The following is a 54,584-nucleotide window of genomic DNA, read 5'->3' on the forward strand; positions in this document are numbered from 1 at the left end:
AAGGTCCGCCATGTTCCGCTCGTCACCCCAAGTGCCTTTGGAGGCCCTCCACGCGACCTGCCGGCGACGCCCGACGAGGTCAGGACTCTCCGCTACGGCTATTCGATCAACGAGCTCGATATCCTCGGCATGCCCTTCATTCCCCGCCGGCAATATGGCGTGCTGCTCTATTATGAAACGCCGGGTGAGTTCGTCGGCGTTCCCGCCGTCGATTATAATCTGCGGATGGCCGGCATCCCGGTCGCCGCGCCGCTCGGCGCCTGGGATTTTCCTCTCTGGCGTTATATCTGGGGCTGGCTTTTCCTCATCGCCCTGCTCGGCATCGGCTTTTTCGAGCTCGGCGCACTGCGCCGCCGGCGGGAAGCGCTCGGCATCATCTGATCGAAAAGCCAGGCTTATCGATCGCCCCGCACATTCGATTTGACCTGGCGTGCCGCGTGGCCATGAGGCTCGGATGAGCAGGGGAGCCGCCATGTCAGATCTGATCCTTCACGAATATGCCGCCTCGGGAAATTGCTACAAGATCCGCCTGACCGCGGCGCTTCTCGGTATCCCGATCGAACGCCGCGAATATGATATCATGAAGGGCGAGACCCGCTCTGCAGCGTTTCTGGACGGCGTCAACGCGAACGGCCGCATCCCGGTGCTCCAGATCGGCGACGATTATCTGCCCGAGAGCAATGCCGCCTGCTTCTATCTCGCTGACGGCTCGGCCCTGATCCCCGCCGATCGCTTCGACCGGGCCGACATGCTCCGCTGGATGTTCTGGGAGCAATATAATCACGAGCCCAATGTCGCGACTCTCCGCTTCTGGCGTCACTTCATCGGGGAGAGTGCGCTCAGCGAGGCCCAGCGCAGCCAGATCCCGGCGAAAGAGGCAGCCGGCAACGCGGCGCTCGCCCTGATGGACACCCATCTCGGCCGCACACCCTTCTTCATCGGCTCCCGGCCGACGCTCGCCGATATCGCGCTCTACGCCTATACCCATGTCGCCGAAGGCGGCGGTTTCGACCTGGGTGCCTACCCCCGGCTTGGCGCCTGGCTCGATCGGATTAGCGCGTTGCCCGGCTATAAAGCGATCGACGCCTAGCCCGCTGCGGCGTCGAGCGCCACGGGCCGGATGCTGCCTTCGTCAATCGATTTCGGAGTCTTTTCGAGTTGCCAGACGCGCACAGCACGATAGACGCGTCTGCCTGACCGATCAAAATCGGCTGTCCATCGCGGGAGAAGAGTGAACAGGCGACCGGCGCAACGGCTCGCGTTGCGCTGACCGATATGCTGGCTGATATGTCGTCTCGTTGATGGGGAAGTGCGCGCGTTGAATGTAGAGAAGTTGATGCACCGCAGCGTTCCCTTGTGGTTTCTGCTGTTCCTCGTCCTGAGCGGGCTGCTCGTCCTGATGGCCTTCGGCGCGCTGGTCGCCTATGCGTCGAGCGGGGGAAACCGGCTTTCGGCCCTGACCTCGCCCGCGCTCGCGATCGCCAATATCCCGCTCAACGCGGCACGGGCGGTGACGGCGCCCACCGAGCCGATCACCCATGAAAATCGGGAGGATCTGCCGGCGGGTTTCTGGCGCAATCCTCAATCCACCCTCGTGGACGACGGCTATGCGCTGATCTCGGGCTATGATGCGAAACGGAAGCGCTATCTCGTCGACCTCACCCGGCTGAGCGACGGCAAGGTCATGCACGAATATGCGCCGGATATTGCCGCGATCAACCGCCGCTCGCATATCGGCCCGTCGATCAATCTGGACGCCAATCATCCGCCCGCGCGCTACCGGATAACGCATCCGCTGCTGATGCCGGATGGCGGGATCGTCTTTCACAACAGTACGCCGCAGGTGCGCATCGATGCCTGCGGGCGCGTGCTGTGGACGTACGATGGAATCTTCGATCACTCCAATGAGCTCGATGCTGACGGCAATATCTGGACTCCCGACCAGCCCTTGACGTCGCGGCTTGCCCATGTCGGTCCCGCGTTCAGGGAAGATCTGATCACCAAATTTTCGCCCGACGGGCGTCTCCTCAAGGCTGAATCGATCGCGGCGATCCTCGAGCGAAATCACCTGGCCCGCCTGTGGCGATCGATCCCCTATACGAATGACCCGACTCATCTGAACGATATCCAGCCGGTCCTGCAGTCGGGCCCTTATTGGCAGAAGGGCGATCTGTTCATCAGCCTTCGCCATTTGTCGTTGCTCATGCTCTATCGCCCATCGACGGGCCGGATCCTGTGGTGGCAGCAGGGCCCCTGGAGCATGCAGCATGATGTCGACATCCTCGACGATCATCGCATCTCGGTGTTCGACAATGGCGTCCAATCCGGGCCCGATGGCCCGAACCCGCGGGCGACGAACGGTGACCATGTGGTGAACCACAATCGCCTCTATGTGTACGATTTCGCGACCGGAAAGGCCGAGTCGCCGTACGAGGCCGCTTTTGCCGCGCAGGATATCCGCACCGTTACCCAGGGCCTCGCCACGATGATGGGCAATGGCGATCTGTTCGTTGAGGAGACCAATTACGGTCGGTTGCTCCGCATGGCGCCCGACGGCACCGTCCGGTGGCGCTACATCACCGGCGGCCCCGGCGGCAAAAGATTCGAGCTTGGATGGAGCCGGTATCTCGATCCCAAGGCGGACGCGGCCGGGATCGCAGCCGCCGTGAATGCGCGATGCGGCTGACCGGGCAGGCAATTGTCCGGCTGACGCTGTAACCCCCCCGCCACGCGATCGGAATCAAACTGTCATAATGATCGGGCATAGCGCCGTCTCAACACGGGGCTTGCGGGATCACGGCATATGGACGCTGTCACCAGGATCGCGATGGACAACATCGCCGATTTCGCGAATTCGAAACCTGTCAGGCCGGAACGCCGGCTTGCCGAGCGGCGCCAGTACCGCACGATCTGGATTTCCGACATCCATCTCGGCACCCGCGGCTGCAATGCCGATATGCTCATCGACTTTCTCGATCATGTCGACAGCGAGCGCCTGTATCTGGTCGGCGACATCATCGATGGCTGGCGGCTGAAGAAGAAATTTTACTGGCCCGCCTCGCACAATGACGTAGTCTGGCGCCTGTTGAAGCGCGCCAAGCGCGGCACTGATGTAATCTATATTCCGGGCAATCATGACGAGATGATGCGCCAGTTCACCGGTCTCGATTTCGGCGGCGTCGCGATCCGCCGCAAGGCGATCCACGAGACTGTCGATGGCCGCCGCCTGCTCATCCTGCATGGCGACGAGTTCGATATCATCACGCTCACCCATCGCTGGCTGGCCCATGTCGGCGATGCCGCCTACGAATTCATGATGGCGCTGAATCGCTGGGTGAACGCCTATCGCCGCTTCTTCAACCTGCCCTATTGGTCCTTGTCGAAGCATGCCAAGGCCAAGGTGAAGAACGCAGTCGAGTTCATCTCCAACTATGAGGAAGTGATCGCCGAGGCGGCCGGCGCCCGGGGCGTCGACGGCGTTGTCTGCGGCCATATCCACACCGCCGAGTTCCGGGTCATCGACGGCGTCGAATATTATAATGACGGCGACTGGGTGGAGGGATGCACCGCGCTGGTCGAGCATTTCGACGGCCGGATGGAGTTGCTCCACTGGGCCGACGAGATCGCAGCGCGCGATCTGTCCGAGGCAAGCGCCACTGAGCCGGACGAGGCGGATATCGAGATGCTGGCGGCCTGAGCGGCATGCGGATCGCGATCGCCACCGATGCATGGTCGCCTCAGGTGAACGGCGTGGTGCGGACGTTGCAGGCAGTACGCACTGAACTCGAGCGGCAGGGGCACGAGATACTGATTGTCTCGCCCGACCTTTTCTATTCGCTGCCCTGCCCGACCTATCCCGAGATCCGCCTCGCCTTCGCGACGGTCGCCGATGTCGGCAAGCGGCTCGCCGATTTCAATCCGCACGCCATCCATCTCGCCACTGAAGGCCCGGTCTGCCTGGCCGCGCGGCGCTGGTGCCTGACGCGTCACTTTCCCTTCACCACCGCCTATCACACGCAATTTCCCGATTATGTATCGGCGCGGACCGGCGTGAATCCGGAATGGATATGGCGCTATATCCGCTGGTTCCATGCCCCGGCGGAAGCGATCCTCGCCTCGACGCCCTCGGTCGCCGCCACGCTCGAGAAGCATGGCCTCGCCGGCGTCCGCCACTGGGGCAGGGGGGTCGATCTTGCGACCTTCTCCGATTGCACGGTCGCGGACCCGGCGCTCGCCCGGCTGCCCGGGCCAATCCAGCTCTATGTCGGCCGCGTCGCGGTCGAGAAGAATATCGAGGCGTTCCTTGCCTCGACCCATCCGGGCACGAAGGTGATCGTCGGCGACGGGCCGGCCAGGGCGTCGCTCGAAGCGCGCTTCCCTGAGGCGAAATTTCTCGGTCCGTTGTTCGGCGATCAGCTCGCCGCCGCCTATGCCGCTGCCGACGTCTTCGTTTTCCCCAGCCGTACCGATACGTTCGGCCTGGTCATGATCGAAGCGCTCGCCTGCGGTGTTCCGGTCGCCGCCTATCCCGTCACCGGCCCGATCGACGTGCTGACCGATCAGGTTGGTGCGATGCATGCTGATCTGGACGTGGCGATCGCCACCGCCCTCACCAGGGATCGCCAAATCTGCGCCGCTTATGGCGAGACGTTCACCTGGGAGGCCAGTGCCCGTCAGTTCCTCAGTGCGCTCGTGCCGCTCGATCAGGACAAGGCGATTGCGGCATAGCCGAAAGAAAACGGCCCCGCTTGCCTCGCCGGGCAAGGAAGACTAAGTCGGTTCCATGTCACGGCCGCTCCCAAAGGGGCGGCCCTTTTACGTTTTAGAGGAGTTTTCCAGTGGCTCAGCCGCTCATGCCCCATGCGACCGCGTCCTGGCTGGTCGATAACACCTCGCTCAGCTTCGAGCAGATCGCTGAATTCTGCGGCCTGCATATCCTCGAAATCCAGGCGATCGCAGACGATACCGCGGCAACCAAGCTGACCGGCCGCGATCCGGTCCGTGCCCATGAGCTGACGCAGGAAGAGATCGACAAGGGCCAGGCCGATCCCGATTATCGCCTGGTGATGCTGAAGGGCCCGGAGCAGGTTCGCCGCACCAAGGGGCCGCGCTACACCCCGGTGTCGAAGCGGTCGGACAAGCCGGACGGCATTGCGTGGATCATCCGCAACCATCCCGAGATCAGCGACGGCGCGATCGGCAATCTGATCGGCACCACCCGCACCACGATCGCGGCGATCCGCGATCGCAGCCACTGGAACATCGCCAACATCACGCCAAAGGACCCGGTGACCTTGGGCCTGACCACCCAGCGCGAGCTCGATGCTGCCGTGGCCAAGGCGGCCAAGGCGGCGGGTATCGAGGCGCCGGTCGACACCCGTCTCGAGGGTGATCGCGAGGCACTGATCGTTGAACTCCGCGCCCAGCGCGACCAGCTTGCCCGTGACGCCGAAGCAGCTGAAGCTGGTGAAAGCCCCGTCTCCGCAGAGCCGACCGCCGAGAATTTGTTCAAGCGTTGATGCGTTAAACGTCATGCCGGACGTGTTCCGGCATGACGAATCCTGTAAGCAGCCTGCCGCGCCGGCGATCCGTGCACAGCCCCGGACATTTGCCGCGTGACTTGCCCGGCGATCCGTTGCTACCCGCAACTGATGGCCACTGCTTCCCGCTCCGATGCCGCGTTCGTCGCTGACGAAAGCTTCGTCCCGACCAGCCATAAAGGCATGATCTATCCGTTCGGCGGCGCCGAACCAGGCCCTGGCGACGTGATGACGATCGCTCCCGGTATTCGCTGGGTTCGCCTTGTCGTGCCGGGCGCGCTCAAGCACGTGAATTGCTGGCTGATCGACGATGGGGACGGGGTCGCGCTGGTCGATACCGGCATGAACCTCCCCGACGCACGGGCCGGATGGAAAGCTGTCTTCCGCGGCCCGCTCATGGACACGCGGGTAACTCGGGTGATCGGCACCCATTTCCACCCCGATCATGTCGGCCTGGCAGGCTGGATGTGCACCCATCACGGCGCCTCGCTGTTCATGACGCGTGGCGAATGGCTCACCTTGCGTTCGGTGTTGCTCGATGCGCGTGATGCTCTTCCCGATGAGATGGCCGCATTCTGGCGCGCCGCCGGTTGGACCGACGAGCAGATTGGCCACGCCGCCGAACGCGGCTGGTCGGGATTCCGGCGGATCGTCACGCCGCTGCCGCTCGATTATCGGCGCTTGGTCGATGGCGGGACGCTGGTGCTCGGCGGCAATCCGTGGCGGGTCGTGGTCGGCTCGGGCCACAGCCCCGAACATGCCTGCCTGCTCGACGAGGCTGCGGGTATCCTCATCGCGGGCGATCAGGTGCTTCCCCGGATCAGCCCCAACGTATCGCTCGGCGTCACCGAGCCCGAGGCTGATCCGCTCGGCGAATGGTTCGCCTCGATCGCGAAGCTCAGGCAATTGCCGCACGGCCTGCTCGTCCTGCCGGGCCATGGCGACCCTTTCACCGGGCTGCACAATCGTCTCGACGCGATGGACCGTGAACATCGCGAGCGGCTCGATGAGCTCGAAATCTTCCTCGCCGAGCCGCGCCGCGCGGTTGATTGCTTCGGTCGCCTGTTCCGCCGCGCTATTGGCCCCGACATACTCGGCATGGCGACCGGCGAGGCGCTCGCCCATCTGCGTCGGCTCGAAGTCGAGGGTAGGGTGATGAAGGAAGTGCGGGACGGCGTATGGTGGTACCGCGCGATCTGATCCGTAATCCGCTCGATCGACCGAATATGGCCTGACTTGTTCCGGGCCCATCGTGCTGCGCACGCAACGCTTGCGGCGCTGCGCGCCGGGGTGACGGAGCGGCAGCGAGCGGTTAGCCTCCTGGTTGCAACGCCGCGCGAGGCGGCGAGTCGAAAGAGCAAGCCATGTCCGATCTCCGCGACCGCGCCATCCAGATCTACGACGCTTTCACGCATGAGCACCGCGATCGCCGCACCCTGCTTCGCCAGATGGCGGTGCTGGCCGGCTCGGTCGCTGCCGCTGAAACGCTGATCGCCGGCATTGCCGCCTCGCCCGCGGCCGCTGCGATCACCCAGCCCGACGACAAGCGTCTGAAGACACGAAAGGGTGCCCACATCCTTCCCGACGGCAAGAATATAAATGGCTATTTCGCCGTCCGTGCCGATCTCGCCCACAAGGCCGGCGCGGTCATGGTCATTCACGAGAATCGCGGCCTCAATGCCCATATCGAGGATATCACCCGCCGGATCGCGCTTGAGGGATTCCTCGCCTTCGCGCCCGATTTCCTGTCCGATCAGGGCGGTACCCCCGCCGACGAGAATGCAGCGCGCGATCTCATCGCCAAGGTCGATTACGATTCGATCGTCGCCGAGGCGCTTGGCGTCATCGGCATGCTCAAGCGAATCGGCGGCGCCAATGGCAAGGTCGGTACGGTCGGGTTCTGCTGGGGCGGCGGGCTGGTCGACCGGGTCGCGGTGGCGGCCGGCGGCGCGCTTGCCGCCGCGGTACCCTATTATGGCCCGGCGCCCGAGCCGGCTGAGGCGGTCAAGGTCAAGGCAGCGATGCTGCTGCATTATGCCGGCAAGGACACGCGCGTGAACAGCACCGGCGCGCCCTGGGCCGCGGCGCTCGAGGCGGCCGGAAAGGACGTCCAGGCCTACACCTATGAAGGCGTCGATCATGCCTTCAACAACGACACTTCGGTGGAACGCTATAACGCGCCGGCGGCGACGCTCGCCTGGCAGCGCACCATCGCTTTCTTCCACGCCCATCTCGATACATAATTGCCAAAAAGGTCTGCGCCGTTCTGGTTGTATCCCGCAAAGCGACAGGTTAGGTTTCGCCCGACCGCAGGGGGCGGTGCAAGGGAGGCAATCATGACAGATGTAACAGATCAGCCCGTCGCGACGGGCATCGCCAGCCTCGCCCGGGCGCCGCTCGGTCGCCGCACGGTAATGAGTCGCATGGCCGCCCTGCCGGTCGCGTCAGTCGTCGCCGGTTCGGGGATGGTCGGCTTCGCCACGCCAGCCGCCGCGGCGGGTATCGATCCGAGGCTCAATGCGCAGAATCTGCGCTTCGCGATCAGCGGCGGTCGCATCCTTGACGGCTATTTCGCCACGCCGCGCGGCAAGACCAACCTCGATGTCGTTGTCGTGCTGCACGGCAAGAACGGGCTCGATGCCGCTGCCGAGGAAACCGCGCGCCGCTACGCGCAGGCCGGCTATTTTGCCGTCGCGCCCGATCTCGGCAAGAATTTCGCCGGCCTCGATCATGAGAGCCAGGTTGCCGAAATGGTCAAGGTCGCGCCGAAGCTGAAGCGCCTGCCACACAGCAACGGCAATGTCCGGGTCGTCAGCGCCGCCTGAGCGCGCGCTTCCCGACATCAGGATTCAAGCACGGCGTCAGGGGGATCTTGACGCCGTTGCTGTGTCGTGTTCCATTTATGTTCTTGAGCGCCCGAGTCGGGAGAGAGCATGATGGCGTCGAACCTTGTCTTCTATACCAACCCGATGTCGCGCGGCCGAATCATCCGCTGGATGCTCGAGGAAACCGGTGCGGACTATGAAACGGTCGTGCTGGATTACGCGTCGACCATGAAACAGGAGCCGTACCTCTCGATCAACCCGATGGGAAAGGTGCCCGCGATCGTCCACAACGGCCATGTCGTCACCGAGTGCGCGGCGATCTGCGCCTATCTGGCGGATGCGTTTCCCGAGGCCGGGCTTGCACCGCCGACCACGGAGCGCGCCGATTATTATCGCTGGCTCTTCTTTGCAGCGGGCCCGGTCGAGCAGGCAGTGACCAACAAATCGATGGGTGTCGCGCCAACCGAACAGCAGCAGCGCATGGCTGGCTATGGCAATTATGATCTTACGGTCGATACGCTCGAAAGGGCGGTGTCGGCGCATCCCTATATTGCCGGCGACGGCTTCACCGCGGCTGACGTCTATGTCGGGTCGCAAATCGGCTGGGGCACCCAGTTCGGCACCCTGCCCAAGCGCGACGTGTTCACTGACTATCTCGGCCGCATCATGTCACGTGACGCCTGCAAGCGGGCCAACGACAAGGACAATGCGCTGATGCCGGCGCCTGAGCCTGCGTAATCTGGTCGGGGAAACTTTCGTCCATTCACCCTGAGATCGCCGAGCCTGCCCCGGCGTCGGGGGCGCCGATTCAACCGGGGCGATGATTGTAAGAGGTGGTGTCGGACGAAGCGCTGCGTCGCTCAGTCCCGCTCTTTGACATGACCGCATATGTTATATGACGACGTGGCGCTGTTATTTCCAACAGCCCCCCGCTGTTCCGCTGTTCCGCCGCTGTTCGTCCATTGCATCGCCGCTGTTCCTCCGCTGTTCCTCCGCTGTTATCGGGTAACAGCGAAATCGACCGTAAATAATTGATAACAGGCAAGTAAATTGTTGCGAAAATCCAACATAACAGCGGCGAAAAAATAATTTTCCGATAACAGCGGGGAACAGCGGGAAATCCCCAGTCCCGTTCTCCGCCAATCGCATGCTTGAATGTCGTTCGGGCTTGCCCGGTTTCAGGTGCGCCGCTTCAGCCGAGGCGCTCCATTCGGTCAGGCAGCGCCGCCGTCACGGCCCGCCGCCATGCCGCGCTGCCGCTGCTCCACCCGGCAATCTCATCGATCGTCCGCCCGCAGCCCAGGCACCAGCCGCTTGCGTCGTCCATCACACAGATATTGACGCACGGGCTCTCGATGAGCTGCACCGGCACCGTTTCGACGATCCCGTCCACGGGCCCTATTCGATGGTCAGCTTCGCCATCAGGAAGTCGGGCAATGGTCCGTTCCAGCCATCGTCGGGCCCGTCATCCTGTTGCGGACGCGGCGCCCGCGCCGGGCGCTCATCCCGCGGCGGTCGACTGTCGCGCTCGGGGCGAGGGGCCCGCTCCTCGCGTGGCGCACGGTCCTCGCGCGCCGGGCGGTCCTCGCGCGGGGCTCGAGCCTCGCGCGGGGTGCGCGGGGCGCGGGCAGGGCGCTCCGCCTTGGGCGCCTCGGCAACCGCTCCGGGCTCGTCGCGCGCTTCTGTCGCCGCCGGTTTCGCCTTGGCGGCGGGCTTGGCCCGCCCGCCGCGCCCGGCCCGTGCCGCTGGCTCAGCTCGGGGGGCATCCTCCGCATTTTCCCAGCGATCGATCCGGATGCCGGTCAGCTTCTCGATATTCTGCACATTCTCGGCGTCGTCGGGCGTCACCAGGGTGAAGGCGACGCCGGTCGCGCCTGCCCGGCCGGTGCGGCCGATGCGGTGGATATAATCGTCCGGATGCCAGGGGGCGTCGAAATTGAAGACGTGGCTGACGCCCTTGATGTCGAGCCCGCGCGCCGCGACGTCGGATGCCACCAGGATGTTCACATCGCCCGCCTTGAACCGGTCGAGCTCGGCAATCCGCTGCGATTGCTCCATGTCGCCATGGATCTCGCTCGAGCGGAAGCCCTGGCGTTGCAGCGCCTTGTTGAGATCACGGACCGTGGTCTTGCGGTTGGAGAAGATGATCGCCGTCTTCACATCCTCGGCGCGGAGCAGTTCGGTCAGCTTCTCGCGCTTCTTCGAGGCCGAAACCGGCACCAGCCACTGCTTGATGTTGATGTTCGCGGTCGCCGGTCGCGCAACCTCGATCGTCTTGGGGTTGCTGAGGAACTTGTCGGCCAGCTTCTTGATCGGCGGCGGCATCGTCGCCGAGAAGAGCAGGGTCTGGCGCTGCTTGGGCAGCTTGGTGCAGATTTCCTCGATGTCGGGGATGAACCCCATGTCGAGCATCCGGTCGGCCTCGTCGATCACCAGCAGATTGCAGCCGGTGAGCAGGATCTTGCCGCGTCCGAACAGGTCCATCAGCCGGCCGGGCGTCGCGATCAGCACGTCGACGCCCTTTTCGAGCGCCTTTTGCTGGTCGCCCATCGAAACGCCGCCGATCAGCAATGCCATCGAGAGCTTGTGGTACTTGCCGTATTTCTCGAAATTTTCAGCGACCTGGGCCGCAAGCTCGCGCGTCGGCTCGAGGATCAGTGATCGCGGCATCCGCGCGCGGCTGCGGCCCTCGCCGAGAATGTCGATCATCGGCAGCACGAAGGCGGCGGTCTTGCCGGTGCCGGTCTGGGCGACGGCGACAATGTCGCGCATCATTAGCACGCTCGGGATCGCGCTCGCCTGAATTGGAGTCGGCTCGGTATAGCCGGACTCGCTCACGGCTTTCAGAAGTTCGTCGGATAGGCCGAGGTCGGCGAATGTCATGCGGTGTCCGGAAAAGGGGCCTCGTCAAAACGCTCGGCCAGCCTCCGAAGCGCTTGCCGATCAGGGGGCGAATGTCAAGGTAAAGGGCGATCGGGACGGTCGGCGCGACGCAAATTGGCCGGTCAATGCTTCGCGACGAGCCGTTTGAACTCGTCGATCCCGCACGAGCCGCCGGATCGGGTCCGCACTGCGTCGCGGTCGGCGCAGATCATCCCGTCGGGCGTGGCTTTCAGATACAGGCCGGAATAATAGTCGAGAGACGGACAGTCATCGTCGAGCTTGGCGCGAATCCGCTTGTCGTCTTCGACGATCAGATCAACGCTGTTCGCCGCGGTGATCGTCGCGCCGGCTATCTCCCCCAGCGCCACGCATTTCGGCCCCTTCTTCTCGACCCAGCGGACCGGCTGCGAGGCCTCGACCGGCGGGTGGGTGAAGGGCAGGCGCGGAATCCGGATGATGATCCGCTGATGGAAGATCACTTGCGCGACCTCGACCCGGTCGACGCGCGATTCCTCGGCCGACGCCCCCGGCACAAGGGCGAGCAGGATCAGGGCAGGAATCATCGCCTGGGACATATCTTCCAGCCGTTAACTTCAATGCTTGAACAGTCGATGAACTGGCCCCCCGGGTAGTGGTTCAAGAAATTGGCTCCTTGTCCCCCGCATGATAGAGGCGCAGTCATGACGCCCGCAATATCCGAGCTGATCGATTCCGTCCGCGCCGCGCTGGGACCGAAGGCGGTGATCACTGATCCTACCGAGATCGCCCCCTGGCTGGATGACTGGCGTGGCCGCTATCACGGCACCGCCTCCGCCATCCTGGCGCCGGACAGCCGGGAAGGCGTCGCGACCATCCTCGCGCTGGCGCACGCGGCGCGCGTCCCGCTGGTGCCGCAGGGCGGCAATACCGGCATGGTCGGCGGCGCGACCCCTCCGGCCGACGGCTCGGCGCTGATCCTGTCGCTGCGGCGCATGAACCGGATCCGTTCGATCCGGCCCGAGGATGGCCTTGCCATCGCCGAGGCCGGGGTGATCCTGGCCGATCTCCATGCGGCGGCCGAGGCGCAGGGCATGCGCTTCCCGCTGACGCTCGGCGCGCGCGGAAGTGCCACCATTGGCGGGCTCGCCTCGACCAATGCCGGCGGCACGCAGGTGCTGCGCTTCGGCACGATGCGCAGCCTGATCGCCGGGATCGAGGCGGTGTTGCCTGATGGCAGCGTCCATGATGGCCTCGCGGCGCTGAAGAAGGACAATCGCGGCTATGATCTCAATCAGCTGCTGATCGGCGCCGAGGGCACGCTCGGCGTCGTCACTGCCGCGACGCTCCGACTCGTGCCGGCGATCACCGGGCGGGCGGTCGCCTGGGTGGGCCTGGCTGACCCCGAGACGGCGCTCGCGCTGCTGCGCCGGCTCGAGGGCGGCACTGACCGGATCGAGAGTTTCGAGATCATTCCCGACGCAACGCTCGCGCTCGTGCTCAAGCACATCCCCGGCACCCGCGCCCCGCTCGAGTCGGCCCATGAATGGCACGTGCTGATCGAGGCGGTCACTGACGATCCGGCCGACGCCGAATCGCCCGTCGAGCTCCTGGAACGCCTGCTCGCCCCAGCGCTTGCCGACGGTCAGGTGGCGGATGCGGTGATCGCCGCGAGCGAAGCGCAGGCCGAGTCCTTCTGGCGGATCCGCCATTCGATCTCCGAAGCCGAGCGCGCTGACGGGCCGGCGATGCAGCATGATGTCTCGGTCCCGGTCGCCGGCATGCCGCGCTTCATGGTCGAGGCGGCGGCGGCGTGCGAGGAGCGCTTTCCCGGCACCCGCGCCTCCGGCTTCGGGCATCTCGGCGACGGCAACGTCCATTTCCATGTCCGCGCGCCGCGCGGCATCGATCCTCAGCGCTGGTATGCTGAGGAAGGCCCGGTCATCACCCGCTTCGTCAATGACCTCGTCGTCGCGGCTGGCGGATCGATTTCTGCGGAGCACGGCATCGGCCAGATGAAGCTCGCGGAACTCGAGCGCCTCTCCTCGCCGGCGCGGATGGCGGCGCTCCGCGCGATCAAGGCGGCGTTCGATCCTCATGCACTGATGAACCCCGGCAAGCTCGTTGCGCTTGCGCCAGCGCCGCTGGCGCCATAGAGCCGGGCGCCGTCCGGCACGCATAAGCCGTCACTTTGTTGCAATGGAGAGTTTTCGATGGCCAGCGCGCCGCAGCAGCAGCTTCCCTTGTTCTACCAGGCGCTCGAGCCGCTTTCGAGCGAGGCGCATGCCGCCTTCAAGATGCGCCAGCTCACCCACGCCAAATTCCTGGTCGGGCAGCACGCCATTCCGATCACGGTCGATGAGTTCGCGCTGGTCCAGCGTCGCCTGCCGATCGTCTTTACGGAAGGGGACGATCCGGTTCCGCTTGCGCTGATGGGTCTGAACGAGGGCGTCAACGTCTTCGTCGCCGCTGACGGCACGCTGACCGAGAACGAGATGTACATCCCGGCCTATATCCGCCGCTATCCCTTCATGCTGGCACGGCTCGCCCCCGGCGCGCAGGAGCTCTCGCTCTGTTTCGATCCGACTGCTGAGGGCATCGGCGCCAGCGAGGAAGGCCAGCCGCTTTTCGAGGAGGGCCAGCCGAGCGCGGTCACGAAGAGCATCCTCGAATTCAACGAATCGTTCGAGCAGGCCGGCGCCCGCACCAGCCAGTTCATGCGCGACCTGAAGGAACTCGATCTGCTGATGCCGGGCGAGACGACGATCACGACCGAGGGCGTCGAACAGCCATTCGTCTATCGCGGCTTCCAGATCGTCAACGAAGAGAAGCTGAGCGAACTTCGCGGCGATCAGCTGCGCAAGATCCACAAGAACGGCATGCTGCCGATGCTCTACGCACATCTCTTCTCGATCTCGCTGATGCGCGAGATCTTCAGCCGGCAGATGCAGCTCGGCCTGGTGCCGCTGCCCCAGCCGGTCAACTGATATCGGGCTTTGACCTGACAGGCGCACCGCGATCGTCCACATAAAGGGCGATTGCGGTGCTGATTCCCATCGCTTCGGCGCTGCGGCGCTGCGGCATCGCTTGGTGCTGCGCAATTCGATTTGCGCCCGCTTTGGTGGCCCTTCGCCAAGGCATATTCAAAGCGGCTCAATTTGGCCCTTGAAGGCCTGAAACCAGCCACCTATATCGGTGTTGCGCGGCTTCGTGTCCCCCCTTTCGCGGGGCCGTGCGATGCACCTTCGGGTGCATCTCCTCCCTGAACCTTGGCCACCGCGTGCTGCATTGCACGCGGTGGTTTTTTTATTGGAGCAGGCTATTCGGCTGCTATGGCGGCCGGCGCGGCCAGCGCCTCGTCGACGACCGCATCGATCATCCGCCGCAACAGGCTTGCCGTTGCCGCCAGCCCGTCACCAGGCCGGTCGAGTGCGGCATCGAGATAGAGAGCGCGGTCGATCTCGATCTGGATCGCGTGAATACCCGCCGCCGGGTTCGCCTGCGCATCGAGGATATGGCCACCGGCATAAGGCGCGTTGAGCGCGCAGGCGATACCCGCCGCCATGCACTCGGTCTCGAGCCGGTGAACGAATCGGGCAGCGGCCGATCGCCCGAACCGGTCGCCCAGCACGATCCCGGCCGCGCCTTCCCCGGGGGCGATCGATGGCATCGAATGAAGATCGAGTAGCACCGCCACGCCGAAGCGCGCTCGCGCTCGCGCCAGCGCGTCGGCGAGCGCGGCGTGATAGGGTCGATGATCCTGGACGATCCGCGCCGTGACCTCCTCGCCCTCGAAGCGCCGCTGCCAGATCTCGCCCACGCCCGAAACGCGGCGCGGCACCAGGCCGAGCCCGCCGCGCAACTTGGCTGACATGATCGGCATCGCCTGCCGGTTCGCGCCGTCATCGATGCCGGGATCGCGCTCCCGCTCGCCGCGATTGAGGTCGATCCAGGCACGGGCCACGCGCTGCACGAACATGGTCTCGCGGCCATGCGCCGCCAGCGCCAACGTATCGACGTGCCGGTCCTCGAGCGGCAGCAGCGCTGCAACCGGCACGCGGAGCGCAGCGCGGAGCACCAGCGGGTAATCGCGCCCCGCATGCGGCACTGACAGCACGACCGGGCTCGCCGGCTCGACGTCGCCATATCGATCGAAGGAAAGGGCGATATCGGCCATTGCCCGATAACCTAGGCGGTGGTGTGGTTCATCGCAATCGGGGCAAAGCATTGCTGGAAAATCTTAAGCCCTTTGCGCATAAACAGCCGGGGCAATGTGAGCAGGACGCGATGATCAGGATATTGCTGGCCGAAGACGATCGAGTGATGCGCGAATATCTGACTCGTGCTCTCGAACGCTCGGGCTATGCCGTCAGCGCAGTCGATCGCGGCACCGCGGCGATTCCGCTGCTCGAGAGCGAGCCGTTCGATCTGCTTCTCACCGATATCGTCATGCCCGAGATGGATGGGATCGAACTCGCCCAGAAGGCCGGCGAGATGTGTCCCGATCTGCGTGTCATGTTCATCACCGGCTTCGCCGCGGTCACGCTCAAGGCGGGCAAGACGGTTCCCCAGGCGCGCGTTCTCTCCAAGCCTTTCCATCTGCGCGACCTCGTGATGGAGGTCGATCGCATGTTCGAAATGGAGAATATGACGCGCGGCGCCTGATTTCGGCTGCTGGCGCTTGCGTGGTCGGACATCCCTCGCTAGAGCGCCCAACTCGCGTGGGCGTGTAGCTCAGTGGTAGAGCACTGTGTTGACATCGCAGGGGTCGCAAGTTCAATCCTTGCCACGCCCACCATTTAAAAAGCCCGTGAAGTCAGCAGACTTCGCGGGCTTTTTTCCGGCTCCGGCGCGATCCTAATGCGGCCGCCGCTTCTTGCCCTGCTCGACCGCACGGATCATGCGCGCGCGAAACTTCACACGCTGCCAGAAGGTGGCGTCCTGCAGCCGCCATTCGCCGATCGCTTCGCTCGTCAGCGAATCGAGTTCCTCTTCGCTGGGGACAAGCGGTTCCCTTGCATAGGCAGCGGCGATTTCTTCCAGCCGCTCCCGCTGCTCGAGCATCGTATGCGAGCTCGGTTTGATCGTGGGTTTGTGAGTCGGGATAAGTGACCTGATCATTTCAGCCCCCATCAGAAACTCAAACGCGCACCGCCTCTTTCAGTTCCGAGCGTCCGTCTCGCCGTCTTGCGCCCGGCTAATGGCATCGGTAAGGCCGCGGGCGTGACGGGTCCCGGAGACGGGATCAATAGGGAAATCGGTGCGCGGGCCCTTCCGCAAAACCGGTGCTGCTCCCGCAACTGTGACCGGATAGCCGGCGCTTCATATTGCCACTGGGTTCGCGCCCGGGAAGGCGGAGCGCTCGACGAAGACCCGGAAGCCAGGAGACCTGCCCGCCACGGTCGATCCATCGCGCGGGCGGGATGCACCGGGCGGACGAGGGCGTTACCTCGAGTGAACGACATGAACCGGGCCGTCGGGGCCGGGTGTCGTGAAGGCGCGCTCAATCCCTCGGCCCCATGTGAAGGGGCAATGCCATGATCGAATACCGTACCTGTCTTCTCGCCACGGCGGCACTGCTCGCCGCGACCAGCGCCCATGCGCAGACGGCGCCATCAGTCGCTGCCGATGACAATTCCATTGTCGTCGCCGACTGGCGCGCGATCCCCGATATCATCGTCGCCGCCGGCGTCGCGCAGCAGCCCGACCAGATCGGCCAGGCCGTGACCGTCATCACCCGCGACGAGATCGAGCGCCGCCAGACAGTTTCTATCTCCGACCTGCTCACCACCACACCGGGCGTTACCGTTTCGCGCAACGGCGGCATCGGTACCGTCACGGCGCTGCGCATCCGCGGCGCGGAGGGCGAGCAGACGCTGACGATCATCGACGGCGTCCGCGTCAATGATCCTTCCTCGCCGGGCGGCGCGTTCGACTTCGGCAATCTCCTTGCCGGCTCGGTCGAGCGGATCGAAGTGCTGCGCGGGCCGAACTCGGTGCCGTGGGGCAGCCAGGCGATCGGCGGTGTCGTCAACATCACCACCGTGACGCCGACCCAGGGCCTGCAGGGCCGCGCCAGCGCCGAATATGGGTCGCACAACAGCCTGTTCGCTACCGCCGGCGTGTCGGGCGGTGCCGGCGCCGTCACCGCCGCGCTGACCGGCGGCTATCTGCGCACCGACGGCATCTCAGCGGCCGCCAGTGGGGCCGAGCCCGACGGCTACAGGCAGTATGGCGCAACCGGCAGCGTGGGCATTGCCTTCACTGATGATATCGGCCTCGATCTGCGTGCCTATTATGCCCACAGCAAGGTCGATCTCGATGGCTTCCCGCCACCCGACTACAGCCTTGCCGACGACGCCGAATATTCGACCGCGCAAGAGATCTACGGCTATGCCGGTCTCCATGCGAACCTGATCGACGGCCGCTTCCGCAACCGCGTCGCCTTCACCATCGCCGACATCAACCGCGACAATTATGATCCGGCTTATGGGTCAGCGCCCAGTTTCTTCGGCCGCGGCCGGAGCGAGCGCTACGAATATCAGGGCGATTTCAAGCTATCGGATCAGCTCCGCCTCGTCGCCGGCGCCGAGCATGAGGACAGCAGCTATTATGACGGCTCGCTGACTCACCGGAGCGGGATCACCAGCTTCTATGGCGAAGCGATCGTCACGCCGATCGAGGAACTCACTGTCACCGGTGGTGTCCGCCATGACGATAATCGCGATTTCGGCGGCCATACCAGCGTCGGTGCCAACGCAGCGCTCGCGCTCCACGAAGGCACGACGCTTCGCGCCAGCTATGCCGAGGGATTCAAGGCGCCGACCCTGTACCAGCGCTTCAGCGACTATGGCACCGGTCATCTGCACCCCGAAACGGCGCGGAGCTATGATCTCGGTGTGGAGCAGAAGTTTCTCGACGGACGCGCCACTGTGGGCGTGACCTGGTTCCACCGCGACACGACCAATCAGATCGACTTCAGGCCCTGCGACCCCGCCGATGTGACCAACCCCGATACGATCTGCTTCCACCGCCCTTATGGCACTTATGACAATATCGAGCGTACCCGCGCCCAAGGTGTCGAGTTCGAACTGGCGCTACACCCGATCGAGGCTGTCACGGTCACCGGCAACTTCAGCTATATCGACAGCGTCAACCGCTCCCCCGGCGCCAATTTCGGCAAGGATCTCGCCCGTCGCCCCAAGGAGACGGTCAGCGTGTCAGCTGACTATCGTCTGCCCTTCGGCCTGTCGGTGGGCGGCACGATCAGTCATGTCGGCGACAGCTTCGACGATGCCGGCAATAGCAGGCGCCTCGACGGTTATGCGCTGGCGGGCCTGCGCGCCGAAATGCCGATTGGCGATCACCTCGTTCTCTATGGCCGGGTGGAGAATGTGTTCGACGAAAAATACCAGACCGTTGCCGATTACGGCACCTATGGCCGGACCGCCTATGGCGGCATCCGTGTGAAGCTGAACTGATGCGCGCCGCCCTGCCGCTGGTGCTGCTGCTCGCCGGGTGCGCTGCCCCGGCAAAGCCGCGCGCCGGCGGCGGGGCGCTGCCTGTCAGGATCGTCTCGACCAACCCTTGCGCTGACGCGATGCTTGTCGAGCTCGTGTCGCCCGAACGGATCGCCGCGATCAGCCATTATTCGCAGGACCCAGCCGCGACGTCGATCCCGTTGGGAGTGGCAAACCGCTTCGCCACCACTGCGGGCACCGCCGAGGAAGTGATAGCGCTCGACCCCGATCTGGTTGTAACGAGCAGCTTCACGCCCGCAAGCACCCGCAACGCCTATGAACGGGCCGGGTTGAAGACCCTTCTCCTCGATTCCCCGACGACGATCGAGGCGAGCAAGGCGCAGATCATGCAGGTTGCGAAGGCGGTAGGGGAGGACGCGCGGGGCAGGGTGCTCAATGCCCGGATCGACCGCGCGCTCTCCCTGGCCATTCCCCGGCGAAGACCAGCGAAGGAAAAAGGGAACCCCTCAGCCCTACTGTTCATCGGCGGCAGCCTCGCCAACGGGTCGGGCACGCTCCTCGACGAACTCCTCGTGCGCGCCGGTTTCCGTAACGCTGCAGCCGATTACGGCCTTGCCTTTACCGGCACGCTGCCGATCGAGACCATCGCTGCGCACCCGCCCCGCATCATCCTCACGCCTGACGCCTCGCGCACCGCGGCACTCCGTACCCGTGTCCTCGCAGCGACCGGTGCCGGGACGGTCGAAGCCGAATTCCCCCGCACGCTGGTCAATTGCGGCGGTCCGACGATCATTCCCGCCGTCACTCGCCTCGCGGCAATCCGGCGGCAGGTCGCATCATGAAGCGCAACCTCGCTTTGCTGATCCTGCTTGTGATCCTCGCTTTCGCTTTCTCGCTGATCGCCGGCAAGGCCTGGGTTCCCCCGCTCGCCTGGTTCTCCCCTGACCCGCGTTTCGCGATCATCATCGAATTGCGCCTTCCCCGCGCGATCCTCGGCCTGAGCATCGGCGCCGTGCTCGGCCTCTCGGGCGCGGTGCTGCAGGGCTATCTCCGCAATCCGCTCGCCGATCCCGCCGTGGTCGGCGTCTCGTCAAGCGCGGCCCTCGGCGCGGTCGCTGCGATCGTGCTCGGCATCGCTGGCAACCCGCTGGCCCTGTTCGCCTGCGCGATGGCAGCGGCGGCCGGCTCGATGACGCTGCTCGCGGCCCTGACCTGGCGAAGCCCGAGCCCGGTTCAGTTCATCCTCGCGGGCACCGTCCTGGCCAGCCTTGCCGGCGCGCTGACCGCTTTCCTCATCTCGATCGCGCCCAACCCCTATGCGGTGGCTGAAGTGATCGACTGGCTGATGGGCGCGCTCACTGATCGCAGCCTCGACGATGTCCGCACTGCGCTCCCGTTCATGGCGGTGGGTGCCGGGCTCCTGTTCCTGACCGGCCCGTCGCTTGACGCGCTGACCCTGGGCGAGGAAGCGGCCCGCTCGCTCGGCATCCGTCTCGGGCGGCTTCAGGCACTGGTGGTGCTCGGCACCGGCCTCACCATCGGCGCCAGTGTCGCGGTGACCGGCGTGGTCGGCTTTGTCGGCCTCGTCGTCCCGCATCTGCTCCGCCCGTTCTTCGGCCACCGCCCCTCCTCGCTGCTGCTGCCGAGCGCGCTCGGCGGCGCGGCGTTGGTTCTGACCGCTGACAGCCTGTGCCGCCTTGCTCCGGGCGCGGGCGAGGTGAGGCTCGGTGTCGCGATGGCGCTGCTCGGCGCGCCCTTCTTCCTAATGCTTTTGCTGAAGGGACGCGCGGCATGGAGCTGACACTTGATGACCTTGGTGTGACCCTGTCCCGTCGCCGCGTGCTCGACGGCATCAGCGTCATCCTTCGCCCCGGCCGTGTCACTGCGATCCTCGGCCCCAATGGCGCTGGCAAGTCCACTCTGCTCAGGACAGCCGCCGCGCTGATCGCGCCTGCAACCGGCACGGTCCGCCTGGGCGATCGGAATGTCGCTACGCTTGATCCCCGGGAGCGCGCCCGGCGGATCGGCTATCTCCCGCAAAATGCGGGCGTTCATTGGAATATCGCTACATCCGAGGTCGTAGCCCTCGGCCGCCTGCCGCACCGGGCGCCCTTTGCCGCTCCCGGGCAGCATGATCTCGACGCTGTGACGCGGGCAATGGCCGCTACCGAGACCGCCCATCTCGCTGACCGGCCGGTCAACGAGCTATCGGGCGGCGAACGCGCGCGTGTGCTGCTCGCCCGAGTCCTGGCCGGAGAACCCGACTGGCTTCTCGCCGACGAGCCGCTCGCCGGGCTCGATCCCCGGCACCAGTTCGACATCCTCGACCGGCTTCAGGAAGTGGCGCGGCAGGGCCGCGGCGTGGCGATCGTGCTGCACGACCTGCTTCATGCCGGGCGCGTGGCTGACGATGTGTTGCTGCTCAAGGAGGGCAGGGTGCTGACGAGCGGGGAAGCCGCGGCGGTGATGACGCCTGACAATTTGCGCGCGGCATTCGGAGTCGAAGTTAGCGTGCAGCGAAACACGGGTGGCGGATTGGTTTGCACGCCCATCGGTCGGGCGCTCGCGACGGCCTGATCGTTATGCGCCGCCTCTCAATGCCGCCACCGATCGCTTGAGATTCTCGCGCGCGGCCGCCTCGAATCGGGCGCGACCCCAATCGGAGAAATAGAGAGTGTCGCGAGCCAGGAATCCCTCCAGAATAGTGGCGCGCCCAAGGCGAAAGGCTGCGTCTGGAACCTCGCGATATTCGTGCCGCACGCCCGCTTCGTACGCATCGAAATCAACCGGGGGAGCGCCGAGGATCGACAGGTCCATATCGAGAAACAGGGCCATATCGGCTGCCTCGTCGGCCGAAAGGCCGGCTGGTATGGCATGGCGTGCGGTCGCCTCGATCAAGCGTATCGTACGATCGAGAATATTGTCGGGCACTATGCCTTTCAGCATCCGTTCCGCTAGCGCAGCGCTGCGGCTTTCATTGTCCGCCCGGCGCGGCTCATAGATCGCGTCATGAAGGAGGATGGCGTATCGCACTGCATCCGGGTCGTGCAGGAAGCGCTCCACCTCCGCATGGAGCGCCAGGAGAGCGACCGGGTGACTCCAGCTGTGATAGCCACGATCAGGCCCGGAATGAAGGCGCCGTATTTCGTCGAGCAATGTTTCGTCGAGCATGTCACCTTTCTCACTGCCGTGCCGCCGGTTATGGAGCAAGGCCGGCAGGGGAGCGATCCTCTTTTCGGATCATCTTGCCGCCCCCATCAATCCCGCTAAACCTCGCCCAAAGGGGAGAAGCAGCATGGCGACGATCGCGGCCAACGATATCGCACCCGGCCCGGGCACGCGCCCCGAGCCGAGCCGCAAGGAAATCCAGCTCGTCATCACTGCGTCGGCGCTGGGCACGATCTTCGAATGGTATGATTTCTTCATCTACGGCACGCTGGCCGCCTCGGGGATCATCGGCCGCGCCTTCTTCCCCGCCGGCAACGAGGTGGTGCAGACGCTGGCTGCCTGGGCGGTTTTCGCCGTTGGCTTCGGCTTCCGGCCCTTGGGCGCGGTGCTGTTCGGCTTCCTCGGCGACAAGCTGGGTCGCAAATATACGTTCCTCGTCACCATCACGCTGATGGGCATCGCCACAGCCGGGGTCGGGCTCGTGCCTTCGGCAGCGACGATCGGGCTTGCCGCGCCCTTCATCGTCATCGGGCTGCGCATCCTTCAGGGCCTGGCGCTGGGCGGCGAATATGGCGGGGCGGCGATCTACGTCGCCGAGCATTCGCCGCCGGGCAAGAGCGGCTATTATACCAGCTTCATCCAGGCCAGCGTCGGCGGCGGTTTCATCCTCAGCCTGCTCGTCGTGCTGCTCACCAAGTTCCTGATGCCGAAGGAGGTCTGGAACGACTGGGGCTGGCGCTTCCCCTTCGTCTTCTCCCTGCTGCTGCTGGGGGTGTCGCTGTGGATGCGTCTCAAACTCTCCGAAAGCCCGGTCTTCAAGGAAATGAAGGAAGCCGGCGAAACGGCGAGAAACCCCTTCACCGAGAGTTTCACCTATCCCGGCAATCTGCGCCGCCTGTTCGTCGCGCTGTTCGGCATCGCCGCGGGGCTGACGGTGATCTGGTACACGGCGATGTTCAGCGTCCTCTCCTTCCTTCAGACGACGATGCGCGTCGAGGAGACCACCGCGCAGCTCATTACCGGCGTGGGCGCAACCGCAGGGATTTTCTGGTTCATCTATTTCGGGCGGCTCTCGGACAAGGTCGGCCGCAAGACGCCGATCATCCTCGGCTATGCGATGACTCTCGTACTGCTCTTCCCGATCTTCTGGATGATGGGCAGCGCGGCCAACCCCGCTCTGTCGGCCGCCGCCCGGCACGCCCCGGTGGTCGTCTCCGGGCCCTTATGCGAATACAACCCTATTTTGACGAAGCAGGCCGATGAGTGCGGCCGACTGCTCGACTATTTCTCGAAAAAGGGCGTCGCCTATACCAAGCGGCAGACGCCAGTTACGGTCGTCTCGATCGGCGGTGTTCCGGTCCAGGATGCAAGTCCCGCGGGCCTGGATGCAGCGCTCGCCAAGGCTGGCTACAATCTCGACAAGGTCGTGCCGGCACCGCTCGACATCCTCAAGATCGTTACTGCCATATTGGCTCTCGCGGCCCTGTCGGGCATTACTTACGGACCCGTAGCGGCATTGCTCGCCGAGATGTTCCCGCCGCGCATCCGCTACAGCTCCATGTCGATCCCCTATCATCTCGGCACTGGTTATTTCGGCGGCTTCCTGCCGGTGATCGGCCAGTATATCGTCGCCAAGACTGGCAATCCCTATTCGGGCCTCTGGTATACATGGGTCGTCGTCGCGATGGCGCTGGTGGTGACCGCGGTCGGCCTGCGCGAGACCAGGCCCGGTACGGCAAGCGCTGATTGATTCGGGTCAGCTTCGCTGGTGCCGTCTTTCCGGATCAGACCCTAGCGGAGTCGGGAGCGGATCGCTAACCGCCGTCGGATGACCGCACCTCTCCGTCTTCGCCTTGATGGCGCAGCGCTCGCTCATAACTGGCGCATCCTTGCTGCGATGAGCGGCGATGCAGCGTGCGGCGCGGCGGTCAAGGCAAATGGCTATGGCCTTGGCGCGGCAGCGGTGGTCGAGCGCCTCGCGGCGGCCGGCTGTCGTGATTTCTTCGTCGCTACCTGGGCCGAAGCCGAAGCGCTCGCACCGCTCGGCGTGCAGATCTCCGTCCTGCACGGCGTTCGCGAGGAGGATATGGCGGCGGCATTGCGCGGCGTCGCGCGGCCGGTCCTCAACACCCCCGCCCAGGTCGCGCGCTGGAAGGCGGCCGGCGGCGGCATCTGTGATGTGATGGTCGATACCGGCATGAACCGGCTGGGCCTTTCCACGGCGGATGTGGCGAGCGGCCTGCTCGACGGCCTCACGATCGAGACGCTGATGAGCCATCTCGCCTGTGCCGACGAGGAGGTCGCGATGAATGATCGCCAACTCGCCGCTTTTACCGCGCTGTTCGGCATGACGGGCGCGAAACGGATGAGTCTCGCCAATTCGGCCGGCATCGGCCTTGGCAGGAAATATGCCTTTGATCTCACCCGGCCCGGCCTCGCGCTCTATGGCGGCATTCCATCGCCCGAGCTCGGCGCGATCCATCAGGTCGTCACACCGGAAGCGCAGATCCTGCAGCGCCGCACCGTTCGTGCCGGCCAGACGATCGGCTATAACGCGACCTTCACCGCGCCCGCCGATACCGAGGTTGCGATCCTCAATATCGGCTATGCCGACGGATATTTCCGTGGTTTTTCGAATAGCGGCACGGCCCTGGCCGAGGGGCGCGAATTACCGGTGCTCGGCCGCATCTCGATGGATCTGGTCGCGGTCGATGTGGATGGCGCCCCTCAGCTCGCAGAAGGCGACTGGCTTGCGCTCGATTATGCGCTGCCCAAAGCGGCGCTGCAGTCCGACATGTCGCAATATGAGCTGCTGACCAGCCTCGGCGCGCGGTTCGACCGGATCTGGACTGACTGAACCCTCGATTCAAATCCAGCTGAGCGCTGCTATTGTTCGCCACTGACCGAGTCGCTTGATGCGCCTCGGGTCGCTTCGCTCGCATCGTCTTTGGTCGAAGGATTCCCTGTTACGCCGCAAGAATTCCCTGTTATCGAAATAACAGGGAATTCCATATCAAGTAACTGATATTACACAGCAAATATGGAACTAAAGTCCAACATAACAGGGAAAATCAGCCCGAAATAAAAAATACGGAATAAGAACTGGGGAGACGGTCCTACCGCTCGACGCACATCGCGATTCCCATGCCGCCGCCGATGCAGAGCGTGGCCAGGCCCTTCTTCGCGTCGCGCCGGGCCATCTCGTAGAGCAACGTGGTGAGCACCCGTGCGCCGCTCGCGCCGATCGGGTGGCCGATGGCGATCGCGCCGCCATTGACGTTGACCTTGTTCGCATCCCAGCCGAGCTCCTTGCCGACCGAGAGCGCCTGTGCCGCGAAGGCTTCGTTCGCTTCGATGAGGTCGAGATCGGCCAGCGTCCAGCCCGCCTTTTCCAGCGCGCGCCGAGTCGCCGGGACTGGGCCGATACCCATGATCGACGGGTCGACCCCGGCCGAGGCCCAGCTCGCGATCCGCGCCAGGATCGGGCTGCCCCGCTTCTCGGCTTCCTCGCGGCTCATGATCACCAGCGCGGCGGCGCCGTCGTTCAGACCGGAGGCGTTGGCGGCGGTCACTGTGCCGTCCTTCTTGAAGGCGGGCCGCACGCCCGAGATGCTCTCCAGCGTCACGCCGCTGCGGATATATTCGTCGTCGGCGACGATCGTGTCGCCCTTGCGGCCCTTGATCGTCACCGGCGCGATCTCGTCCTTGAACCTGCCCGCCGACCGTGCCGCCTCGGCAAGGTTTTGCGAGCGCACCGAGAATTCGTCCTGCTGGCCACGGGTGATCTGATATTGCTCGGCCAGATTCTCGGCGGTGATGCCCATGTGATAATTGTTGAAGGCATCGGTCAGCCCGTCGCTGATCATCGTATCGACCAGCGAGAGATTGCCCATCTTGGTGCCGCCGCGCAGATTCTGCGCATGCGTCGAGAGCGACATGGATTCCTGCCCGCCCGCGATGACGATTCGCGAATCGCCGGTCGCGATCGCCTGTGCCGCGAGCGCAACCGCGCGCAGGCCCGATCCGCAGACCTGGTTGACGCCCCAGGCCGGGATCTCCTTCGGAATGCCGGCCGCCATCGCTGCCTGGCGCGCCGGGTTCTGGCCCTGCGCCGCCGTCAGCACCTGGCCGAGGATCACCTCGGAGACTTCGCCGCCCTCGACGCCGGCCTGGGCCAGCGCCGCCTCGATCGCGATCCGGCCGAGCTCATGCGCTGGCGTCGCGGCGAAGGCGCCGAGAAAGCTGCCAACGGGGGTGCGCTTGGCGGCGGTGATGACGATGTCGGCCATGATTTCGACTCCAATTGGAATTTCGCGGCCTATCTAGGCGTGGGGAGCGCGCTTAGCCAGTCCGCCAGCGGCTCCCATGTTTGCGTCCGTGCGCCGCGCCCGACGATCATCCCGACATGCCCCGCACCGAGGTCGCGGCGATCAGGCAGATTGGCGGCGCTGGCGGCGGGGACGATCCGGTCGCTCAGCGACACGAAATCAATCGCCGGGCAGGAAAGACGCGCCGGATCGGCGATCGCCCCGCCGACCCTCCACGCGCCGCGCCCGGTCATGTCGCCACCGATAAAGTCCTCGAACAATTGCCTTCCCGCGCCATAGGTCAGCGGGGCGCCGGCATTGGCCCAGTCCTCGAGCGCGACGAAAGAGGCAGCGGCGGCGCTGCCCGGCGCCATGCCGGCGAACGTCACATATTTGGCGATGGTGCGGGCCGGGTCGAGCCGCCAGAAGCCGGTCTGCAGCACTTCCATCGGCACCAGCCCCATTTGCTCGCAGATCGGTTGTGCAGTGCGCCAAAGCTCGGCGATATCAGCACGTGCTGCAGCGCCGAAGCCGCCGAAATGCCATGGCGCGGCGATCATCGCCAGGCCTGCCACGGGCACCGCGCATGCCGCTGCCAGCGCCATCGTCCCGCCGAGGCAATATCCGGCGAGCACGGGCGGCTCTGGGAGCCTCGCAATCAACGGCAGCAACACGCGCTCGACATGTGCCGTCACGTCCATGTCGCGCATCCCGGGCTCGGGCGTGCCCCAGTCGAGCAGCATCGGGCGGAAGCCACGACCCGCCAGCCACCTCAGCAACGAGGTGTCGGGTTCGAGATCGAGAATGAAGGGGGGGTTGATCAGTGAGGGGATGAAGATCACCGGCCGGCCGCTCCCCCCCTTCGCGCCATAGTCGCGCAACCGCGCGCTGCCGCGGCGGTACCGCACTGGCCCGAGCCGGCGCCGGCGTCCGCGCGGTGCCTCCTGATAGGCGCGTAATCCCGCGAGAGCGGCAGCCCGTTGCTCGGGCGATGCTGCGGTCTCGCGGCGCAACATCTCGAGGAACAGCGGAAGCGGACGCGGTCCGTGTTGCGGTGCGGCAATAAAGGGTGTTACAGGTGGATGAACCACTGGGGCTGGGAGCCTTCCCATGAAGAAGCACAATGCGGGCGATGGTCCCGTCATCATCAAGAAATACGCGAACCGTCGCCTCTATAACACTGAGACCTCATCTTACATCACTCTCGAGCACCTTGCCGCGATGACGCGCGAGGGACGGGACTTCAAGGTGGTCGATGCGAAGACCGAAGATGATATCACGCACAACATCCTGACCCAGATCATCATGGAGGAGGAGGCGCGCGGGCAGACGATGCTGCCGGTGAACTTCCTCCGCCAGCTCATCGCGATGTACGGCGATTCGATGCAGGCGATGGTGCCCGGCTATCTCGAAGCGTCGATGGACAGCTTCCGCCGCAACCATGAGCAGTTCAAATCTGCGGTCGAAGGCGCCTTCGCCAACTCGCCCTTCGCCGAAATCGCCAAGCGCAACATCCAGATGTTCGAAGCAGCGACCGCGGCGTTCAAGCCCGGCGGCGCCAAGCCCGGCGAGGCGCCCGCCGCCGCCACCACCAAGGATGCCGAGATCGCCGCGCTCAAGGCCGAGCTCAGCCGGCTCCACGAGAAGATCGAGAAACTCGGCGACTGAGTATTCCATGTCGGTTGAGTTATGGAGCGGCGCGGGACTGGCCCTCGCGCTGGCGGTTTTCGCCGGCCTGCGTGATCGTCAGCGCAAACGCCGCAAGAATCTCGACAAGGTCGGGATTGTGGACTGGCCGGCTGTGCAGGTGATCGCCCTGATTGGCACGGCTATCCTGGCGAGTATTGCTTACAATAGCTGATTCAATACGGACGTGAGCGAGTGTAGGCGCGTCATCTACATATCGTCACCCCGGACTTGTTCCGGGGTCCACTGCGCGGCATATCAAAATGCCGATGATGCCGGGACGGTGGATGCCGGAACGAGTCCGGCATGACCGTTCTTAGAGGCACGCCTCGAGATAGGCCTGATCGAACCCGAACTGCCGCGCCTTTTCAAGCGTGTAGGGCCTGAGTCCGAGCGAGCGATATTCGCCGATGATCTTGCCGTCGGCGCTCTCGTCGAGATATTCGAACTTGAACAGCTCCTGGGTCACGATCACCGGGCCTTCCATCCCGATCACTTCAGTCACGTTGGTCACGCGGCGCGAGCCGTCGCGCAGGCGCTTCACCTGGATTATCATCTCGACCGAATCGGCGATCTGGCGGCTGATCGCTTCCTTCGGCACCTTGATGTCTGACATCATCACCATGTTCTCCATACGGGCGAGCGCCTCGCGCGGGGAGTTGGCGTGGAGGGTACACATCGAGCCGTCATGGCCGGTGTTCATGGCCGCGAGCATGTCGAAACACTCCGAGCCACGAATTTCGCCGAGGATGATCCGGTCAGGACGCATACGCAGGGCGTTCTTGACGAGGTCGCGGATGCTGATCTCGCCCTGACCTTCCAGGTTGGCCGGGCGGGTTTCGAGCGGCAGCCAGTGGGGCTGCTGCAGGCGAAGCTCGGCGGCGTCCTCGATCGTCAGCACGCGCTCGCCCGGGTCGATCATCTTCGACAGGGCGTTGAGCATCGTCGTCTTGCCCGAACCGGTACCGCCCGAGATGACGACGTTGAAGCGGCACGCGCCCGCGATCTTCAGTGCAGTCGCCATCTTGGGGCTCATCGAGCCGAAGCCGGCCATCATGTCGAGCGTGATCGGCTTGGCCGAGAATTTACGAATCGAGATCGCGGTGCCGCGCAAGGAGAGCGGCGGCACGATCACGTTGACGCGAGAGCCGTCCTTGAGGCGGGCGTCGGCGAGCGGGCTGGTCTGGTCGACGCGGCGGCCGACCGAGTTGCAGATTCGCTGCGCGATCTGGAACAGATGCTCCTCGTCGCGGAACTGGATATTGGCGAGCTCGAGCTTGCCCTTGCGCTCGACATAGGTCTGCTCGGGGCCGTTGACCATGATGTCGGTGATGTTCGGATCGGCAAGCAATTCTTCGAGCGGCCCGAGGCCGAGCAGTTCGTCGACCAGCACCTTTTCGAGCGCGAACTGCTCGCGGCGGTTGAGCGTGAGCTTGAGCTCGGCGAGCACCTCGCCGATGATCGGGCGGAATTCTTCGGCCAACTCGTCCTTGTTGAGCGTCGCCGCCGCTTCAGGATCGACTCGTTCGAGCAGGCGGGGAAGGACCTGCTCCTTGATCTTGTGGATCGAGCTTTCGAAGCCCTCGACCTTGCTGCTGCCCGCGTCGCCCGAGGCATTCTGGCGCTCGGCGAGTCGGGTCAGCGCATCCTGCTGCGAGCCGGGCATGTTGCCGGTCTGCGGGCCATCGGGCCCGCCTGGCAGCGGCAGCTTGTCCAGCGGGGGAAATTGCTCGCCGCCTTCAGGTTCGGCGTGGCGCGGGCCGGCGCCACCTTGCATCGGGCGCGCAACGCCAAACGCGGGACGGGCTGCAGGAGCCCCGTTGCCGACACCGGGGCGACGCCCAAATGCGCTCATGTGGTTGTATCCCTCATACTCGCCAGCAGAGGTAGCGGCCAAGGTTTGACAATTAACTAACCAGAATCGCTCGGCTGCGATGAAATGACACCGCGGATCCAAAGGTGGTGGATTGACGGCTCATTTACCGCATGTCGCCGGCCGGTTGGGGCAGGAGCGGAGGGGCGCCGCGGCAGGGCTAGTGGCGCGCGAGATCGTGTTCGCCAACCCGGCGCATGATTACCCTCAGTGCATCCGCTACCGGATTGAGGGTGATGGGCTCAACGCCGAGATATCAATGATCGGCGGCGACGGGTCGAGACGCTGGACGTACCGGTGTACCCGACAGGGCCGAGTCGTCGCCCGCCTGCTCGGCGAGCACGGTCAGGCCGCTTGCGCTGACCTCGGCGAAACCGCCCTGGATCGCAATCGTCTCGGGCTCGCCCTTCTCGGTGCGATAGATCGAGAGCGCGCCGTCGCGGATCGTCGACATGACCGGAGCATGTCCTTCGAGCACGCCGAAATCGCCCTCGCTGCCGGGGACGACGACCATATAGACCTCCTCCGAGCGGAGCAGCTTTTCGGGGGTGACGAGTTCGAAGTGCAGCATTTCGTTTCTCACTCCCCTCCCGCTTGCGGGAGGGGCTGGGGGGTGGGCACCCGGTTTATCGCGAGCGGTGAGTCCAGCTTAGGCCGGGCGCCCACCCCTCGATCCCCTCCCGCAAGCGGGAGGGGAGGAAGAAGTTACGCTTCCTGCGCCATCTTCTCGGCCTTGGCGACCGCTTCGTCGATGCCGCCGACCATGTAGAAGGCAGCCTCGGGCAGGTGATCATATTCGCCGTCGACCACTGCCTTGAAGCTCTTCACCGTGTCCTCGACCTGGACGAACTTGCCGGCGATACCGGTGAAGACCTCGGCGACGTGGAAGGGCTGGCTGAGGAAGCGCTGGATCTTCCGCGCACGGCTGACGATCTGCTTATCCTCTTCGGACAGCTCGTCCATGCCGAGAATGGCGATGATGTCCTGAAGCGACTTGTAGCGCTGCAGCGTCTCCTGGACGCGGCGGGCGGTGTCATAATGCTCCTGGCCGACGATCGCCGGGGTCAGCACGCGCGAGGTCGAGTCGAGCGGATCGACCGCCGGGTAGATGCCCAGCTCCGAGATGGCGCGGTTGAGGTTGGTCGTCGCGTCGAGATGGGCGAAGGAGGTGGCCGGCGCCGGATCGGTGAGATCGTCGGCAGGCACATAGATCGCCTGCACCGAGGTGATCGAGCCCTTGTTGGTCGAGGTGATGCGTTCCTGCAGCGCGCCCATGTCGGTCGACAGGGTCGGCTGATAGCCCACCGCCGACGGAATGCGGCCGAGCAGCGCCGACACTTCCGAACCAGCCTGGGTGAAGCGGAAGATGTTGTCGACGAAGAACAGCACGTCCTGACCTTCGACGTCGCGGAAATATTCAGCGATGGTCAGGCCCGACAGCGCGACGCGGGCGCGGGCGCCCGGCGGCTCGTTCATCTGGCCGAACACCAGGGCGACCTTCGACCCTTCCGGGGTCGGATTGCCGTCGGCATCCTTGGCGATGACGCCTGCATCGAGGAACTCGTGATAGAGATCATTGCCCTCGCGGGTACGCTCGCCGACGCCGGCGAACACCGAGGTGCCGCCATGGCCCTTGGCGATGTTGTTGATCAGCTCCTGGATCAGCACGGTCTTGCCGACGCCGGCGCCGCCGAACAGCCCGATCTTGCCGCCCTTGGCGTAAGGCGCGAGCAGGTCGATGACCTTGATGCCCGTCACGAGAATCGAGCTCTCGGTCGACTGATCGACGAAGAGCGGCGCCGGGGCGTGGATCGGCATGGTGTCGGTGTGGCCGACCGGACCGCGCTCGTCGATCGGCTCGCCGATCACGTTGAGGATGCGGCCGAGCGTCTTCGGGCCGACCGGCACGCGGATCTGCGAGCCGGTGTCGGTCACTTCCTGGCCGCGGGTCAGGCCCTCGGTCGAGTCCATCGCGATCGCGCGCACCGTGTTCTCGCCGAGGTGCTGTGCGACCTCGAGGACGAGGCGGTTGCCGTTATTGTCGGTCTCGAGCGCCGAAAGGATCGCCGGTAGCCTGCCCTGCTCGAAGGCGACGTCGACGACGGCGCCGATCACCTGGCTGATGCGGCCGACATTGTTGCTGGTCGCGATCGGTGCGGTCGCCACGGGCACTGCTGCCTTGGGCGCGCGCGGCTTGCGGGCGGGCTTCTCGGTCGTCGGGGCGGTTGCCATCGTCTCTTCCTTGCTTCGAATTTACTTGAGCGCTTCGGCGCCGGAGATGATTTCGACCAGTTCGGTCGTGATCGCGGCCTGGCGGCTGCGATTATACTGGATCGTCAGGCGGTTGATCATGTCGCCCGCATTGCGCGTGGCATTGTCCATCGCGGTCATGCGGCTGCCTTGTTCCGACGCAGCGTTCTCGAGCAGCGCGCGGAAGACCTGGATCGCGACGTTGCGCGGCAGCAGCTCGGCGAGGATGGTTTCCTCGTCCGGCTCATATTCCACCGCGGCACCGCCGTCGCTGACCGGCGCAGCACTGGTGTCAATCGCGACCGGGATGATCTGGCGGCCGACCGGCTCCTGCACCAGCGCCGACTGGAAGCGCGCGTAGAACAGATGGGCCACGTCGAATTCGTCCGCCTCGAAGCGTGCGATCACATCATCGGCGATCGCGCGGGCATCAGCGAAGGCAACCGTCTTGATATGGCTCATCTCATGGTCGGCGGCGATCAGGCCCGGGTAAAAACGCTTGATCACGCGGCCCTTCTTGCCGGCGACATAGAATTTCACCGACTTCCCCTGGGCGATCAGCTCTTCGGCCTTGCGGCGTGCCGCGCGGACGATGTTCGAGTTGAACGCGCCGGCAAGGCCGCGCTCCGATGTCGCAATGATCAGCAGGTGGCGCTGGTCCTTGCCGGTGCCCGCGAGCAGCTTCGGCGAGGATTCGCTGACGCTGACCTTGGAGGCGAGGCTCGCCATCACCTTTTCGAGGCGCTCGGCATAGGGACGGCCGGCGACCGCCGCTTCCTGCGCCCGGCGCAGCTTTGCGGCGGCGACCATCTTCATCGCCTTGGTGATCTTCTGCGTCGACTTAACCGAGCCGATGCGGATCTTGAGTGCCTTGAGGCTGGCCATTTGGAGCCCTTAAGTTACGCGAACGTCTTGGTGAATGCTGCGAGAGCATCCTTGAGCGCCTCGGTCGTTTCCTTCGACAGGTCGCGCTTCTCGCGGATGTCGGTGAGGATCGCGGCATTGTTGGCGCGCAGATCGGCGAGCATCGTCTGCTCGTAGCGCACCACCGCGTCGACCGGGACATTGTCCAGATAACCCTGGGTGCCGGCGAAGATCGAGACGGTCTGCTCCTCGAACGGCATCGGCTGATACTGGGCCTGCTTGAGCAGCTCGGTCAGGCGGGCGCCGCGGTTGAGCAGCTTCTGGGTCGAGGCGTCGAGGTCCGAACCGAACTGGGCGAACGCCGCCATCTCGCGATACTGGGCGAGCTCGAGCTTGATCGAGCCGGCGACCTTCTTCATCGCCTTGGTCTGCGCGGCGGAACCGACTCGGCTCACCGACAGGCCGACGTTGATCGCGGGGCGGATGCCGGCGAAGAACAGGTCGGTCTCGAGGAAGATCTGGCCGTCGGTGATCGAGATCACGTTGGTCGGGATGTAGGCCGAAACGTCGCCCGCCTGGGTCTCGATGATCGGCAACGCGGTCAGCGAGCCGCTGCCGAACGCGTCGCTCATCTTCGCCGCGCGCTCGAGCAGACGCGAGTGGAGATAGAAGACGTCGCCGGGATAGGCTTCGCGGCCCGGCGGGCGGCGCAGCAGCAGCGACATCTGGCGATAGGCGACTGCCTGCTTGGACAGATCGTCATAGACGATGACGGCGTGCATGCCGTTATCGCGGAAATATTCACCCATCGCGCAGCCGGTATAGGGTGCGAGGAACTGGAGCGGCGCCGGCTCGGACGCGGTCGCGGCGACGACGATGGTATATTCCATCGCGCCTGATTCCTCGAGCTGGCGGACGATCTGCGCGACGGTCGAGCGCTTCTGCCCGATTGCGACATAGATGCAGTAGAGCTTCTTCGATTCGTCGTCGCCCTGATGCGATGCCTTCTGGTTGATGAAGGTATCGATCGCGACCGCGGTCTTGCCGGTCTGGCGATCGCCGATGATCAGCTCGCGCTGGCCGCGGCCGACGGGAACGAGCGCGTCGATTGCCTTGAGGCCGGTCTGCACCGGCTCGTTGACCGAGGTACGCGGGATGATGCCCGGCGCCTTCACTTCGACCCGGCTGCGCTCGGTCGTCGCGATCGGGCCCTTGCCGTCGATCGGGTTGCCGAGGCCGTCAACGACGCGACCGAGCAGCGCCTTGCCGATCGGCACATCGACGATGGTGCCGGTGCGCTTGACGACATCGCCTTCCTTGATCTCCGAGTCGGACCCGAAGATCACGACGCCGACATTGTCGGCCTCGAGGTTAAGCGCCATGCCCTGCACGCCGTTCGAGAAGGCGACCATTTCGCCTGCCTGGACATTGTCGAGACCATGGATGCGCGCGATGCCGTCGCCGACCGAGAGCACTTGCCCGGTTTCGGAGACCTGGGCCTCGGTGCCGAACGAGGCGATCTGGTCCTTGATGACCTTCGAGATTTCAGCGGCGCGGATATCCATTGTCAGCCTTTCCCAACAGCGTGAAGCTGTCAGCCTTTCATTGCGTGCGCGAGAGTGTTGAGACGGGTACGGATCGACGAATCGATCATCTGCGAGCCGATCTTTACGACCAGCCCGCCAAGCAGAGCGGGGTCGACCGACAGGTCGACTGAAACGTCACGGCCGATGCGGGTGCGAAGCTGCTGCTTCAGGGCATCGACCTGGGATGCGGAAAGCGGGTGCGCCGAGATCACCTCGGCGGTCGTCTCGCCGCGATGATCAGCGGCAAGCGTCCGGAAGGCGCGGATGATCGCGGGAAGCTGCGCCAGGCGGCGGTTCTCGGCGAGCACGCCGAGGAAATTCTTCGTCGTGGCGTCGATGCCCATTGCCGAAGCGCTTGCCGCTACGGCCTCGGCCGCATCCTTGCGGCTGACAAGCGGGCTTGCGACAAGACGCGCGAACTCGCTCGACTGCTCGAGCGCGGCACGGACATTGGCGAGACTCGCCTCGACGGTGTCGATCGTCTTCGCATCGCGCGCGAGTTCGAACAACGCGGTCGCATAGCGTCCGCTTAAACTCGCTTGAATACCGCCGGATGTCTCCACGCGATCGAAATCCTCGTTTGGAACGGGTTGCATGACCCATACGAAAAGGGAGGCCGGAATCGGCCCCCCGGATGGGTCGCCGCGCGGTTAGCATCGGGTTCGCTGCGATGCAACCCGGACGGACCTAACCTGTATCATCCGTCTCCCTCTCCATCCTGCCATTCGCCTGCAAAGGGGGACCTATCGCCCGGGCGTTGCAGAATCATGGTGGCTCGATCAGGGATGGCGGAAGAGACGACAGCAACGGAGAAAGCGATGCCGATCGGCGTGATGGAGAGGATGACGATGTCCGATGGCGCCGGGATCGGCGTCTATCACGCGCAGCCCGAGGGCCCGCGACGCGGCGGGCTGGTGCTGGTCCAGGAAATTTTCGGGATCACTGATCATATCCGCGATCTGGCCGAGGAATATGCAGCCGACGGCTATGAAGTCCTCGCGCCCGCCTTGTTCGACCGCGAGCATCCCGGTTTCGAGGCTGATTATTCCGGGGAAGGGCTTGCCCGCGGTGTCGAGCTTGCCCGTCAGATTCACCCGTTGGCGCTCTCGCTCGCCGATGTGCAGAGCTGCGTCGACGCCTTGAAAGAAAAAGGCCCGGTCTTCGTGGTCGGCTATTGCTATGGGGGTTCGATCGCCTGGCTGGCGGCGACGCGGCTGAACGGCCTGGCGGCGGCATCGAGCTATTATGGCAGCCTGGTCCCCGGTACGGCGGACGAGGTACCCAGGGTGCCGGTCATCCTCCATTTCGGCCGTCACGACCACGGCATCCCGATGGAAGGCGTCGAGAAGCTGGTCGCGGCCGATCACCCCAATGCCACCATCTATATCTATGAGGCTGGCCACGGCTTCAATTCGGACAGGCGCAAGGATTTCCACGAACCGAGCAGTGACCTGGCGAAGGAGCGGACGCTCGAGTTGTTCCATGCCAATGGCGGATGACCAGGGTCGGCAGGATCATGCTGGTGGCCGCCGGCACGGCGCTGCTTCTTTATCTGGTCGCGGTTGGCGCGCTCTTTCTGTTCCAGCGCTCTCTCTTCTATCCGATGCCGAAAGCGATTCCGGTGCGTCCCGCAGGTTTCGACGATGTCAGGATAAGGACGAACGATGGCCTGGAATTGCGCGCTTTCTATCGTCCGGCAAAACCGGGACTGCCGACATTGCTGTTCTTTCACGGCAATGGCAGCGACATCGAGGGTAGCCTTTATGCGACTCGGCTGCTCGTCGCCCAAGGCTATGGCGCGCTTCTGCCCGAATATCGCGGTTATGGCGGCAACCCGGGATCGCCGAGCGAGCAGGGCCTCTACCAGGACGGCGAAGCCGCGCTGACCTGGCTTGAGGCCAGAGGCCTGGCTGCAGCCCGGATCGTCGTCATCGGCAACTCGCTCGGATCAGGCGTCGCCACCGAGATGGCGGCGCGGCACAGGATAAGCGGGCTTGCCCTCGTCTCGGGTTTCGCGAGCCTCGCCCGGGTCGCGCGCGATCACTATCGCTTTGTTCCGACCAACCTGCTCGTTCTCGATCGATATGAGAATGTGGCGAAACTTCCCTCGGTCACCTGCCCGATATTGCTGCTGCAGGGCACGTCCGACACCTTGGTCTCGGTAGCGCACAGCCAGGTTCTGGCCCGCGCGAACCCGGCGGCGAGGCTCGAGCTGGTGCCGGGCGCGGGGCATGACCTCGCTTATCGCGACATATCGCAGGCAAAGATCCTGGCATGGCTGCGATCCGACGCGATGAGGAAAGCAACGTCCCGCTGACCGTCCTTGCCGGCGCCGGCAGCGAACCGGCCCGATTTCCGGGGTGGCTTTGAGCGCAAGTGTCGGGATGTAGCCTCTGCCCGCACGGCCTATATCGACGGCATGACACAACAAACAGCCATCGACCCTGACAGCGCCTGGGCGGCCTTTGATCGCCGCGACCGCGCTTATGACGGCCGCTTCGTCGGCGCGGTCACAACGACGCGGATCTATTGCAAGCCGAGCTGCCCGGCGCGCCACCCGAAGCGCGAGAATGTCCTGTTCTATCGCGACGGCGCCGAAGCGCGCGCGGCGGGTTTTCGCGCCTGCCTGCGCTGCAAGCCCGACGAGGTCGGGCGCGATCGGATCGCGGTCGCCCAGGCCGTCGCGCTGATCGAAGCGAGCGAAGAGGGCTTCGGCCTTGAAGAGCTTGCCGCACGCGTTGGCTATGCCCCGCATCATTTCCACCGCCTGTTCAAGCGCGCGACCGGGGTGACCCCGGCCATGTATGCGCGCGGCCTGCGCGCCCAGCGTGCGGCCAAGGCGCTTACCGAGGAGGATACAGTGACGGAAGCAATCTATGAGGCGGGTTATTCGGCGCCGAGCCGCTTCTATGAAGACGGCGCGAAGCGTCTCGGCATGACGCCGAGCGCCTGGCGCAGGGGTGGGGCCGGGGTGACGATCCGCTGGACGATCGCCGACACCAGCCTTGGCCCGATGCTCGTCGCGGCGACCGACAAGGGCCTGTGCCGCGTGTCGTTCGACGAAGGCGAGGAAGCGCTGAGAGAGCGCTTCCCGCATGCCGAGATCGTGCCCGGCGGCGGGGCGCTCGCTGATCTCGCGGCGCGGGTGGTGGCGAGCGTGGAATCGCCCGAGCGCGACCAGGACCTGCCGCTCGACGTGCAGGGCACTGCCTTTCAGGAGGCGGTGTGGCAGGCCTTGCGCGCCATCCCGGTCGGCGAGACGCGGACCTATACCGAACTCGCCGCGATCGCCGGCAATCCGAAGGCGGTGCGTGCCGCGGGCACTGCCTGCGGGGCGAACCATGTCTCGATCGTGATTCCCTGTCACCGCGCCCAGCGCAGCGACGGTACTCTGGGGGGCTATGCCTATGGTCTCGACCGCAAGGTCGTGCTGCGCAAGCGGGAGGGCGTGGCATGAGCGGTTTCGTGATCAGGGGGCTCGATCCGGCTCCTTTTACCGACCTTTACGGGCTCAGCGACGAAGCACTCGCCGAGCGCGGCGTGGTCCGGATGGCGGTCGATGCCTGGCCGGGCTTCCCGTGCCGAGTCACCCTTGAAGATGCCGATATCGGCGACACCGTGCTGCTGCTCAATCACGAGCATCTGGCCGTCGACTCGCCTTATCGGCAGCGCCACGCCATCTTCGTTCGCGAGGGCGCGGCTGAGCCCGCGAAATTCGAGAGCGAGGTACCCGAGCAGCTGGCGATCCGCACCCTGTCGCTTCGGGCCTATGATGCCGAAGGCATGATGACCGATGCTGATCTCGTCGAGGGCAGCGACCTTGTCACGCTGATCGACCGCTTCTTCGCTGACCCGTCGGTCGCCTATCTCCACGCCCACAACGCGAAGCGCGGTTGTTTCGCAGCGCGGATCGATCGCGGCTAGGGATTTTGCACGGGCTCCTGATGCTCGCTAGGCTGGCACCCAGATCAGGGGCCGGAACCGGAGGGCACGCCATGGGACCAATCAAACCCGTTACGCCACCCGGCAGCCTGTTCTGGCGGATCCTTCACTTCCCGCCGCTGCTCATCATTATCGGCATGGTGATGGTCATCGGCCCCGAAATCATCGTGTCGATGATCGCTCATTTCGTCGTGCATGCCCAAGGACCCCTGGGCACCCTTGCAACTGCCCTGTGCGAGACCCTGGCGGCGGTGGCCGGCTATGTTCTCTTCGTCCGCTTCGTCGAGCGGAGGCCGGCGGTATCGGAGTTCGCTGCCCCGGGATGGTCGAAGGAGCTGGGGGCGGGGCTTCTAACCGGCCTCCTGCTGTTCTCCCTGGTGGTCGCCGTCATCGCGCTGTTCGGCGGTTATCATGTGATCGGCGAGCATCCCGTAACGGCGCTCTTTCCGGTGCTGGCACTGTCGCTCGTGTCCGGCGTGGGGGAGGAGATCGTCGTTCGCGGCATCATCTTCCGGCTCGTCGAATCCTCGCTGGGATCGTGGATCGCGCTGATCTTCTCGGCGGCCCTGTTCGGTGCAGGACATCTCGGCAACGCCCATGCCGGGCTGCTGCCGGCAGTGGCGATCGCGCTAGAGGCCGGCATCATGCTCGCGGCGCTCTATATGCTGACGCGGCGACTCTGGGCTGCGATCGGGGTTCATGCTGCGTGGAATTTCACGCAAGGGGGAATTTACGGCATCGCCGTTTCGGGCAATGCGGTCGACGGCGCGCTGATCCCGCGCATTTCCGGCCCGGATCTGCTGACCGGCGGTGCGTTCGGTGCTGAAGCGTCGCTTCCCGCGATCCTCATCTGCACGATCTTTGGTGTTGTCGTCACGACGATCGCCTATCGCCGCGGCCGGTTCGTCAAACCCTTCTGGGCTCGCACCGAGGTGGGCGCGCGCGCGAATGTCGGCGAGGCTGACCGGAACAGGGAATGAGAGGGAGTCATCAGGGAAGTACGGCGCAGCCCCGCCTGCGCGGCGGAAAAGCATTCAAGTTCCGACCATGAGAAAGGGATGTCGGGCTTCTCGAGGTGTCCCGTGCCTATCCTGTGCCCGATCCGGCGATGCAGTTGAATCGCTATACCAACGCGCATGGTGTGACGGTTCCAGTCGGGCGCTCGATCCGGCCTAATGCGTCGCCCGGCAGGAATAGACGATCTTCTCGTTCGGATAGGCCGGCAGCGCGGCGCGGATCGCCGATTGCTGGGTCGACAGCGCGACGCGGGCCGATTCGTCGGGCGAGCACGCCTTGAGGGATACCTGCGAGCGGATTTCCCGCACCGCGGTCATCTGATCGGCCGTCAGGAAATAGCGCATATTGGTATAGGTGCGCGTCGCCGGGTCGAACTCGAGCACCGACACGGTCTGCTCCTCGGCGGGGACCAGGACACGATCCCATTTGCTGCCACTCTCGGCATATTGGGTGCGGCCGTTCATGCAGCCAGCGGCGCCCCAGTCGAGCGCAACGTCCTGGATCGACGAAGAGACGACGCGGCTTTTGCCGGGCACGACGGTGCAGACCATCTTGCCCAGCGCCGCGCTGGAAGAGACGGAAGGTGCCGCGATTGGCGTCGCCGTGACCGGCAGGACGACTTCCCCGTCAGGGCGGGTGAAGAAGACGACGGCGCTTGCCACCAGCAACACGCCGCCGCCCGCCGCCGCCCAGATTGCCCAGCGGCGCTCCCCGCGGACCTCGAGCAGCCCGGCGCCGCCGATTGCGAGTGCGCCGGCGACCAGCAGTACGGCGGCAAGCGCCATGATATTCTCGCGATTCCGCTCGGCCTCGTCGCGCGCCCTGGCCAGCGCTTCCTCGTGCGCGACCTGCGCCTTTGCCGCAGCGTCTCTTCTCGTCGCCTCGGCGTCAGCATTGGCCTTCGCTTCGGCATCGCTGTCCTGCTTGATGCGATCGAGGATGCTCGTGCACGGCGTGCCGACCGTGGCGACATTCTGCTTGGCGGCGGCCAGAAAGGCCAGGAGCTCGGTATCGGCAATTGCGAAGCCGAAGCTCGAATCGCCCTCCTCGCCGCGCGTGATCGCCGAGTTCACGCCGATCACCCGCCCGCACGGGTCGAGCAGCGGACCGCCCGAATTGCCCCTGGCGATGTTCGCGGTGTGAAGCATCACCTCGACCCCCGACATCACCCTGCGGCCGGAAAACACCCCTTCCGAGCGGATCGGCGACAGGGGATGGATATAATCAGTCGCCGACTTGGCCGTCGCGAGGTCGACATTGCCGGGATAGCCGAGCGCCGTCACCGCCGCGCCTTCGTCGATCGGGCCGGTATAGAGCGCAACCGTCGGGAGCCTGGTGCCGGTGAACTCGATCAGGGCGAGATCGCGCGCGGCATCGAAGGCGATCACCTTGCCCTCGTAGCTCTTGCTGCCTTCGGAAGGGACGACGCCGATCACGACATTGTCGGGATAGCGCTTGGCGAGTTCGACGACATGGGCGTTGGTGATGATCCGGTTCGGCGCGACCACGAAGCCGCTGCCATGGCCGAAGCCGACCACCTCGTCATCGACCATCGCGATCGTCACGACCCGGACGACGCCGCGGCCGGTGGCGGAGATGTCGTCGGCATGGGCGGAGGTGGCGAGACCAAGCAGAAGCAACAGAGCGGTGCACAGCCCGACCAGATATCGTCTCAACGAGGAAGGAAAGGGCGTGCCGGACATCAGCGGATTTCTGACAGGATTATCCTCCATGCGACAGTGAGAAAAGAGCGCGACGACTCCGGTGATCGGCCTTGCAGCGCTCCTCATGTCGGCATGGCCTTACAGGAAACTATAGGGATCGACATCAACCACGACCCGAACCTTGGCCGGCCAGTCGAGTTTGCCGAGCCAGTCCCTGATCACATCCTGAACATCGAGGGCGCGGCGCGCGTGGACGAGGAGCCGATACCGGTGCCGGCCGCGCAGCATCGCCAGCGGGGCGGGGGCGGGGCCATAGACCTCCATCGCCTCGAGCCGGGGAGCGGTGCGGCCGATCAGGGTGGCGATCTCGTGCGCGGCCTTCTGGTCCTCGCTCGAGATGACGATGCCGGCGAAACGGCCGAAGGGTGGCGCGCCTGCCTCGCGGCGGGATTCGGTCTCGGCTTCGTAGAATGCGTCGGCGTCGCCCGTCACCAGGGCGCGCATCACTTGCGCTTCGGGGCTGTGGGTCTGGATATAGACATGCCCCGGCTTGGCGCCGCGCCCGGCCCGGCCGGAGACCTGCATGATCTGCTGGAAGGTGCGCTCCGACGCGCGCAGATCGCCGCCGTCCAGCCCGAGATCGGCGTCGATTACCCCGACCAGGGTGAGGTTCGGGAAGTGATAGCCCTTGGTGACGAGTTGGGTGCCGATGACGATGTCGATATCATGGGCTTCCATGCGGTGCACGAATTCGGCTGCCTTGGCCGGCGACCAAATCGTGTCCGAGGTGACGATCGCCGTCTTCGCCTCGGGGAACAAGGCCGTCACTTCATCGGCGATGCGTTCGACCCCGGGGCCGACCGCGACCAGCGTTTCCTCGTTCGAACATTCGGGGCAGGCGCGGGGCACCGGCTCGATATGGCCGCAATGATGGCAGGCGAGGCGGCGCACCAGGCGGTGCTCGACCATCCACGCCGTGCAATTGGGGCATTGGAAGCGGTGGCCGCAGGTCCGACACAGGGTCAGCGGGGCGAAGCCGCGACGATTGAGGAACAGCAGCACCTGTTCGCGGCGGGCGAGCGTTTCTTCGATCGCATTGACCAGCTTGGGCGCGATCCAGCGGCCGCGATCGGGCGGGCTGGCGATGAGGTCGATCGCCTCGATTGCGGGCATCTCCGCGGCGCCCCAGCGGCCGGGCAGCTTCAGTTCGGCATAGCGGCCGAGCGCGACCTGATGGCGGGTTTCGATCGCCGGCGTCGCCGAGGCGAGGATGACCGGGCATTTCTCGAACAGCCCGCGCATCACCGCGACGTCGCGGGCATGGTAGTGCACGCCTTCTTCCTGCTTGAAACTGGTCTCATGCGCCTCGTCGACCACGATCAGGCCGAGATTGGCGTAAGGCAGAAACAGCGAGGAGCGCGCGCCGACGGTGACGAGCGCCTGCCCGCTCGAGATCGCCCGCCAGGCGCGGCGCCGCTGCGACTGGCGCAGACCCGAATGCCAGGCGACGGGGGCGCAGCCGAAGCGCGCGGCGAAGCGGGTGAGGAAGGGCTCGGTCAACGCGATCTCGGGCAGCAGGACAAGCGTCTGCTTGCCCGATCGGATCGCGGCGGCGACTGCCTCGAAATAGACTTCGGTCTTGCCCGAGCCGGTGACGCCGTCGAGCAGGGTCGGCTGGAACGCTTCCTCCTCGACATTCGCCACCAGCACCTCGGCGGCGGCGCGCTGATCGGGCGAGAGCGCCGGGATGCCGAAATCGGGATCGGGCACCGGGAAGGGGCTGTCGATGTCGACCGCAATGCCCTCCAGCGCGCCGGTCTTCACCAGCCCGCGGATCACTGCGTCCGACACATCGGCGGTGATCGCCAGTTCGCGGATCAGGCCCTGAGTCACGCCGATCCGCTCGAGCGCCTGTTCGCGCTGTGGGGTCATCCGGTCGGGAACATGGCCGGTCGCGCGATATTCAGTGACGGTGCGGGCGCCCTCGAGCGCCGAGGAGGATGGCATCGCCATCCGCGCCACGGCGGCGGGCGGGGCGAGATAATAATTGGCTGTCCATTCGACGAGGCGGCGCAGCGGCGCCGCGAGCGGCGCGACGGGCACCACGCCGACCAGATTGCGCAGCCGGTTGTCCCCGACCTCGGCGTCCGAGGGCATATGCTCGGGTTCCCACACCACGCCGAGCAATTGGCGCGGGCCGAGCGGCGCGATCACGATCGAGCCCGGTTCGACATGCATGCCATGCGGCACCCGGTAATCGAGTGGGCCGAGCGCCGAATTCATGACGAGGACACGGGCGCGCGACATTGGCATGACCTAGGGTTCAAACCCGACCGCCGCAACGGTCGGGATCGCCTGGAGAAGGGCGCTGGCAAGGAAGGGTGCGCAGTCGCGGGCTGGTAGCCCGCGCAAGCAGCCTGACGCCGCCAGCGCCCTTCTCCAGGCGACCGCTTCGCGGCGGGCGGCTTTTGGCGCAAGGCGGCGTCGCGCGTCGGTCACGATGGATTTCCATCGCTCCCTCCTTGCTCCTACCTTTGCGCCAAAATCCGCTCCGTCCCGGCCATTGTGGCGGTCGGGTTTGAACCCGCATATAGGATGGCGGCATTGGGGAGCCCAATGACGCCCGAAGAACAGCTCGATCTGTTTATCGACCGGTTCGCGCCCGAGGTGGCGGCCAATGCCCGCGCCGCGCTGGCGATGGTGGCGGCGCGGCTGCCGGGCGCGGTGCGGCTGGTCTATGACAATTACAACGCACTCGCGATCGGCTTCGGGCCGAACGAGCATGCCCGGGCGATCGTCTGCTCGATCGCGCTTTACCCGCGCTGGGCGAGCCTGTTCCTGACCAACGGGCCGAGCCTGCCCGATCCCGAAGGCCTGCTCGAAGGCGGGGGCAACGTCGTGCGGCATGTGAAGCTGACCGCGGCGCTGATCGGGAGCGATGCCGTCGCCGCGCTGATCGATGCCGCGGCCGCAAGCGTGAAGCTGCCGATCGATCCGGCGGGCGAGGGACGGCTGGTGATCAAGTCGATCTCGGCGAAGCAAAGGCCGCGTCGCTAGAGCTTGTGTCATGGCGCTTGGATAGGCGCGTCGACCGACGGTTTGAATCGCGGGAGCAGGAGCGACGATCCCGGGCGCAGTGACAGCTTGTTGGGAATGTCATGAGGGTTGCTGACATTTTCGCAGCCGCTGGAATCCTGAAAACATACCTATAAATCAGGTGTTTATATGAAATTGCCACGCGGGCGCCGGCTGACGGGCCTTGCCGATCCCGAGCTTCCATGGCGTTAGATGTATCATGCAGGATCTCACGCTTGCCTTTGCCGATCACCTGCGCCGCGACCGGCGCCGCTCGGTCCATACCATCCGTGCCTATCAGGCCACGGCGGAACGTCTGATGGGCTTTCTCGAAGGCCATTGGGGCGGCCCGGTCCTGCCCGAGGGATTGAAGCTGGTAAGCTCGGCCGACCTGCGCGCCTTTCTGGCGCAGCGCCGGGGCGAGGGGCTCGGCAATGCGTCGGCGGCACGGGAATTGTCGGCGGTCCGCGGCTTCCTGGCCTTTGCCGGCGGGGCGACGCCACGGCTCAAGGGGCCGCGGGTCAAGAAGGGTGTGCCGCGGCCGGTCTCGCCCGACGAGGCGGTCTCGCTTGCCGAGGATGTCGCCGAGGATGCGGCCGAGCCCTGGATCGGCGCGCGCGATCTCGCGGTGCTGCTGCTGCTATACGGTGCGGGGCTGCGGATCAGCGAGGCGACCGGGCTGACCGGGGCGGTACTCCCGCTTGGCGAGACGCTGAGCGTCACCGGCAAGCGCGACAAGACCCGGATCGTCCCGCTGCTGCCGCAGGTGCGCGATGCGATCATGGCCTATGTCGAAATCTGCCCCTGGCCGATCTCGCGCGACGCGGCGCTGTTCCGCGGGGCGAAGGGCGGGCCGCTGGCGCCGGCGATCATCCGCCGCGCTGTCCAGGCTGCGCGGACACGGCTCGGCCTGCCGGAGCGGACCACGCCGCATGCGCTGCGCCACAGTTTCGCGACTCATTTGCTGGGGCGAGGTGCCGATCTGCGCGCGCTGCAGGAGTTGCTCGGTCATGCGAGTTTGAGTTCGACGCAGATCTATACCGCTGTCGACGCCGCGCATTTGCTGGACGTGTATCGCAACGCGCATCCGCGGGCTCAGTGAGCAAAAATCACACACCTGATACCCGCGTGGAATTGATCGGGAGCGGGCATGCTGAAGAGACGATAATGTGGTCGGTCATGGCAGGATGCTGCCGGTCGCGTCATCTACCACGCGACCGTTGGAATAATGCAGTATCCCGGGGATCGGAGCCAGACGGTTGATGTTATCCGTGCCCGGCTCGACGAACGTACCGACGGCATAGTAGGCAGCCGGCTTTCTAGCTAAACTCGTCACTGCTGACGGCACTATCGCATCTTTCGTCGCCGGACGAATTGCCGCGCCGATCACGTCATTTCCATAGCTCTCGCCCAAGCCGGTTTCAGCGGCAAGTTCGGGTATGGCGGATTTCCGGGAAACTCCGTCGAATAGAAACGTCCCCAAATCCGTAATCACGCCGGCTTCCGCATGAAATCCTACGGTGCCGAGGCAGTTGCAGGTGTCCAGGACTGAGGCCGAACTCGACAGAGTGGCTGCGCTCGATCCGTAAAATATGTAATCGCCGGGGCTAAGCTCCAAAAGATATGTGCGGAAGTCTCCCTTGCCTTCGAGGCTCGTGCCCTTGGTGACGACAAAAACGTTCTTTGGCCCTTCATAGTTGAATGCATACTGGTCGATTATGGGCGGTGCGTTCCCCTGTTTCTTGTTTTCGGCGATGAGCTCGGGCAGATCGCGCGTGAAGGCCGCCTGTTTAGCAGCCAGATACCGCGCTGCTTCAGCGTCGGTCGGCGCACGCAGAAAGACCGGCTGAACAGCCGCGAGGCTGGATTGTGTCTGGTCAATGCGCAGAAGGATATAGGCCTGGTCCGGGCGAAGGACGATCGGGGCCGAACGGATTGCTATAACGCCCGTTTCGTCCTTGGCATAGGCGGGGCTTGCGAGCACGAAAATCGACAGAATGAGAAGAAAGGCGTGTTTCATGGCGCCACCGTCGCGGCAGGGGATTTACCCGTCGAAGCGAGCTTGGCCTGCCTGAGCAGGGCTTCCCGCACGGTGCCCTTGTGAATTTGGAGCCAGATATCCTTCGATACGGCGAACCGACGATAGCCTCGCGTCGTCATGCAGCGACGCAGTTTCGTCATGGCGAGGTTCCGCGCAATAACGGCGTCGATCATGGGCAGAAATACGGCCGCCAATGCCGACTGGACAACCCCGCCCGATGGGTACGCCGGATCATAGGCGGATTGGGTTTTGTCTTGGCGATGCGCGGCCTCCCGCCAGGGCACATATCCGGGCAGATGCAGCGGCGGCCCCGCATCGAGAAAGCGGTAACAGTCGACAAGATCATCATAAGCCTCCCGAAAGGATACCCCCGCCTTTGCAAGATAGAAGAATTTCACATTGTCGCTCTCGTCGCTTGGCGATGGCGGTGGCGTGAGCATGGGAGCATCGATGGTCGCGACATCGGGCAATGCCTCCTGGGCGGACACTGCGGAAGGCGAGAGCAAAAGCAGGCCGAGGAAAAGACCAAAAGCCGCGCCAAGCGTCCTGAAGCCGGCAGCGGCGATATAAACGACAGCCATTTCACCCCGTCCCGGTTACTCAAGATTCTAAGGGGCGTCACGGTTCCGCCTCTTGTGAGGGCACAGTAGAGGATTGGCGCTCGGAAGGAAGGCCAAAGGAGCGCTGGCGAAAGCATGTGTTCGGGGCGACCTTTGCCGTTCTCACCCGGGCTATCGTTACACGTGAAGCGAGGTTCAAGCGGGCAGGGCCCGTGCGATGGCCATGCCGGCGAGGCGGGCAGTGGCAAGGAGCTGTTCGAGGCTGTGCCCGACCCGGGCCTTGGCGGAGAGTCCGGATATGGTGGTGCTGACGAAGTCAGTCACGCCCTCAGCGGCGAGGTTGAAGGCGCGGGCTGCCTCGCGCGCCTCTCGGTCATCGCAGCGGGGTGCCTTCCAGCACGAGGCAGCCGCCGGCGGCGGGGTCAGCGGCATAGCGGCGGGCGGCTTCCTCCAGCAGGGTTGCGAGGGATTCGGCCACCGGGCGATCAGGGCGCAGGGCCGGAAGCGAGCTTCGTGACCGGGGCGCCGTTGCCCCGGGCCGTCCTTGTGGGTCACACCTTGCGGGGGCTTCACTCTTGCGCATTTTCATGCGGCTCGATGAGTTGCGGGCGTCCCGGCCGATCAGCGTGCGGGGCGATTGCCAGGAGTTTCTGGATTTCGGTGACTAGCGGTGCGGCTTCCAGCTCGCCACGCGCCAGAGATACAGCAGAAAGATCACCACCATGATCCCCACCGCCGCCGGCCCGACGAACCGGTCGAGCTCGCGAAAATTCGTGCCGAGATAATAGCCAGCACCGCCAAGGATGCAGTTCCAGATCGCCGCGCCCGCCGCCGTCCAGATGAGGAAGCGCACGCGCGGCATGCGGGCCATGCCGGCGGGCAGCGACACGATCGTGCGGAAGGTCGGCATGAAGCGGAAGCCGAACACCACCCATTGGCCGTGCCGTCCGAAGAAATCATGGAGCCGCTCGACATCGTGCCAGTCGGCAGTGAGCCAGCGGCTGTAGCGCTCGACCGTCGGCCGCAGCCCGAGATAGCCGAAATGACGGCCGAGCTCGTACCAGAAGACATTGCCCGCGGTGGTGCCCGCGGTGCCCCACAGGATCAGCGGCATCATGTCCATCCGCCCCTGCGCGACGGCGATGCCGCCGAGCCCCATGATCACTTCGGAGGGGACGGGCGGGAAGATATTCTCGAGCGCCATCAGCAGGAAGATGCCGACATAGCCGCCCCAGGCGATGAGGGAGATGGTGAAGTCGGTCATCTATCCCCTCCCGCAAGCGGGAGGGGAGGTTTGTTACGCACGCCCGACCTTCGCCTCGATCGCGTCCCAGATCAGCGCACAGGTGTCGGTGCCGTTGAAGCGGTCGATCGCGACGATGCCGGTGGGCGACGTCACGTTGATCTCGGTCAGCCATTTGCCGCCGATCACGTCGATGCCGACGAACAACAGGCCGCGCTTCTTCAGCTCGGGGCCGAGGACAGCGCAGATTTCGGCTTCTTCGGCGGTGATGCCGGCCTTCTCCGCCAGGCCGCCAACTGCGAGGTTGGAGCGGATTTCGCCCTCGCCCGGCACCCGGTTGACCGCGCCGGCCACGACGCCGTCGATCAGCACGATCCGCTTGTCGCCCTTGGCGACGTCGGGAAGAAAGGCCTGGATCATGTGCGGTTCGCGATAGGCGGTGTTGAACACTTCGATGAGCGACGAGAGATTGGCGCCGTCGCTGCCGACCTTGAAGATCGCCTTGCCGCCATTGCCGTGGAGCGGCTTGACGACGATCTCGCCGTGCGTCGCAAGGAAGGCGCGCGCCTCGTCGAGCGAGCGGGTGACGAGCGTCGGCGGCATGAATTGGGGATAGTCGAGGACGAAGATCTTTTCGGGCGCGTTGCGGACGCTGGCGGGGTCGTTCACCACCAGGGTCTCGTGCGCGATGCGCTCGAGCAGGTGCGTCGCGGTGATATAGCCGAGGTCGAAGGGCGGATCCTGCCGCATCAGCACGACGTCCGTCTCGCGGCCGAGATCGAGCCTCAGCGGCTCGCCGAAGCTGAAATGATTGCCCGCCACGCGCTGCACGCTCACCGGATGCGCCTTCGCCCAGACCCGGCCGTCGGCATAGTTCAGGTCTTCGGCGGCGTAATGGTAGAGCCGGTGCCCGCGCGCCTGCGCCGAGATCATCAGTGCGAAGGACGAATCGCCTGCGATATTGATGCTGTCGAGCGGGTCCATCTGGACGGCGACGGAAAGGCTCATGTCATTCTCCCGGGCGGAGGCGGCGATGTAGGGTGCGTTGCGACGAAAGTCACCCGATCCAGGCATTCTCGATGTGGCGCGGACGCGTGCCGGGGGCGAGCAGGATCACGTCGACCCGGATATCGTCGCCGGGGCCGGCATAGCGCGGCATCAGATATTCGGCCGCCGCCGCCACCCGCGACAGGCGGCGCTCGTCGATCGCGAAGTCGAGTTCGGCGGCGGTGGCGCGCATTTTCACCTCGACAAAGGCGATGAGGGTGCCGCGCCGGGCGACGAGATCGACTTCGCCCGCCGGCGTGCGCACGCGGCGATCAAGGATGCGCCAGCCCTTGAGGCGGAGCCACCAGCCGGCGAGCCGCTCGCCCCGGCGGCCCGAGGCTTCGGCGATGCGGCGGTCGCGTGGCACTTAATCCTCCCTCGCGAAGCGGGGGAGGGGGACCGCCCGCTTCTTCAGCGGGGGGGGGGAGGGGGCGCCCGCCACGAGCGCGACACTTGCGGCCAAGCCCCCTCCACCATTCGCTGGAAGAGGCGAATGGTCCCCCTCCCCCGCTTCGCGAGGGAGGATTGAAGGAATGGCCCCTCACTTCTTCATCGCCAAAGCCCGCGCGTAGAGCTCCTTGCGATCCACCCCGAGTCGCTTCGCCACTTCGCTTGCCGCCTGGCCGGTCGAAAGCCGCGTCAGCGCCTCCGCAAGCGCGGCATCGGCATCCTCGACGCTCGCCGCCTCGGGCTCGCCGGGAGGCGCGACCACGATGACGATCTCGCCCTTGGGCGGCGCATCGGCGTAGCGCGTGGCCAGCGTCGAGAGCGTCCCCGTCACCGCTTCCTCGAATCGCTTGGTGATCTCGCGCGTTACCGCCGCCTCGCGGTCGCCGAGCCCTTCGGCCAGCGCGGCGAGCGTCGCGGCGAGGCGGGGCCCCGATTCGTACAGCACCAAGGTCGCACGCACCGGGGCGATCTCGGCGATCGCGGTCGCGCGGGCCTGCGCCTTGGGGGGCAGGAAGCCGCAATAAAGGAAGCGGTCAGTCGGCAAGCCCGCCAGGGTCAGCGCGGCGATCGCGGCGCAGGGGCCGGGAATCGTCACTACGAGATGCCCGGCCGCGCGCGCGTCGCGAACCAGCTTGTAGCCCGGATCGGAGATCAGCGGCGTCCCTGCATCGGACACCAGCGCCACCGCCTCGCTGCCCATCCGCGCGATCAGGCCGGGGCGGACATGTTCGGCATTATGGTCATGATAGGGTGTCATTGGCCGCTTCACGCCGATATGGCGGAGCAAGCCCGCCGTCACACGCGAGTCTTCGACTGCAACTACCGCTGCATTCGAGAGTATATAGGCGGCACGCGGGCTCAGATCGCCGAGATTGCCGATCGGGGTGGCGACGATATAGAGACCGGGCGGGAGTTCGGCGTTCATTGGGAGCATTCATGGCAGACGGCGTATCGATACCGCAACGGGGCAAAGGCTTTCTTCGCACCGTAATCGTCGCTGGGGCGTTGATCCTGAGCGGGTGCCAGTCAGTAGTGCCGCGCGGGCCGAGGCCGATCGCACCGCCGCCGGCGCGGCCGGTTCCAGTCCAGCAGCCAAGGGTCGAGCCGGGCATCCCGACTGACGTCGCACGCCACCGGGTGGCGCTGCTGGTGCCGCTCAGCGGGCCCAATGCCGGCGTCGGCCAGAGCCTCGCCAACGCAACCCAGATGGCGCTGCTCGAGACGAAGAACGAGCGGATCCGCATCACGACCTACGACACCAATGGCGGTGCCGCCGCCGCGGCGCAAAGGGCGCTGGCCGACGGCAATCGCCTGATCCTGGGGCCGCTGCTCGCCGACGACGTGCGTGCGGTGGCACCGATCGCGCGCCGTGCCGGTGTGCCCGTGATCAGCTTCTCGAACGACAGCACCGCAGCCGGAAATGGCGCCTATGTGATGGGCTATGCGCCCGGCCAGTCGATCGAGCGGGTCGTTCAATATGCCAAGGGGCAGGGCGTTTCGGATTTTGCCGGCCTGGTTCCCAACGGCACCTATGGCGAGCGCGCCTCGACCGCCTTTCTCCGCGCCGTCGAAGGAGCGGGCGGTCAGGTGCGGACTCTCCAGACCTATGACCGGTCCGCCGGCTCGCTGACCGCCGCGATCTCGCGGATGGCACAGAACGCGCCCTATCAGGGTGTGCTGATCGCCGATGGCGGCGCAGGCGCCTCGGTCGCGGTGCCGCTGATCCGCAGGAACGGCGGCGCCGGTGCGCATATTCTCGGCACCGAGCTGTGGAATTCGGAAAGCTCGATCGCAAGCCGGCCGGCGCTTGCCGGGGCCTGGTTCGCGAGCGTTTCGGACGGGCTCTACCGCCAATATGCCGCCAAATATCGCGCGCGCTTCGGCACCGGGCCCTATCGCCTGTCGAGTCTCGGCTATGATGCGGTGTTGCTGACGGTGCGGATCGCCCGCGACTGGCCGATGGGCAGCGCCTTCCCCGAGGAACGGCTGCGCGATCATGGCGGGTTCGCCGGCATCGACGGCGCGTTCCGCTTCGGCCGCGACGACGTCGCCGAGCGTGCGCTCGAAGTGAAGGAGATCCACAGCGGAACGAGCGTGGTGGTATCCCCCGCGCCGAGCGGGTTCGGGGATCGTTAGGCAGCGTCCCGGACGATCTCGGGCAGGATCGCGTCGAGCAGCAGCATCCCGGCGTCAGTGACGGTGAGCCTGCCGCCCGCGCTGACGAGCAGACCTAGTTGCTCGAGGCGGTCGGCCGCCGGCCAGTTGATCAGCGCGTCGACATCGGTCTCGCCCAGCGTCGCGATGCGGGCGAGGTCGATGCCCTCGCGGAGCCGCAGACCCATCAATAATGCCTCGGTGGCGCGGGTGTGGGGGGCCAGGGGCTCCTCGAGCTCGATGCCGTGGCTGTTGCGCTCAATTGCCGCCATCCAGTTTTCCGGCTTCCTGCGCCGCACCGTGGCGAGCCCGCCGCGCCGGCCATGCGCGCCGGGGCCGATCCCGGCATAATCGCGGTAGCGCCAATAGGTCAGGTTATGGCGGCTTTCGGCGCCGGGGCGGGCATGGTTCGAGATCTCATACGCCGGGATGCCGGCTGCCGCGGTGATGGCGCGGGTCGCCTCGAACAGATCGGCGGCGCTGTCGCCGTCGGGGATGGCGATCCGTCCCGCCGCCGCCTCGGTGGCGAAGCGGGTGCCCGGCTCGATCGTCAGCTGGTAGAGCGAGAGATGCTCGGTGCCGAAGCCGATTGCCCGATTCAGCTCCGCTTCCCAATCTGCGGGCAGCTGGCCCGGGCGGGCATAGATCAGGTCGAAGCTCACCCGGGAAAAGGCGCGTTGCGCGGTGTCGAGCGCCGCCAGGCCTTCAGCGACATCATGCGCGCGGCCGAGAAAGCGCAGCGCCGCATTGTCCAGCGCCTGCAGCCCGAGCGACACGCGGTTCACACCGGCGGCGGCGATGTCGGCGAAGCGCGCCGCCTCGACCGAGGAGGGATTGGCCTCGAGCGTGATCTCGATATCGCCCGTGAAGCCCCAGGCCGATTCGGCCGCCCCGATTACCGCGGCGACCGTCTCGGGCGGCATCAGCGACGGCGTGCCGCCGCCGAAGAAGATCGAGCCGAGCTGCCGCCCGGGCGTTTCTGCTGCTTCATGAGCAAGGTCGGCCAGCAACCCCGCGCGCCAGGCGGCCTGGTCCACGCCGTCGCGGACATGGCTGTTGAAGTCGCAATAGGGGCATTTCGAGACGCAGAAGGGCCAATGGACATAGAGCGCGAGCGGCGGCGTTTGGGGATGATGCATGGGCGCCCCATATGGTCGCGTGAAGGAGAATGGGAAAGATGCGCTGGAACCTGGGCTTGATGGCGCTGGCGTTGCTCGCGGGCTGCTCGGCTGCCGCGCCGCCGCAGCGCGTGGTCGAGGAGCGCGCCTTTTCCGGTCAGGCGGCGCGCGGCAGCGCGCTGCTCCGCCACGCGATGATTGAGGGCCATAACGACGCCCGTGCAGCGGTGGGGGTGCCGCCGCTGGCCTGGAACGCGACGCTCGCCGCCGATGCGCAGGCCTATGCAACCGAGCTGGCGCGCACCGGTCGGTTCGAGCATTCGCGCGAACCGCGCGGCAGGACGCCCGAAGGGGAGAATCTGTGGACCGGCACGCGCGGCGCCTATCGTTATGAGGAGATGGTCGGGCACTGGGTCGACGAGGGCCGTTACTATCGGCCGCGCCCGACGCCCGATTTCAGCACGACCGGCCGCTGGGAGGATGTCGCGCACTATACCGAGATCATCTGGCGCGGCACGACCGAGTTCGGCTGCGCGGCGGCGAGCAACGCGACCGATGATTATGTGGTGTGCCGCTACACGCCGCCCGGGAACGTCGTCGGGCAGATGGCGTTCTGAATGCCCTCTCCCGCCGGGAGAGGTGTTTAGAAAATCGCCGCCATCATCTTCTCGAACGCCATGGCCCGGTGGCTGATCGCCTTTTTCGCATCGGGCATTTCGGCGAAGGTCTGGTCGCTGCCTTCGGGCACGAAGATCGGGTTGTAGCCGAACCCCCCGGTGCCGCGCGGCGGCCAGACCAAAGTGCCGTCGACCCGGCCCTCGAACCATTCGACATGGCCGTCGGGCCAGGCAAGTGCGAGCACGCAGACGAAATGGGCGTTGCGGCTTGCGTCGGGTCCGGTCGCCTCGATGGCGTCGTTGACCCGCTGCATCGCGACCCTGAAGTCCTTGGTCTCCCCGGCCCAGCGGGCCGAGAAGATGCCGGGCTCGCCGCCCAGCGCATCGACGCACAACCCGCTATCGTCGGCAAGTGACGGGAGGCCGGTCAGATCCGCCGCCTGAAGCGCCTTGAGTTCGGCGTTGGCTAGGAAGGTGGTCCCGGTCTCGTCGGGCTCGGGCAGGTCGAGATCGGCGGCGGACACCGGCTCGATCCCGTAGGGTCCGAGCATCTCGAGGATCTCGCGCACCTTGCCCGGATTGTGGCTCGCAATGACGAGCTTGCCGGGTTTCAGCTTGCGGATCGCCTGCGGGGCCACCTCCTTGGTCATTTTGCGACTGCCTTTGCCTGGGCGGCGAAGATATCGGCGCAGCCGATCCGGGCGAGGCGGAGCAGGCGGAGCAAGGCCTCCTCGTCATAGGTCGCGCCCTCGGCGGTCGCCTGTGCCTCGGCGATATTGCCATTCTCGAGCAGGACGAAATTGGCGTCCGCGTCGGCGGTGGAATCTTCGTCATAATCGAGGTCGAGCACCGGCGTGCCCTTGTAGATGCCGCAGGAGATCGCGGCGACCTTCTGGGTCAGCGGATCCTCGGTCAGTTTGCCGCTGGCAAGCAGCCCGTCGATGGCGAGCCTGAGCGCGACCCAGGCGCCCGAGATCGAGGCGGTGCGGGTGCCGCCATCGGCCTGGATGACGTCGCAATCGAGCAGGATCTGGCGCTCGCCGAGCAGCTTCATGTCAGTGACGGCGCGCAAGCTGCGGCCGATCAGCCGCTGGATTTCCTGGGTGCGGCCCGATTGCTTGCCCTTGGCCGCCTCGCGCGCGCCGCGGGTATGGGTAGCGCGCGGGAGCATGCCGTACTCAGCGGTCACCCAGCCTTCGCCGCGTCCGCGCATGAAG

The 54,584-nt window shown here is 65.4% G+C and carries 55 protein-coding genes, 1 tRNA gene, 1 pseudogene and 1 riboswitch (2 of these 58 running past the window's edge); of the genes and pseudogenes, 31 read left to right on the forward strand and 26 right to left on the reverse strand.

From position 1 onward, the window contains the following. The 10 genes from ABD050_RS22350 to ABD050_RS22395 form a co-directional block, all read left to right on the forward strand. Window positions 1–381, forward strand: partial view of a hypothetical protein gene (locus ABD050_RS22350; RefSeq protein ID WP_343891734.1) — the 3' portion only. It extends 237 nt beyond the left edge of the window; 381 of the gene's 618 nt are visible here — the last part of the coding sequence; its start codon lies off the left edge, out of view; its stop codon occupies window positions 379–381. Between the two features lie 91 nt (window positions 382–472). After that, the gene (locus ABD050_RS22355) at window positions 473–1,090 is read left to right on the forward strand and encodes a glutathione S-transferase family protein (RefSeq protein ID WP_343891735.1); all 618 of its coding nucleotides are present in this window, start codon (window positions 473–475) and stop codon (window positions 1,088–1,090) included. A gap of 246 nt (window positions 1,091–1,336) precedes the next feature. Further along, window positions 1,337–2,686: an arylsulfotransferase family protein gene (locus ABD050_RS22360; protein WP_343891736.1), complete on the forward strand. Its 1,350-nt coding sequence runs from the start codon at window positions 1,337–1,339 to the stop codon at window positions 2,684–2,686. Between the two features lie 117 nt (window positions 2,687–2,803). Beyond that, window positions 2,804–3,697 carry a UDP-2,3-diacylglucosamine diphosphatase gene (locus tag ABD050_RS22365; RefSeq protein ID WP_343891737.1) on the forward strand — a complete coding sequence of 298 codons (894 nt, stop codon included), beginning with the start codon at window positions 2,804–2,806 and terminating at the stop codon, window positions 3,695–3,697. A gap of 5 nt (window positions 3,698–3,702) precedes the next feature. Further along, window positions 3,703–4,728 carry a glycosyltransferase family 4 protein gene (locus ABD050_RS22370; RefSeq protein WP_343891738.1) on the forward strand — a complete coding sequence of 342 codons (1,026 nt, stop codon included), beginning with the start codon at window positions 3,703–3,705 and terminating at the stop codon, window positions 4,726–4,728. A gap of 110 nt (window positions 4,729–4,838) precedes the next feature. Further along, a complete protein-coding gene (locus ABD050_RS22375) occupies window positions 4,839–5,519 on the forward strand; it encodes a cell cycle transcriptional regulator TrcR (protein ID WP_343891739.1) in 681 nt (226 codons plus the stop codon). Window positions 5,520–5,651: 132 nt separating this feature from the next. Continuing rightward, the gene (locus ABD050_RS22380; RefSeq protein WP_343891740.1) at window positions 5,652–6,740 is read left to right on the forward strand and encodes an MBL fold metallo-hydrolase; all 1,089 of its coding nucleotides are present in this window, start codon (window positions 5,652–5,654) and stop codon (window positions 6,738–6,740) included. Window positions 6,741–6,904: 164 nt separating this feature from the next. Further along, window positions 6,905–7,783, forward strand: a complete 879-nt coding sequence (locus ABD050_RS22385; RefSeq protein ID WP_343891741.1) for a dienelactone hydrolase family protein — start codon at window positions 6,905–6,907, stop codon at window positions 7,781–7,783. Window positions 7,784–7,876: 93 nt separating this feature from the next. Next, a complete protein-coding gene (locus ABD050_RS22390; protein WP_343891742.1) occupies window positions 7,877–8,365 on the forward strand; it encodes a dienelactone hydrolase family protein in 489 nt (162 codons plus the stop codon). A 111-nt stretch (window positions 8,366–8,476) separates the two neighbouring features. Further along, on the forward strand, window positions 8,477–9,103 hold the full coding sequence (locus ABD050_RS22395) for a glutathione S-transferase family protein (protein WP_343891940.1): 627 nt from the start codon (window positions 8,477–8,479) through the stop codon (window positions 9,101–9,103). Between the two features lie 454 nt (window positions 9,104–9,557). On the opposite strand, the gene ABD050_RS22400 is transcribed toward ABD050_RS22395, so the two are convergent. The 3 genes from ABD050_RS22400 to ABD050_RS22410 form a co-directional block, all read right to left on the reverse strand. After that, window positions 9,558–9,758 carry a DUF1289 domain-containing protein gene (locus tag ABD050_RS22400; RefSeq protein WP_343891743.1) on the reverse strand — a complete coding sequence of 67 codons (201 nt, stop codon included), beginning with the start codon at window positions 9,756–9,758 and terminating at the stop codon, window positions 9,558–9,560. Window positions 9,759–9,763: 5 nt separating this feature from the next. Next, the gene (locus ABD050_RS22405; RefSeq protein ID WP_343891744.1) at window positions 9,764–11,248 is read right to left on the reverse strand and encodes a DEAD/DEAH box helicase; all 1,485 of its coding nucleotides are present in this window, start codon (window positions 11,246–11,248) and stop codon (window positions 9,764–9,766) included. Window positions 11,249–11,370: 122 nt separating this feature from the next. Further along, on the reverse strand, window positions 11,371–11,811 hold the full coding sequence (locus tag ABD050_RS22410; protein WP_343891745.1) for a hypothetical protein: 441 nt from the start codon (window positions 11,809–11,811) through the stop codon (window positions 11,371–11,373). A gap of 117 nt (window positions 11,812–11,928) precedes the next feature. Here ABD050_RS22410 and ABD050_RS22415 point away from each other — a divergent pair, with 117 nt between their 5' ends. Continuing rightward, window positions 11,929–13,380, forward strand: coding sequence for an FAD-binding oxidoreductase (locus ABD050_RS22415; protein ID WP_343891746.1), 1,452 nt, complete (start codon window positions 11,929–11,931; stop codon window positions 13,378–13,380). Between the two features lie 57 nt (window positions 13,381–13,437). Continuing rightward, window positions 13,438–14,211 (forward strand): SapC family protein, encoded by a 774-nt coding sequence (locus ABD050_RS22420; RefSeq protein ID WP_343891747.1) that lies wholly within the window; start codon window positions 13,438–13,440, stop codon window positions 14,209–14,211. Window positions 14,212–14,543: 332 nt separating this feature from the next. On the opposite strand, the gene ABD050_RS22425 is transcribed toward ABD050_RS22420, so the two are convergent. Continuing rightward, the gene (locus ABD050_RS22425) at window positions 14,544–15,401 is read right to left on the reverse strand and encodes an N-formylglutamate amidohydrolase (RefSeq protein ID WP_343891748.1); all 858 of its coding nucleotides are present in this window, start codon (window positions 15,399–15,401) and stop codon (window positions 14,544–14,546) included. 110 nt (window positions 15,402–15,511) lie between these two features. Here ABD050_RS22425 and cpdR point away from each other — a divergent pair, with 110 nt between their 5' ends. Both cpdR and ABD050_RS22435 read left to right on the forward strand, forming a co-directional pair. Further along, window positions 15,512–15,889, forward strand: a complete 378-nt coding sequence (gene cpdR / locus ABD050_RS22430) for a cell cycle two-component system response regulator CpdR (protein ID WP_343891749.1) — start codon at window positions 15,512–15,514, stop codon at window positions 15,887–15,889. Between the two features lie 58 nt (window positions 15,890–15,947). Then, window positions 15,948–16,022, forward strand: a tRNA-Val gene (locus ABD050_RS22435). Between the two features lie 59 nt (window positions 16,023–16,081). On the opposite strand, the gene ABD050_RS22440 is transcribed toward ABD050_RS22435, so the two are convergent. Then, window positions 16,082–16,345, reverse strand: a complete 264-nt coding sequence (locus ABD050_RS22440; protein WP_343891750.1) for a hypothetical protein — start codon at window positions 16,343–16,345, stop codon at window positions 16,082–16,084. Window positions 16,346–16,435: 90 nt separating this feature from the next. Then, a riboswitch (cobalamin riboswitch) is annotated at window positions 16,436–16,635 on the forward strand. Between the two features lie 126 nt (window positions 16,636–16,761). Between ABD050_RS22440 and ABD050_RS22445 the strand changes: the two genes are divergently transcribed. Genes ABD050_RS22445 through ABD050_RS22460 form a run of 4 tightly spaced genes read left to right on the forward strand, consistent with a single transcriptional unit; the run spans window position 16,762 to window position 21,282 of the window. Further along, the gene (locus ABD050_RS22445) at window positions 16,762–18,705 is read left to right on the forward strand and encodes a TonB-dependent receptor plug domain-containing protein (RefSeq protein WP_343891751.1); all 1,944 of its coding nucleotides are present in this window, start codon (window positions 16,762–16,764) and stop codon (window positions 18,703–18,705) included. Then, window positions 18,705–19,547, forward strand: coding sequence for an ABC transporter substrate-binding protein (locus ABD050_RS22450; protein ID WP_343891752.1), 843 nt, complete (start codon window positions 18,705–18,707; stop codon window positions 19,545–19,547). The genes ABD050_RS22445 and ABD050_RS22450 overlap by 1 nt, the downstream gene beginning before the upstream one ends. Beyond that, a complete protein-coding gene (locus ABD050_RS22455) occupies window positions 19,544–20,506 on the forward strand; it encodes a FecCD family ABC transporter permease (protein ID WP_343891753.1) in 963 nt (320 codons plus the stop codon). Before ABD050_RS22450 ends, ABD050_RS22455 begins: the two co-directional genes overlap by 4 nt. After that, window positions 20,497–21,282 carry an ABC transporter ATP-binding protein gene (locus tag ABD050_RS22460; protein WP_343891754.1) on the forward strand — a complete coding sequence of 262 codons (786 nt, stop codon included), beginning with the start codon at window positions 20,497–20,499 and terminating at the stop codon, window positions 21,280–21,282. Before ABD050_RS22455 ends, ABD050_RS22460 begins: the two co-directional genes overlap by 10 nt. Window positions 21,283–21,285: 3 nt before the next feature. On the opposite strand, the gene ABD050_RS22465 is transcribed toward ABD050_RS22460, so the two are convergent. Continuing rightward, complete coding sequence (locus tag ABD050_RS22465; protein WP_343891755.1) at window positions 21,286–21,876, reverse strand: HD domain-containing protein; 591 nt, start codon at window positions 21,874–21,876, stop codon at window positions 21,286–21,288. Window positions 21,877–22,000: 124 nt separating this feature from the next. Here ABD050_RS22465 and ABD050_RS22470 point away from each other — a divergent pair, with 124 nt between their 5' ends. Both ABD050_RS22470 and alr read left to right on the forward strand, forming a co-directional pair. After that, window positions 22,001–23,623 (forward strand): MFS transporter, encoded by a 1,623-nt coding sequence (locus ABD050_RS22470; RefSeq protein WP_343891756.1) that lies wholly within the window; start codon window positions 22,001–22,003, stop codon window positions 23,621–23,623. A gap of 78 nt (window positions 23,624–23,701) precedes the next feature. Beyond that, window positions 23,702–24,730, forward strand: a complete 1,029-nt coding sequence (alr, locus tag ABD050_RS22475) for an alanine racemase (protein ID WP_343891757.1) — start codon at window positions 23,702–23,704, stop codon at window positions 24,728–24,730. A 259-nt stretch (window positions 24,731–24,989) separates the two neighbouring features. Here the strand turns inward: alr and ABD050_RS22480 are convergent, their stop codons facing one another. Together ABD050_RS22480 and ABD050_RS22485 are read right to left on the reverse strand one after the other, a co-directional pair. Continuing rightward, window positions 24,990–26,162 carry an acetyl-CoA C-acetyltransferase gene (locus ABD050_RS22480; protein WP_343891758.1) on the reverse strand — a complete coding sequence of 391 codons (1,173 nt, stop codon included), beginning with the start codon at window positions 26,160–26,162 and terminating at the stop codon, window positions 24,990–24,992. A gap of 29 nt (window positions 26,163–26,191) precedes the next feature. After that, entirely contained in the window at window positions 26,192–27,196 is a 1,005-nt protein-coding gene (locus ABD050_RS22485) for an alpha/beta hydrolase (RefSeq protein WP_343891759.1), read from the reverse strand. Window positions 27,197–27,290: 94 nt separating this feature from the next. Here ABD050_RS22485 and phaR point away from each other — a divergent pair, with 94 nt between their 5' ends. Together phaR and ABD050_RS22495 are read left to right on the forward strand one after the other, a co-directional pair. Continuing rightward, a complete protein-coding gene (gene phaR / locus ABD050_RS22490) occupies window positions 27,291–27,848 on the forward strand; it encodes a polyhydroxyalkanoate synthesis repressor PhaR (RefSeq protein WP_343891760.1) in 558 nt (185 codons plus the stop codon). A gap of 7 nt (window positions 27,849–27,855) precedes the next feature. After that, entirely contained in the window at window positions 27,856–28,041 is a 186-nt protein-coding gene (locus tag ABD050_RS22495; protein ID WP_343891761.1) for a hypothetical protein, read from the forward strand. A 141-nt stretch (window positions 28,042–28,182) separates the two neighbouring features. On the opposite strand, the gene ABD050_RS22500 is transcribed toward ABD050_RS22495, so the two are convergent. The 6 genes and pseudogenes from ABD050_RS22500 to ABD050_RS22525 form a co-directional block, all read right to left on the reverse strand. Further along, the gene (locus ABD050_RS22500; protein ID WP_343891762.1) at window positions 28,183–29,721 is read right to left on the reverse strand and encodes a TadA family conjugal transfer-associated ATPase; all 1,539 of its coding nucleotides are present in this window, start codon (window positions 29,719–29,721) and stop codon (window positions 28,183–28,185) included. 343 nt (window positions 29,722–30,064) lie between these two features. Beyond that, window positions 30,065–30,310 (reverse strand): annotated as a pseudogene (locus tag ABD050_RS22505) (ATP synthase F1 subunit epsilon); the annotation flags it as partial. A gap of 134 nt (window positions 30,311–30,444) precedes the next feature. After that, the gene (gene atpD / locus ABD050_RS22510) at window positions 30,445–31,905 is read right to left on the reverse strand and encodes a F0F1 ATP synthase subunit beta (protein ID WP_425542507.1); all 1,461 of its coding nucleotides are present in this window, start codon (window positions 31,903–31,905) and stop codon (window positions 30,445–30,447) included. A gap of 87 nt (window positions 31,906–31,992) precedes the next feature. Next, entirely contained in the window at window positions 31,993–32,874 is an 882-nt protein-coding gene (locus ABD050_RS22515; protein WP_343891763.1) for a F0F1 ATP synthase subunit gamma, read from the reverse strand. 14 nt (window positions 32,875–32,888) lie between these two features. Then, entirely contained in the window at window positions 32,889–34,418 is a 1,530-nt protein-coding gene (gene atpA / locus ABD050_RS22520; protein WP_343891764.1) for a F0F1 ATP synthase subunit alpha, read from the reverse strand. A 29-nt stretch (window positions 34,419–34,447) separates the two neighbouring features. After that, entirely contained in the window at window positions 34,448–35,002 is a 555-nt protein-coding gene (locus ABD050_RS22525) for a F0F1 ATP synthase subunit delta (protein ID WP_343891942.1), read from the reverse strand. 255 nt (window positions 35,003–35,257) lie between these two features. On the opposite strand from ABD050_RS22525, the gene ABD050_RS22530 reads away from it, so the two are divergent. From ABD050_RS22530 to ABD050_RS22550, 5 genes are all read left to right on the forward strand, one after another. Then, window positions 35,258–35,938, forward strand: a complete 681-nt coding sequence (locus ABD050_RS22530; RefSeq protein WP_343891765.1) for a dienelactone hydrolase family protein — start codon at window positions 35,258–35,260, stop codon at window positions 35,936–35,938. Further along, window positions 35,935–36,756 (forward strand): alpha/beta hydrolase, encoded by an 822-nt coding sequence (locus tag ABD050_RS22535; protein ID WP_343891766.1) that lies wholly within the window; start codon window positions 35,935–35,937, stop codon window positions 36,754–36,756. The genes ABD050_RS22530 and ABD050_RS22535 overlap by 4 nt, the downstream gene beginning before the upstream one ends. A gap of 102 nt (window positions 36,757–36,858) precedes the next feature. Next, window positions 36,859–37,896 (forward strand): bifunctional DNA-binding transcriptional regulator/O6-methylguanine-DNA methyltransferase Ada, encoded by a 1,038-nt coding sequence (gene ada, locus ABD050_RS22540; protein WP_343891767.1) that lies wholly within the window; start codon window positions 36,859–36,861, stop codon window positions 37,894–37,896. Beyond that, complete coding sequence (locus ABD050_RS22545) at window positions 37,893–38,363, forward strand: DUF1203 domain-containing protein (RefSeq protein WP_343891768.1); 471 nt, start codon at window positions 37,893–37,895, stop codon at window positions 38,361–38,363. Before ada ends, ABD050_RS22545 begins: the two co-directional genes overlap by 4 nt. A gap of 71 nt (window positions 38,364–38,434) precedes the next feature. Next, entirely contained in the window at window positions 38,435–39,361 is a 927-nt protein-coding gene (locus ABD050_RS22550; RefSeq protein ID WP_343891769.1) for a CPBP family intramembrane glutamic endopeptidase, read from the forward strand. 192 nt (window positions 39,362–39,553) lie between these two features. On the opposite strand, the gene ABD050_RS22555 is transcribed toward ABD050_RS22550, so the two are convergent. Both ABD050_RS22555 and ABD050_RS22560 read right to left on the reverse strand, forming a co-directional pair. Further along, window positions 39,554–41,038, reverse strand: a complete 1,485-nt coding sequence (locus ABD050_RS22555) for a trypsin-like peptidase domain-containing protein (RefSeq protein WP_343891770.1) — start codon at window positions 41,036–41,038, stop codon at window positions 39,554–39,556. A gap of 162 nt (window positions 41,039–41,200) precedes the next feature. Further along, window positions 41,201–43,369: a primosomal protein N' gene (locus tag ABD050_RS22560; protein WP_343891771.1), complete on the reverse strand. Its 2,169-nt coding sequence runs from the start codon at window positions 43,367–43,369 to the stop codon at window positions 41,201–41,203. 309 nt (window positions 43,370–43,678) lie between these two features. On the opposite strand from ABD050_RS22560, the gene ABD050_RS22565 reads away from it, so the two are divergent. Both ABD050_RS22565 and ABD050_RS22570 read left to right on the forward strand, forming a co-directional pair. Next, window positions 43,679–44,119 (forward strand): hypothetical protein, encoded by a 441-nt coding sequence (locus tag ABD050_RS22565; RefSeq protein WP_343891772.1) that lies wholly within the window; start codon window positions 43,679–43,681, stop codon window positions 44,117–44,119. 238 nt (window positions 44,120–44,357) lie between these two features. Further along, entirely contained in the window at window positions 44,358–45,239 is an 882-nt protein-coding gene (locus ABD050_RS22570; protein ID WP_343891773.1) for a tyrosine recombinase XerC, read from the forward strand. Window positions 45,240–45,314: 75 nt separating this feature from the next. Here the strand turns inward: ABD050_RS22570 and ABD050_RS22575 are convergent, their stop codons facing one another. The 7 genes from ABD050_RS22575 to rsmI all read right to left on the reverse strand — a co-directional run bounded on the left by ABD050_RS22575 (window position 45,315) and on the right by rsmI (window position 50,403). Then, window positions 45,315–46,157: a hypothetical protein gene (locus ABD050_RS22575; protein ID WP_343891774.1), complete on the reverse strand. Its 843-nt coding sequence runs from the start codon at window positions 46,155–46,157 to the stop codon at window positions 45,315–45,317. Continuing rightward, window positions 46,154–46,666 (reverse strand): hypothetical protein, encoded by a 513-nt coding sequence (locus ABD050_RS22580; RefSeq protein WP_343891775.1) that lies wholly within the window; start codon window positions 46,664–46,666, stop codon window positions 46,154–46,156. Before ABD050_RS22580 ends, ABD050_RS22575 begins: the two co-directional genes overlap by 4 nt. A 267-nt stretch (window positions 46,667–46,933) precedes the next feature. After that, window positions 46,934–47,170 (reverse strand): hypothetical protein, encoded by a 237-nt coding sequence (locus tag ABD050_RS22585; protein ID WP_343891776.1) that lies wholly within the window; start codon window positions 47,168–47,170, stop codon window positions 46,934–46,936. Between the two features lie 232 nt (window positions 47,171–47,402). After that, entirely contained in the window at window positions 47,403–48,002 is a 600-nt protein-coding gene (locus tag ABD050_RS22590) for a DedA family protein (RefSeq protein WP_343891778.1), read from the reverse strand. 33 nt (window positions 48,003–48,035) lie between these two features. After that, window positions 48,036–48,989, reverse strand: a complete 954-nt coding sequence (gene gshB, locus ABD050_RS22595; RefSeq protein WP_343891779.1) for a glutathione synthase — start codon at window positions 48,987–48,989, stop codon at window positions 48,036–48,038. Window positions 48,990–49,038: 49 nt separating this feature from the next. Continuing rightward, window positions 49,039–49,395, reverse strand: coding sequence for a YraN family protein (locus tag ABD050_RS22600; RefSeq protein ID WP_343891780.1), 357 nt, complete (start codon window positions 49,393–49,395; stop codon window positions 49,039–49,041). Window positions 49,396–49,569: 174 nt separating this feature from the next. Next, window positions 49,570–50,403, reverse strand: a complete 834-nt coding sequence (rsmI, locus tag ABD050_RS22605) for a 16S rRNA (cytidine(1402)-2'-O)-methyltransferase (RefSeq protein WP_343891781.1) — start codon at window positions 50,401–50,403, stop codon at window positions 49,570–49,572. 11 nt (window positions 50,404–50,414) lie between these two features. On the opposite strand from rsmI, the gene ABD050_RS22610 reads away from it, so the two are divergent. Next, a complete protein-coding gene (locus ABD050_RS22610; protein WP_343891782.1) occupies window positions 50,415–51,614 on the forward strand; it encodes a penicillin-binding protein activator in 1,200 nt (399 codons plus the stop codon). On the opposite strand, the gene hemW is transcribed toward ABD050_RS22610, so the two are convergent. Beyond that, window positions 51,611–52,771, reverse strand: coding sequence for a radical SAM family heme chaperone HemW (gene hemW, locus ABD050_RS22615; protein WP_343891783.1), 1,161 nt, complete (start codon window positions 52,769–52,771; stop codon window positions 51,611–51,613). The genes ABD050_RS22610 and hemW overlap by 4 nt on opposite strands. A 38-nt stretch (window positions 52,772–52,809) precedes the next feature. Between hemW and ABD050_RS22620 the strand changes: the two genes are divergently transcribed. After that, window positions 52,810–53,367 (forward strand): CAP domain-containing protein, encoded by a 558-nt coding sequence (locus tag ABD050_RS22620; protein WP_343891784.1) that lies wholly within the window; start codon window positions 52,810–52,812, stop codon window positions 53,365–53,367. 26 nt (window positions 53,368–53,393) lie between these two features. On the opposite strand, the gene rdgB is transcribed toward ABD050_RS22620, so the two are convergent. Both rdgB and rph read right to left on the reverse strand, forming a co-directional pair. Next, window positions 53,394–54,017 (reverse strand): RdgB/HAM1 family non-canonical purine NTP pyrophosphatase, encoded by a 624-nt coding sequence (gene rdgB / locus ABD050_RS22625; RefSeq protein WP_343891785.1) that lies wholly within the window; start codon window positions 54,015–54,017, stop codon window positions 53,394–53,396. After that, window positions 54,014–54,584 carry the 3' portion of a ribonuclease PH gene (gene rph, locus ABD050_RS22630; protein ID WP_343891786.1) on the reverse strand. The gene runs 146 nt beyond the window's last position, so the window shows 571 of its 717 coding nt (coding positions 147–717); its start codon lies off the right edge, out of view; it ends in the stop codon at window positions 54,014–54,016. The genes rdgB and rph overlap by 4 nt, the downstream gene beginning before the upstream one ends.

It is taken from the genome of Sphingomonas oligophenolica (assembly GCF_039522915.1).
GTDB lineage: Bacteria > Pseudomonadota > Alphaproteobacteria > Sphingomonadales > Sphingomonadaceae > Sphingomonas > Sphingomonas oligophenolica.

What these genes read in the sequence shown, in the direction of transcription:
- ABD050_RS22355 (WP_343891735.1), top strand. Translation starts at nt 473, where the DNA reads ATGTCAGATCTGATCCTTCACGAATATGCCGCCTCGGGAAATTGCTAC.
- ABD050_RS22360 (WP_343891736.1), top strand. Translation starts at nt 1,337, where the DNA reads ATGCACCGCAGCGTTCCCTTGTGGTTTCTGCTGTTCCTCGTCCTGAGC.
- ABD050_RS22365 (WP_343891737.1), top strand. Translation starts at nt 2,804, where the DNA reads ATGGACGCTGTCACCAGGATCGCGATGGACAACATCGCCGATTTCGCG.
- ABD050_RS22370 (WP_343891738.1), top strand. Translation starts at nt 3,703, where the DNA reads ATGCGGATCGCGATCGCCACCGATGCATGGTCGCCTCAGGTGAACGGC.
- ABD050_RS22380 (WP_343891740.1), top strand. Translation starts at nt 5,652, where the DNA reads ATGGCCACTGCTTCCCGCTCCGATGCCGCGTTCGTCGCTGACGAAAGC.
- ABD050_RS22385 (WP_343891741.1), top strand. Translation starts at nt 6,905, where the DNA reads ATGTCCGATCTCCGCGACCGCGCCATCCAGATCTACGACGCTTTCACG.
- ABD050_RS22390 (WP_343891742.1), top strand. Translation starts at nt 7,877, where the DNA reads ATGACAGATGTAACAGATCAGCCCGTCGCGACGGGCATCGCCAGCCTC.
- ABD050_RS22395 (WP_343891940.1), top strand. Translation starts at nt 8,477, where the DNA reads ATGGCGTCGAACCTTGTCTTCTATACCAACCCGATGTCGCGCGGCCGA.
- ABD050_RS22405 (WP_343891744.1), bottom strand. Translation starts at nt 11,248, where the DNA reads ATGACATTCGCCGACCTCGGCCTATCCGACGAACTTCTGAAAGCCGTG.
- ABD050_RS22410 (WP_343891745.1), bottom strand. Translation starts at nt 11,811, where the DNA reads ATGATTCCTGCCCTGATCCTGCTCGCCCTTGTGCCGGGGGCGTCGGCC.
- ABD050_RS22415 (WP_343891746.1), top strand. Translation starts at nt 11,929, where the DNA reads ATGACGCCCGCAATATCCGAGCTGATCGATTCCGTCCGCGCCGCGCTG.
- ABD050_RS22420 (WP_343891747.1), top strand. Translation starts at nt 13,438, where the DNA reads ATGGCCAGCGCGCCGCAGCAGCAGCTTCCCTTGTTCTACCAGGCGCTC.
- ABD050_RS22425 (WP_343891748.1), bottom strand. Translation starts at nt 15,401, where the DNA reads ATGGCCGATATCGCCCTTTCCTTCGATCGATATGGCGACGTCGAGCCG.
- cpdR (WP_343891749.1), top strand. Translation starts at nt 15,512, where the DNA reads ATGATCAGGATATTGCTGGCCGAAGACGATCGAGTGATGCGCGAATAT.
- ABD050_RS22440 (WP_343891750.1), bottom strand. Translation starts at nt 16,345, where the DNA reads ATGATCAGGTCACTTATCCCGACTCACAAACCCACGATCAAACCGAGC.
- ABD050_RS22445 (WP_343891751.1), top strand. Translation starts at nt 16,762, where the DNA reads ATGATCGAATACCGTACCTGTCTTCTCGCCACGGCGGCACTGCTCGCC.
- ABD050_RS22450 (WP_343891752.1), top strand. Translation starts at nt 18,705, where the DNA reads ATGCGCGCCGCCCTGCCGCTGGTGCTGCTGCTCGCCGGGTGCGCTGCC.
- ABD050_RS22455 (WP_343891753.1), top strand. Translation starts at nt 19,544, where the DNA reads ATGAAGCGCAACCTCGCTTTGCTGATCCTGCTTGTGATCCTCGCTTTC.
- ABD050_RS22460 (WP_343891754.1), top strand. Translation starts at nt 20,497, where the DNA reads ATGGAGCTGACACTTGATGACCTTGGTGTGACCCTGTCCCGTCGCCGC.
- ABD050_RS22465 (WP_343891755.1), bottom strand. Translation starts at nt 21,876, where the DNA reads ATGCTCGACGAAACATTGCTCGACGAAATACGGCGCCTTCATTCCGGG.
- ABD050_RS22470 (WP_343891756.1), top strand. Translation starts at nt 22,001, where the DNA reads ATGGCGACGATCGCGGCCAACGATATCGCACCCGGCCCGGGCACGCGC.
- alr (WP_343891757.1), top strand. Translation starts at nt 23,702, where the DNA reads ATGACCGCACCTCTCCGTCTTCGCCTTGATGGCGCAGCGCTCGCTCAT.
- ABD050_RS22480 (WP_343891758.1), bottom strand. Translation starts at nt 26,162, where the DNA reads ATGGCCGACATCGTCATCACCGCCGCCAAGCGCACCCCCGTTGGCAGC.
- ABD050_RS22485 (WP_343891759.1), bottom strand. Translation starts at nt 27,196, where the DNA reads ATGTTGCGCCGCGAGACCGCAGCATCGCCCGAGCAACGGGCTGCCGCT.
- phaR (WP_343891760.1), top strand. Translation starts at nt 27,291, where the DNA reads ATGAAGAAGCACAATGCGGGCGATGGTCCCGTCATCATCAAGAAATAC.
- ABD050_RS22495 (WP_343891761.1), top strand. Translation starts at nt 27,856, where the DNA reads ATGTCGGTTGAGTTATGGAGCGGCGCGGGACTGGCCCTCGCGCTGGCG.
- ABD050_RS22500 (WP_343891762.1), bottom strand. Translation starts at nt 29,721, where the DNA reads ATGAGCGCATTTGGGCGTCGCCCCGGTGTCGGCAACGGGGCTCCTGCA.
- ABD050_RS22515 (WP_343891763.1), bottom strand. Translation starts at nt 32,874, where the DNA reads ATGGCCAGCCTCAAGGCACTCAAGATCCGCATCGGCTCGGTTAAGTCG.
- atpA (WP_343891764.1), bottom strand. Translation starts at nt 34,418, where the DNA reads ATGGATATCCGCGCCGCTGAAATCTCGAAGGTCATCAAGGACCAGATC.
- ABD050_RS22530 (WP_343891765.1), top strand. Translation starts at nt 35,258, where the DNA reads ATGCCGATCGGCGTGATGGAGAGGATGACGATGTCCGATGGCGCCGGG.
- ABD050_RS22535 (WP_343891766.1), top strand. Translation starts at nt 35,935, where the DNA reads ATGACCAGGGTCGGCAGGATCATGCTGGTGGCCGCCGGCACGGCGCTG.
- ada (WP_343891767.1), top strand. Translation starts at nt 36,859, where the DNA reads ATGACACAACAAACAGCCATCGACCCTGACAGCGCCTGGGCGGCCTTT.
- ABD050_RS22545 (WP_343891768.1), top strand. Translation starts at nt 37,893, where the DNA reads ATGAGCGGTTTCGTGATCAGGGGGCTCGATCCGGCTCCTTTTACCGAC.
- ABD050_RS22550 (WP_343891769.1), top strand. Translation starts at nt 38,435, where the DNA reads ATGGGACCAATCAAACCCGTTACGCCACCCGGCAGCCTGTTCTGGCGG.
- ABD050_RS22560 (WP_343891771.1), bottom strand. Translation starts at nt 43,369, where the DNA reads ATGTCGCGCGCCCGTGTCCTCGTCATGAATTCGGCGCTCGGCCCACTC.
- ABD050_RS22565 (WP_343891772.1), top strand. Translation starts at nt 43,679, where the DNA reads ATGACGCCCGAAGAACAGCTCGATCTGTTTATCGACCGGTTCGCGCCC.
- ABD050_RS22570 (WP_343891773.1), top strand. Translation starts at nt 44,358, where the DNA reads ATGCAGGATCTCACGCTTGCCTTTGCCGATCACCTGCGCCGCGACCGG.
- ABD050_RS22575 (WP_343891774.1), bottom strand. Translation starts at nt 46,157, where the DNA reads ATGAAACACGCCTTTCTTCTCATTCTGTCGATTTTCGTGCTCGCAAGC.
- ABD050_RS22585 (WP_343891776.1), bottom strand. Translation starts at nt 47,170, where the DNA reads ATGCCGCTGACCCCGCCGCCGGCGGCTGCCTCGTGCTGGAAGGCACCC.
- ABD050_RS22590 (WP_343891778.1), bottom strand. Translation starts at nt 48,002, where the DNA reads ATGACCGACTTCACCATCTCCCTCATCGCCTGGGGCGGCTATGTCGGC.
- gshB (WP_343891779.1), bottom strand. Translation starts at nt 48,989, where the DNA reads ATGAGCCTTTCCGTCGCCGTCCAGATGGACCCGCTCGACAGCATCAAT.
- rsmI (WP_343891781.1), bottom strand. Translation starts at nt 50,403, where the DNA reads ATGAACGCCGAACTCCCGCCCGGTCTCTATATCGTCGCCACCCCGATC.
- ABD050_RS22610 (WP_343891782.1), top strand. Translation starts at nt 50,415, where the DNA reads ATGGCAGACGGCGTATCGATACCGCAACGGGGCAAAGGCTTTCTTCGC.
- hemW (WP_343891783.1), bottom strand. Translation starts at nt 52,771, where the DNA reads ATGCATCATCCCCAAACGCCGCCGCTCGCGCTCTATGTCCATTGGCCC.
- ABD050_RS22620 (WP_343891784.1), top strand. Translation starts at nt 52,810, where the DNA reads ATGCGCTGGAACCTGGGCTTGATGGCGCTGGCGTTGCTCGCGGGCTGC.
- rdgB (WP_343891785.1), bottom strand. Translation starts at nt 54,017, where the DNA reads ATGACCAAGGAGGTGGCCCCGCAGGCGATCCGCAAGCTGAAACCCGGC.